Genomic DNA, 51,714 nt, shown 5'->3' with positions numbered 1-51,714 from the left:
ATCGGTGGAGCTGCATGACAAAGTCATCGGGCATTATCTGAACATAAAACACTATCAATAAGTTGGAGTCATTACCGTCACAAGCTTAGCGTTAAAGCTGGCAGAGATGAAACACCATGGTCAATTGTTGCGGATGACGCCACAAGAGAGTGACAAAATAGCAGTATATTTATACCAAAAATTCGAGAATGACGATGATCTAATAGGTGCGTTATTTTTAGCGTTGCCAGATAACTTACAGTTTAATTTTGTTAAAAGGATGGAGAAAAAATCCCCTGCCTACTTTTGCTGTCGGGATATGCAGATAATTCACTCTGACGCTGCTTTACAACGGTTATTGACACGTTTCAACGATCCTGAGGGGTGGAGTAATCTGGCGAAAAATCAGTATCTGAGCACGTCGATGAAACAAAAAATTTGGCAACGTGCTTTATCGCATCGGAAAAATAATCCCAAAGCAGATTCAGATGCATATGAAACCAGCGCTGATATGATTTTGTCTGAGCTTATCAGCTACGGTGAAGTTGATGACCAGATGCTATTAAATGCCACCTCTCTGATACGTTCGGACGACTGGGACTTTTTAGAGAGAGCATTAATTAGTTGGGATAATTTACCCGCTGTTGTTCTCAAGGAATTACAGCAAAACACGCCACGCAATGATATTTGGGCGAAGTTTTTTCTGAGGCAGGAAAACAGTTCCCGTGCGCAGGTTAACGAAGCGTTACGTGTTTATTATGCACTAGACCCCGATGCGTTAGCACAACTGGATGTACTGGCAAAACAACCGGATCGTATATGGTGGAGTACACTGGCGAAAAGCAATCTCACATTTTTCAAGTTCGGCGCACTTAACAACCGCCACACACCGCCTGCGGTACTGGCGGCAGAAATTGATCCCGAGTGGTGGATTGTGGCGATGAATAATCCCCGTTTTCCAGTTGATGTATTAAAGGCGAGGCTGAAACGTGATCCTTTGCTGGCGTTAGAGCTTGTTAACCCTGAACTGGATTTAGTTCGCCAGCTGGCGCTTAACGGTAAGACGCGCGCAATACGGGAACAAGCGATGAGAAAACTTGATGAGTTGTATTGAATAACAGCGTAATAATTTTTAACCACTTGATTTATTGGGATAATCATTCCTGACAGTGAGTCCCCAATACCTTGATATATTCTGAATTTTTAATGAAGCGTCGTGTTGCGATATCTCCGTCAGGGGAATTGATGCACCATAGCGCAAACCGAATTATCAAGGATTGATAATGACGCTCTACCAGATAAAACCGCTCTTTCAGTCGCTGTTAAGGCCGACGATGTTTTGGCTTTATAAGCACCATGTTACAGCGAATCACATCACTCTTGCTGCACTGGCGCTTTCTCTTATTACCGGATTGCTGTTGATGTTGGTCGCACAACCCATCCTCTTTTTGCTATTGCCCATCGTGCTTTTTATCCGTATGGCACTCAATGCGCTGGATGGCATGTTGGCGCGTGAGTGCAATCTGCAAACACGTCTGGGGGCGATTTTGAATGAAACTGGCGATGTTATTTCCGATATTGCGCTCTATTTACCGTTTTTATTTTTACCAGAAAGTAACGCATCACTCGTAATACTCATGTTATTTTTCACCATATTGACTGAGTTTTGCGGTTTACTCGCGCAGACGATTAACAGTATTCGCAGTTATGCCGGTCCATTCGGCAAAAGCGATCGTGCGTTAATATTTGGGTTGTGGGGGCTGGCCGTTGCCATTTATCCACAGTGGATGCAATGGAATAATCTTTTATGGGGCATTGCTTCAATTCTGCTTATCTGGACTGCGATTAATCGTTGTCGGAGTGTGCTCCTGATGAGTGCTGAAAGATAATGCTGGAAAAATCTCTGGCAACACTTTTCGCGTTGTTAATTTTAGCAACGCTGATAAACCGTTTTCGGGTATGGCGGTTACCGGAGAGAAAAGAGGATGAAGTTACATTACGTATTCGTACCTGGTGGGGTATCGTCATTTGTTTTTCACTGGTGATTTCAGGTCCACGCTGGATGACGTTGACGTTTTTTGCGCTGATAAGTTTTCTGGCATTGAAAGAATATTGTACGCTTATATCCGTACATTTTCCGCGTTGGTTATATTGGGTTATTCCTCTTAACTATTTGCTTATCGGTTTTAATTGCTTTGAGCTGTTTCTGTTATTTATACCTTTGGCTGGGGTTCTGATATTAACCACCTGGCGAGTTTTAGTAGGTGATACCTCCGGTTTTCTGCATACCGTGAGCGCCATTTTTTGGGGCTGGATAATGACCGTTTTCGCCTTGAGTCATGCCGCCTGGTTATTAATGTTGCCAACCACAAATACCCAGGGCGGGGCGTTACTGGTGTTATTTCTTTTGGCGTTAACAGAGTCAAACGATATTGCACAGTATTTATGGGGGAAATCCTGCGGCAGAAGAAAAGTGGTCCCCAAAGTCAGCCCGGGAAAAACGCTGGAAGGTCTGGTGGGGGGCGTAATCACCACCATGATTGCGTCACTGATTATTGGGCCGTTGCTGACACCGCTAAATACATTACAGGCATTATTAGCGGGTTTGTTAATTGGTATTAGTGGTTTTTGCGGCGATGTAGTGATGTCAGCCATCAAACGAGATATTGGTGTTAAAGATAGCGGAAAACTATTACCAGGACATGGCGGACTCCTTGACAGGATTGACTCATTAATTTTCACCGCTCCGGTATTTTTTTATTTTATTCGCTACTGCTGTTACTGAAGGAAAATAGAGAAAATGGAAAATTCACGCATCCCTGGGGAACATTTTTTTACCACCAGTGATAATACAGCGTTGTTTTATCGGCACTGGCCCGCTTTACAGCCCGGGGCGAAAAAGGTCATCGTCTTATTTCATCGCGGTCATGAACATTCTGGTCGTCTACAACATCTCGTTGATGAACTGGCGATGCCAGATACTGCTTTTTATGCATGGGATGCCCGAGGGCATGGAAAAACTTCGGGGCCGCGTGGTTATAGCCCATCTCTTGCGCGTTCAGTGCGGGATGTCGATGAATTTGTCCGTTTTGCTGCCAGCGACAGCCAGGTCGGGCTGGAAGAGGTGGTAGTGATCGCGCAGAGCGTCGGCGCAGTGCTGGTTGCCACATGGGTTCATGATTATGCGCCTGCAATTCGCGGGCTGCTGCTGGCTTCTCCGGCCTTTAAGGTTAAATTGTATGTGCCGCTGGCACGTCCTGCGCTGGCGTTATGGCATCGTCTGCGTGGTCTGTTTTTTATTAATTCCTATGTGAAAGGACGCTATTTGACCCACGATCGGCAACGGGTGGCGAGTTTCAATAATGATCCGCTGATCACACGGGCGATTGCCGTCAATATCTTGCTCGATCTCTATAAAACGTCTGAACGTATTGTTAGCGATGCGGCGGCGATTACGCTCCCCACGCAACTTCTGATATCAGGCGATGACTATGTGGTGCATCGCCAACCGCAGATCGATTTTTATCTGCGTTTACGTAGCCCTCTCAAAGAGCTGCATCTGCTGCCAGGCTTTTATCACGACACGTTGGGTGAAGAGAACAGGGCGCTGGCATTTGAAAAAATGCAAAGCTTTATTAGTCGTTTATATGCTAACAAGTCACAAAAATTTGATTATCAGCATGAAGACCGCACTGGACCATCAGCGGATCGCTGGCGGCTCCTTTCAGGTGGACCCGTGCCATTATCGCCGGTTGATTTGGCGTATCGCTTTATGCGTAAAGCGATGAAATTGTTCGGGACGCACTCTGCGGGCCTGCATCTCGGAATGAGCACCGGCTTTGATTCAGGCAGTTCGCTGGATTATGTCTATCAAAATCAACCGCAAGGTAGTAACGCATTCGGGCGCTTAATCGACAAAATCTACCTGAACAGTGTTGGCTGGCGCGGTATTCGCCAGCGCAAAACCCATTTACAAATACTGATTAAACAAGCCGTTGCCGATCTCCACGCCAAAGGTTTAGCCGTCCGCGTGGTTGACATTGCCGCAGGGCATGGGCGCTATGTACTGGATGCGCTGGCAAACGAGCCTGCCGTAAGCGATATTTTGTTACGTGATTACAGCGAGTTAAATGTTGCACAGGGGCAAGAGATGATTGCTCAACGGGGAATGTCTGGGCGGGTGCGTTTTGAACAGGGCGATGCGTTTAACCCGGAGGAACTCAGCGCGTTAACTCCGCGGCCTACGCTGGCGATTGTCTCTGGCCTGTATGAGCTTTTTCCCGAAAATGAGCAGGTAAAAAACTCACTCGCAGGTCTTGCCAATGCCATCGAACCGGGCGGCATTCTCCTCTACACCGGGCAGCCGTGGCACCCACAACTGGAGCTGATTGCCGGGGTGTTAACCAGTCATAAAGATGGTAAACCGTGGGTAATGCGCGTGCGTTCTCAAGGGGAGATGGATTCACTCGTGCGTGATGCCGGATTTGATAAATGCACACAACGGATTGATGAGTGGGGTATTTTTACGGTTTCGATGGCGGTGCGTCGTGATAACTGAACGTCGGAACGTATTGCTACAAGGCGCTGGCTGGTTATTGTTGCTGGCCCCGTTTTTCTTCTTCACCTATGGATCTCTTAATCAGTTCACCGCGGTTCAGGACCTTAACAGCCATGATATCCCCAGTCAGGTATTCGGTTGGGAAACGGCGATCCCTTTTCTTCCCTGGACTATTGTTCCTTACTGGAGTCTGGATCTTATATATGGATTTTCGCTGTTCGTTTGTAGCTCGACATTCGAACTGCGCCGACTTGTCCACCGGCTTATTCTGGCAACGGTAATGGCCTGCTGCGGTTTTTTTCTCTACCCGCTGAAGTTTAGTTTTATCCGTCCTGAAGTGAGTGGGGTGACAGGATGGCTATTTTCGCAACTTGAACTGTTTGATCTGCCCTATAACCAGTCTCCTTCGCTGCATATTATTCTCTGCTGGCTACTTTGGCGTCACTTTCGTCAGCATCTGGCTGTGAGGTGGCGTAAAGTCTGCGGCGGATGGTTTTTACTCATCGCCATTTCGACGCTGACAACCTGGCAGCATCATTTTATTGATGTCATCACAGGGCTGGCGGTAGGTATGTTGATTGACTGGATGGTACCCGTCGACCGTCGTTGGAATTATCAGAAACCTGATCAACGTCGAATCAAAATAGCACTGCCATATGTCGTAGGCGCGTGCGCGTGCATTGTGTTGATGGAGCTAATGATGATGGTTCAGTTATGGTGGTCAGTCTGGTTATGTTGGCCAGTATTATCGCTACTCATTATTGGCCGTGGGTACGGTGGGCTTGGCGCGATAACAACAGGGAAAGATAGTCAGGGGAAACTCCCGCCCGCCGTTTACTGGCTGACATTGCCCTGGCGTATCGGGATGTGGCTATCTATGCGTTGGTTTTGTCGTCGCCTGGAGCCGGTGAGCAAAATGACTGCTGGTGTTTATTTAGGGGCGTTTCCACGACATATTCCGGCACAGAATGCGGTTCTGGACGTCACCTTTGAATTCCCTCGCGGACGAGCGACAAAAGATCGACTCTATTTCTGTGTACCGATGTTGGATCTGGTGGTTCCGGAAGAGGGGGAGCTCCGACAGGCCGTGGCGATGCTGGAAACATTACGCGAAGAGCAAGGCAGCGTTCTGGTCCATTGCGCATTGGGATTATCGCGCAGTGCGCTGGTAGTGGCGGCATGGCTGTTATGTTACGGACACTGTAAAACAGTTGATGAAGCGATTAGCTTTATTCGAGTCAGACGCTCGCAGATTGTGCTTAAGGAAGAGCACAAAGCGATGCTGAAATTATCGGAAAACAGGTAAGTGGATTGAGATGTGGACTGAATATCTACAGTCCACATCAAGACTGTGTCCGGTTATGCAGCAACAATACTGTCGATGGCTGCTTTCGCGTCAGACTGCGCTTTCGCTGCCATTTCCGGACCGTATGCGATCCCTTCGGCGAAGACAAATTTCACATCAGTAATGCCGATAAAGCCCAGGAACGTGGACAGATACGGCGTCACCAGGTCCGTTGGTCCATCTTTGTGGATCCCACCGCGGCTGGTAATAACGATGGCTTTTTTACCCGTTACCAGACCTTCCGGACCATTCTCGGTATAGCGGAAAGTAACGCCTGCGCGTGCAACCAGGTCAAAATAGTTTTTCAACTGAGTCGATATGTTGAAGTTATACATCGGTGCCGCAATAACGATAACGTCGTGGGCTTTCAGCTCGGCAATCAGCTCATCGGAAAGTGCCAGAGCTTCCTGCTGACGCGGAGTCAGCGGCGCATCGCTCGGACGCAGAGCGCCAACCAGTTCGCCATCCAGTACCGGAATTGGATTTGCAGCCAGGTCGCGAACGGTGATTTCATCAGCGGAGTGCTTTTCGCGCCATTGTTCAACAAAATAATCGGACAACTGATTAGACTGAGAGTACCCTGCCAGGATGCTGGATTTAAGAACTAATACCTTGCTCATGGTGTTTCCTTATAGATGTTTGAATGGGCGATGCCCCGTTGCTTGCTGACACTTTATTCACAATCCTGCCACAGAGATAGCGCAATAAATCGAAGCCTATGTTCGAATTTATTGAACAACGCATAGAAAGCCGCGATATGGTACTCTATATCTATCATTTAAAAGAAAATTAATCAGGCAGCCTACTGCCCTCTAACGTTATGACAGAACAACAAAAATTGACCTTTACAGCCTTGCAGCAGCGGCTGGATTCGCTGATGCTGCGTGACAGACTGCGTTTTTCTCGCCGTCTGCACGGCGTGAAGAAGGTTAAAAATCCTGATGCACAACAGGCCATTTTCCAGGAGATGGCGAAAGAGATTGACCAGGCGGCAGGGAAAGTCCTGCTGCGTGAAGCGGCACGACCGGAAATTACTTATCCTGACAATTTGCCGGTTAGTCAGAAAAAACAGGACATTCTCGAAGCGATTCGTGATCACCAGGTGGTAATCGTCGCCGGGGAAACGGGTTCTGGTAAAACGACTCAGTTACCGAAAATCTGTATGGAGCTGGGGCGCGGGATTAAAGGGCTGATCGGCCATACCCAGCCGCGTCGCCTGGCGGCAAGAACGGTGGCGAACCGTATTGCGGAAGAGCTGAAAACGGAGCCGGGCGGTTGCATCGGTTACAAAGTGCGTTTCAGCGATCACGTAAGTGATAACACGATGGTCAAGCTGATGACCGACGGTATCCTGCTGGCGGAGATCCAGCAAGACCGCCTGCTGATGCAGTACGACACCATCATTATCGATGAAGCGCACGAACGTAGCCTGAATATCGATTTTCTGCTCGGTTATTTGAAAGAGTTGCTGCCGCGGCGTCCTGACCTAAAAATCATTATCACTTCCGCGACTATCGACCCGGAACGCTTTTCGCGCCACTTTAATAATGCGCCGATTATCGAAGTCTCCGGTCGGACCTATCCGGTGGAAGTGCGCTATCGCCCGATTGTTGAAGAAGCCGATGACACCGAGCGCGATCAGTTGCAGGCGATTTTTGACGCCGTAGACGAACTAAGCCAGGAAAGCCCCGGCGACATTCTGATCTTTATGAGCGGCGAGCGGGAAATTCGTGATACCGCCGATGCGCTGAACAAGCTGAACTTACGCCATACCGAAATCTTGCCGCTTTATGCGCGGCTTTCGAATAGCGAACAGAACCGCGTGTTCCAGTCGCACAGCGGGCGACGCATTGTGCTGGCGACCAACGTCGCGGAAACCTCGCTGACCGTACCGGGGATTAAATACGTTATCGACCCCGGTACGGCGCGTATCAGCCGCTACAGCTATCGCACCAAAGTGCAGCGTTTGCCGATTGAGCCGATTTCCCAGGCGTCTGCCAATCAGCGTAAAGGCCGCTGTGGTCGTGTGTCCGAAGGGATCTGTATTCGTCTCTATTCCGAAGACGATTTCCTCTCGCGCCCGGAGTTTACCGATCCGGAGATTCTGCGTACCAACCTGGCCTCGGTTATTTTGCAGATGACCGCGCTGGGGCTGGGCGATATCGCTGCGTTCCCGTTTGTCGAAGCACCGGATAAACGCAATATCCAGGATGGCGTGCGTCTGCTCGAAGAACTGGGCGCGATCACCACGGATGAACAGGCCAGCGCCTATAAACTGACGCCGCTCGGTCGCCAGCTCTCGCAGTTGCCTGTCGACCCACGTCTGGCGCGTATGGTGCTGGAAGCGCAAAAACATGGCTGCGTGCGTGAGGCGATGATTATCACGTCTGCGCTCTCCATTCAGGATCCGCGCGAACGTCCGATGGACAAACAGCAGGCATCGGACGAAAAACATCGTCGCTTCCACGACAAAGAGTCTGACTTCCTCGCGTTTGTGAATCTGTGGAATTATCTTGGCGAGCAGCAAAAGGCGCTTTCTTCCAACGCCTTCCGTCGCCTGTGTCGTACCGATTATCTCAACTATCTGCGCGTGCGCGAATGGCAGGATATCTACACCCAGTTGCGCCAGGTGGTGAAAGAACTCGGCATTCCGGTGAACAGCGAACCGGCGGAATATCGCGAAATTCACATTGCGTTGCTGACGGGTTTGCTTTCCCATATCGGCATGAAAGATGCCGATAAACAAGAATATACCGGCGCACGTAACGCGCGTTTCTCTATCTTCCCCGGTTCTGGTTTATTCAAAAAACCGCCGAAATGGGTAATGGTGGCGGAACTGGTAGAAACCAGCCGCCTGTGGGGGCGCATTGCTGCGCGTATCGACCCGGAATGGGTGGAGCCTGTCGCTCAGCATTTGATTAAACGTACCTACAGCGAACCGCACTGGGAACGGGCGCAGGGCGCGGTGATGGCAACGGAAAAAGTCACTGTTTATGGTTTGCCGATTGTTGCCGCGCGCAAGGTCAACTACAGCCAGATCGATCCGGCGTTATGCCGTGAACTCTTTATTCGCCATGCGCTGGTGGAAGGTGACTGGCAGACGCGTCACGCATTCTTCCGTGAAAACCTGAAACTACGGGCGGAAGTAGAAGAGCTGGAACACAAATCACGTCGCCGCGATATTCTGGTTGATGACGAAACGCTGTTTGAGTTCTACGACCAGCGCATCAGCCACGATGTAATCTCCGCTCGTCACTTCGACAGCTGGTGGAAAAAAGTCAGCCGCGAAACGCCTGATTTGCTCAACTTTGAAAAGAGCATGTTGATCAAAGAAGGGGCGGAAAAAATCAGCAAGCTGGATTACCCGAACTTCTGGCATCAGGGCAATCTCAAGCTGCGTTTGAGCTATCAGTTTGAGCCCGGCGCGGATGCTGACGGTGTGACCGTACATATTCCGCTGCCGTTACTTAACCAGGTTGAGGAAAGCGGGTTTGAATGGCAGATCCCCGGTCTGCGCCGCGAACTGGTGATTGCTCTGATTAAATCGTTGCCGAAACCGGTACGCCGTAATTTTGTACCCGCGCCAAACTACGCCGAAGCGTTTTTAGGCCGCGTCACACCGCTGGAGTTACCGTTGCTTGACAGCCTTGAGCGCGAGTTACGGCGGATGACCGGCGTTACCGTTGACCGCGAAGACTGGCACTGGGATCAGGTGCCCGATCACCTGAAAATCACCTTCCGCGTGGTGGATGACAAAAACAAGAAGCTAAAAGAAGGGCGCTCGCTACAAGATCTGAAAGATGCGCTGAAAGGCAAAGTGCAGGAAACGCTGTCTGCGGTGGCGGATGACGGTATCGAGCAGAGCGGCTTACATATCTGGAGTTTTGGTCAGTTGCCGGAAAGCTACGAACAGAAGCGTGGTAACTACAAAGTGAAGGCGTGGCCGGCGCTGGTGGATGAGCGCGACAGTGTGGCGATCAAACTGTTTGATAACCCGCTGGAGCAAAAACAGGCAATGTGGAACGGTCTTCGCCGTCTACTGCTGCTGAATATTCCCTCGCCGATCAAGTATTTACATGAGAAGTTACCAAACAAAGCCAAGCTTGGACTGTACTTTAACCCGTATGGCAAAGTGCTGGAGCTGATCGACGACTGTATCTCCTGCGGTGTGGATAAATTGATCGACGCCAATGGTGGCCCGGTCTGGACGGAAGAAGGCTTTGCTGCGCTGCATGAAAAAGTGCGTGCCGAACTGAACGACACGGTGGTGGATATTGCGAAGCAGGTCGAGCAAATCCTTACGGCAGTGTTCAATATCAACAAGCGTCTGAAAGGGCGGGTGGATATGACCATGGCGCTGGGGCTTTCTGACATTAAAGCGCAGATGGGCGGGTTGGTATATCGCGGTTTTGTCACTGGTAACGGCTTCAAACGGCTGGGCGACACGCTGCGTTATTTGCAGGCGATTGAAAAACGGCTGGAAAAACTGGCGGTTGATCCACATCGCGATCGTGCACAGATGCTGAAAGTCGAAAACGTCCAGCAGGCGTGGCAGCAATGGATCAACAAACTGTCGCCTGCACGTCGTGAGGATGAAGACGTGAAAGAGATCCGTTGGATGATAGAAGAGCTGCGCGTTAGTTACTTCGCTCAACAACTTGGTACGCCTTATCCGATTTCAGATAAGCGTATTTTGCAGGCGATGGAGCAGATTAGCGGTTAACCCTGCTATTTGCCTGATAAATCTAAAACCCGGTAAGCATTTAGCGCCGGGTTTTTTATTAATTCTAAAACGGTAAGGGCAAAAATTCAGGAATTCAGAAAAATACAATTCTCTGCTGCAAGATGAATAATGTTTATCTACAGCATTTCCTTAAAAGATATGTCAGGCTTGCGGAGTGGCGGTTAAGGAAATACGACTTCCTCCTTTCAGAGTGCTCCGCTTCTCACTATTATCTCACGCAGTATTCTTAAGGGAACGATAAGGAGGAACCATGAACATTACCCCGTTTCCGACGCTTTCGACGGCAACTATAGATGCCATAAATGTTATCGGACAGTGGCTGGCGCAGGATGATTTCTCCGGTGAGGTGCCGTATCAGGCTGATTGCGTCATACTTGCAGGAAATGCGGTTATGCCGACTATCGATGCGGCATGTAATATTGCTCGCGATCAGCAAATTCCTTTACTGATTAGTGGTGGTATCGGTCACTCGACAACTTTTTTGTATAGCGCCATCGCACAGCATCCGCACTACAACACTATCCGCACCACTGGCAGAGCAGAAGCGACCATCCTGGCGGATATCGCTCATCAGTTCTGGCATATTCCGCATGAAAAAATCTGGATTGAAGACCAGTCAACAAACTGCGGTGAAAACGCACGCTTTAGCATCGCGCTATTGAATCAGGCCGTAGAACGAGTTCATACGGCTATCGTTGTACAGGACCCCACCATGCAGCGGCGCACGATGGCAACGTTCCGCCGTATGACCGGGGACAATCCCGATGCACCCCGCTGGTTGAGTTATCCCGGATTCGTTCCTCAGTTAGGAAATAACGCAGACAGTGTAATCTTTATTAATCAGTTACAAGGATTATGGCCGGTTGAGCGTTATCTCTCACTACTCACTGGCGAGCTGCCGCGTTTACGCGATGATAGCGATGGCTACGGTCCCCGCGGGCGAGATTTTATCGTTCACGTTGATTTTCCGGCAGAAGTCATTCAGGCATGGCAAACGCTGAAACACGATGCGGTGCTCATCGAGGCGATGGAAAGTCGCTCGTTACGTTAAAAATTGCCCGTTTGTGAACCACTTGTTTGCAAACGGGCATGACTCCTGACTTTTATTTCTGCCTTTTATTCCTTTTACACTTGTTTTTATGAAGCCCTTCACAGAATTGTCTTTTCACGATGCCGTCTCTATGATGATTGATGTTAATTAACAATGTATTTACCAAAAACAAACATATAAATCACAGGAGTCGCCCATGTCAGTACCCGTTCAACATCCTATGTATATTGATGGACAGTTTGTTACCTGGCGTGGAGACGCATGGATTGATGTGGTAAACCCTGCTACAGAGGCTGTCATTTCCCGCATTCCCGATGGTCAGGCCGAGGATGCCCGTAAGGCAATCGATGCAGCAGAACGTGCACAACCTGAATGGGAAGCGTTGCCTGCCATTGAACGCGCCAGTTGGTTGCGCAAAATCTCCGCCGGGATCCGCGAATGCGCCAGTGAAATCAGTGCGCTGATTGTTGAAGAAGGGGGCAAGATCCAGCAGCTGGCTGAAGTCGAAGTGGCTTTTACTGCGGACTATATCGATTACATGGCTGAGTGGGCACGGCGTTATGAAGGCGAGATTATTCAAAGCGATCGTCCAGGAGAAAATATTCTACTATTTAAACGTGCACTTGGCGTGACTACCGGCATTCTGCCGTGGAACTTCCCGTTCTTCCTCATTGCCCGCAAAATGGCTCCCGCTCTTTTGACCGGTAATACCATCGTCATTAAACCCAGTGAATTTACGCCAAACAATGCGATTGCATTCGCCAAAATCGTCGATGAAATAGGCCTTCCGCGCGGCGTGTTTAACCTTGTTCTGGGGCGTGGTGAAACCGTTGGGCAAGAACTGGCGGGTAACCCAAAGGTCGCAATGGTCAGTATGACAGGCAGCGTCTCTGCAGGTGAGAAGATCATGGCGACTGCGGCGAAAAACATCACCAAAGTGTGCCTGGAACTGGGGGGTAAAGCACCAGCTATCGTAATGGACGATGCCGATCTTGAACTGGCAGTCAAAGCCATCGTTGATTCACGCGTCATTAATAGTGGGCAAGTGTGTAACTGTGCAGAACGTGTTTATGTACAGAAAGGCATTTATGATCAGTTCGTCAATCGGCTGGGTGAAGCGATGCAGGCGGTTCAATTTGGTAACCCCGCTGAACGCAACGACATTGCGATGGGGCCGTTGATTAACGCCGCGGCGCTGGAAAGGGTCGAGCAAAAAGTGGCGCGCGCAGTAGAAGAAGGGGCGAGAGTGGCGTTGGGTGGCAAAGCGGTAGAGGGGAAAGGATATTATTATCCGCCGACATTGCTGCTGGATGTTCGCCAGGAAATGTCGATTATGCATGAGGAAACCTTTGGCCCGATGCTGCCGGTGGTCGCATTTGACACGCTGGAAGATGCTATCTCAATGGCTAATGACAGTGATTACGGCCTGACCTCATCAATCTATACCCAAAATCTGAACGTCGCGATGAAAGCCATTAAAGGGCTGAAGTTTGGTGAAACTTACATCAACCGTGAAAACTTCGAAGCTATGCAAGGCTTCCACGCCGGATGGCGTAAATCCGGTATTGGCGGCGCAGATGGTAAACATGGCCTGCATGAATATCTGCAGACCCAGGTGGTTTATTTACAGTCTTAATGAGTGAAAGAGGCGGAGGTTTTTTCCCTCCGCCTGTGCGCGTCAGAGTTTAGCGAATTTTTCGAGGGTGCGAATAAGCTGCGTGACGAAGCCATATTCGTTATCGTACCAGGCGACCGTTTTCACCAGTTGTAAATCGCCCACGGCGGTAATTTCCGTTTGCGTGGCATCAAACACTGAACCGAAATGGCTGCCAATGATATCGGAAGAGACTATTTCTTCATCGGTATAACCAAATGACTCGTTATTGGTGGTTGCTTGTTTAAGTGCGTTATTCACCTCTTCGGCAGTCACTTTTTTTCCGAGAATGGACACCAGCTCAGTGACCGAACCTGTTTTCACCGGTACGCGTTGCGCATGACCTTTCAGTTTGCCGCTCAGTTCCGGTATCACCAGACCAATGGCTTTTGCCGCCCCCGTAGTGTGGGGAATGATATTTTCTGCCGCGGCGCGTGAAGCACGTAAATCTTTACCACGCGGGCCATCCACCAGTGACTGGGTGCCAGTATAGGCATGAATGGTCGTCATCGTGCCGACTTCTATCCCGAAACTGTCATGCAAGGCTTTGGCCATCGGCGCAAGACAGTTAGTAGTGCATGATGCCACGGAAACAATGGTGTCGTTGCCATCCAGAGTGTCGTCATTGACGTTATAAACGATAGTTTTCATTTCACCGGCAGGGGCGGAAATCAACACCTTCTTCGCGCCAGCATCAAGATGCGCCTGCGATTTCTCGGCGGAGGTATAAAAGCCAGTACATTCGACAATGATTTCTGCACCTTTCGCTTTCCACGGAATATTTTTAGCCTCTTTTTCGGCGTAAACCGCGATACTTTTCCCATTAACGATAAGTGAATCTTCCGTAAAATCAACGCTCCAGGGGAACGGTCCGTAGTTTGAATCATGTTTCAGCAGGTAGGCGAGAATTTTTGGAGAAGTGAGATCATTAATAGCGACAACGTCTATGTTGCTTTTGACTTCAAGTAATCGACGCAACACCAGTCGACCGATACGACCAAAACCGTTAATACCAACTTTACTCATGGTTTTCTCCTGTCAGGAACGTTCGGATGAAAATTGATCCTTTCCAGGCTTAGACCAGGATGGCGGGATGGGCAATCTCCATTCTTACAGTGAAACGTAACGTACTGAAAACGGGTGAACAATATTTAATGAAATTTTGAGAAAAGCCCGTTATGTTAACGGAAAATTATGTTAAAGCAGGAAATGTTATGAAAAATAAATACTCAAGGTTACAAATCAGCATTCACTGGCTGGTCTTTTTGCTGGTTATCGCAGCGTATTGCGCAATGGAGTTTCGGGGTTTCTTCCCACGTAGCGATCGGCCGCTCATCAACATGATTCATGTTTCCTGTGGCATCTCAATTCTCGTGCTGATGGTGGTTCGTCTTTTGTTAAGACTGAAATACCCAACCCCGCCGATTATACCTAAGCCGAAACCGATGATGACGGGACTGGCGCATTTGGGACATTTGGTGATTTATCTCCTGTTTTTTGCGCTGCCAGTGATTGGTTTGGTGATGATGTATAACCGGGGCAACCCGTGGTTTGCGTTTGGTTTGACGATGCCTTACGCTTCAGAGGCCAATTTCGAACGGGTAGATAGCTTAAAGTCGTGGCATGAAACGCTGGCGAATCTGGGATATTTTGTCATCGGTTTGCACGCTGCGGCTGCACTGGCACACCACTATTTCTGGAAGGACAACACACTTCTACGCATGATGCCGCGTAAACGTTCCTGAAGGATATTTAAAGAAAACGCCTGTACTAAAACCGACCCGTGGTACAGGCGAAGAATACGGGTCTACATCGGAAGCGCCTATTATATTTATTTGTATGACAAATAAAACCATAATCCTTGCCCATACGTCCATCTGGCTTATTTTTAATCAATTCACCCGATCTTTGATCTCATCAACGGTATCAAAATAAACCAGCGTATAACGTTCAAATCGAACATAAGATTCGATAAACCATGGAGGTTATATGAAAAAACTGGCACTTATTTTGTTTATGGGAACGCTTGTTTCCTTTTATGCCGATGCTGGGCGCAAACCCTGTTCTGGTTCGAAAGGGGGGATCTCACACTGTACGGCAGGCGGCAAATTTGTCTGTAATGATGGTTCTATTAGTGCCTCGAAAAAAACATGCACTAACTGAAGTGTAAAAGGGGTGCCATGAGAAAATGAATCTGCTAGTCAGATGCGCGGGGAAAATCCCCGCGCTTGCCCTTACCTGGACGTGCAGGCCATGAGCGCAGCAACCTCCTTATCACCGTCCCGGAACCGCAGTTCGTAGAGCGTTTGTCGGGTCAGGAGTGTGAATGTCAGAATCGTAATGCAGATAATGAGCAGACACACCACCAGAGGGTTGCGCTTCATAGCCTTTCTCCTTGCCGGATGGCGGGTAAGAGGCTAACATCTGAATTGCTTGGTTCATTCGTTGGCCTCGGTTTGTACTGACCCCAAAAAGTTGGACAGTTAAACACGAGGCATATAGGTCTGATTCCGATATTCAATTGGAGTCAGACCTTTTAATTTCAGGCTAATTCTTCTGCTGTTGTAGTATTCAATATATTCCGTAACAGCATCCTTCAGTTCGCTTATATTACTGAACTCATCAAGATAAAAACACTCCGACTTTAAGGTTCCAAAGAAACACTCCACCACAGCATTATCCAGACAATTGCCTTTTCTGGACATGCTTTGTTTAATACCATGTTCTTTAAGGATATTTTGATATCTTCTCATACGATACTGCCATCCCTGGTCAGAGTGCAGAACAGGATGCTCGTGAGGATTAAGCTTTTTGAATGCCTGATCGAGCATATTCTCAACCATGTTCATCACTGGTCTTTCCGAAAGGCTGTAAGAAATAACTTCGTTGTTGAAGAGATCTATTACTGGAGACAAATACAGCTTGCGCCCATTGACTGCAAATTCAGTAACATCGGTAACCCACTTCTCGTTTGGCCGCGTAGCCTTGAAATCTCTTTGGAGAACATTAGGGGCGGTTTGCCCTACCTCTCCTCTGTAAGAGCGGTATCGCTTGACCTTAATCGCTGCTTTAAGTGAGAGGGTTCCCATCAGGCGCTGAACAGCTTTATGGTTAATCTGTTTCCCTTCTCGATGAAGAGACAGCGTTACCCTACGGTATCCGTATCGGCCTCTATTCTCGTGATAAATCTCACTAATACGCTTTTTAACGTCCGCATACTTGTCAGGCTTGCTGAGAGCCTTTAGATGATAATAAAACGTACTGCGCGGTATCTCCGCAGCCCTGAGAAGCTCATCAAGAGGATAAAACTGCCTTAGCTCGTTGAGTACTTTCACTTTTTCGTGGGATGAGCTAAGGCTTTCAGCTTTTTTAGATACATAAGCCGCGTTTCAAGAAATCGAACTTGCCTTTCAAGATCCTCAATGCGTCGGTCTTTTGACAGCTCCAATGCTGATGCCGCTTTTTCTGGATCAACTGATATTGCAATGTTTCTTTTGGTGCCAATCTTGAGCGCGCGTAAACCAGCTTCTCCGCGCTCTTCATAGACCTTCAGCCACCTGGCTACAGAACCACTACCAGCAAGCATAAAGTGAGCAGCAGCCTGATTAAGGGACATGTGCTGCTCGATCACAGCTTTCACGACCTTAATACGCAACTCTGGATCAGCACTAACGCCTTTAGGTTTGGGAATTAAACCTTTTTCTCCATGTTTTTCATAGAGGGCAACCCATGTCCTGACCTGGGTTCGGGGGACACCAAAACGTGCCGAGATGATCCTGTAACCATCATCAGTTGTGAAGTAGTGATTCACGACTTCAAGGCGCTTTTCAAAAGGGTATTTTGGCTTTGACATATTAGGGGCTATTCCATTTCATCGTCCAACAAAATGGGTGCAGTACAGTTGATAGAAATATCGGTCGGGGCCTTCGTCTTTCTGATTCCCGGTTAGCCTGAAAACAGAAAGTCTCAGGCACCCGTGAGCATCCTATGTGGTTTCCTTAGGGACGAAAATAATCACCTGACGAAATTGCGTGCTGTTTTCCAGAATTTTTCGTCATTCGGGTTAGCCAGTTTAACCATTCGTTACTCTCTTCATTCCAATGGCATTAATCTTCTCTGCAATAATTGTTGTAAAAATGTGACGCAAAGAGGCTTTTAGTCGTAAGTAATTACCGTCAAATGCCGATGACTTTCTATCAGGAGTAAACCTGGACGAGAGACAACGGTAATGAATACAACTCCCTCACAGCGATTAGGTTTTTTGCATCACATCAGGTTGGTTCCGTTATTTGCCTGCATTCTAGGCGGTATCTTAGTTCTATTCGCATTAAGTTCAGCCCTGGCTGGCTATTTCCTCTGGCAGGCCGATCGCGATCAGCGTGATGTTACTGCGGAGATTGAGATTCGGACCGGGTTAGCGAACAGTTCAGATTTTTTGCGTTCAGCCCGGATCAATATGATTCAGGCCGGGGCTGCGAGTCGTATTGCGGAAATGGAAGCAATGAAGCGAAATATTGCGCAAGCCGAATCGGAGATTAAACAGTCGCAGCAAGGTTATCGTGCTTATCAGAATCGGCCGGTGAAAACACCTGCTGATGAAGCCCTCGACACTGAATTAAATCAACGCTTTCAGGCTTATATCACGGGTATGCAACCTATGTTGAAATATGCCAAAAATGGTATGTTTGAAGCAATTATCAATCATGAAAGTGAGCAGATCCGAACGCTGGATAATGCTTATACCGATATTTTGAACAAAGCCGTTAAGATACGTAGCATCAGAGCCAACCAACTGGCGGAACTGGCCCATCAGCGCACCCGCGTGGGTGGGATGTTCATGATTGGCGCGTTTGTGCTTGCCCTGGTCATGACGCTGATAACATTTATGGTGCTACGACAGATCGTCATTCGTCCACTGCAACATGCCGCACAACGGATTGAAAAAATCGCCAGTGGCGATCTGACGATGAATGATGAACCGGCGGGTCGTAATGAAATCGGTCGCTTAAGTCGTCATTTACAGCAAATGCAGCATTCACTGGGGATGACAGTAGGGACTGTTCGACAGGGCGCGGAAGAGATTTATCGTGGCACCAGCGAAATTTCCGCTGGCAATGCGGACCTTTCATCTCGCACCGAAGAACAAGCGGCGGCAATTGAACAAACTGCCGCCAGCATGGAGCAACTCACTGCGACGGTGAAACAGAATGCGGATGACGCGCATTATGCCAGTAAACTGGCGCAAGAGGCTTCTATTAAAGCCAGCGATGGTGGGCAGACGGTTTCCGGTGTAGTAAAAACGATGGGCGCTATCTCCACGAGTTCGAAGAAAATTTCTGAGATCACCGCCGTCATCAACAGTATTGCTTTCCAGACGAATATTCTGGCACTGAATGCTGCCGTTGAAGCTGCGCGAGCGGGTGAGCAAGGGCGTGGATTTGCCGTTGTCGCCAGCGAAGTACGGACACTCGCAAGCCGCAGCGCTCAGGCGGCGAAAGAGATTGAAGGCTTGATCAGTGAATCAGTCAGGTTAATTGACCTGGGGTCGGATGAGGTGGCAACGGCAGGGAAAACCATGAGCACTATTGTTGATGCCGTCGCGAGTGTCACACATATCATGCAGGAAATCGCCGCTGCCTCGGATGAACAAAGTAGAGGCATAACTCAGGTTAGCCAGGCGATTTCTGAAATGGATAAGGTGACGCAACAGAATGCTTCTCTGGTAGAAGAGGCCTCAGCAGCGGCGGTGTCCCTTGAAGAACAGGCGGCACGATTAACTGAGGCGGTGGACGTATTCCGTCTGAACAAACATTCTGTGTCGGCAGAACCTCGCGGAGCGGGTGAACAAGTTAGTTTCGCTACGGTGTGAAAATGTTCAAGGAGGGATCGACAGATCCCTTCACCTTTCAGAACGGCATTGATTTTCGAATAGCGTTAATCATCAACTGGCAACCAGAAGAGAACGTCGCATCTACGCGGGTCAGTATTCCAATCGGTTCGCCTGCACCATGTCCCGGAACAGGCAGGGCCACCAGCGTGGCATGACGCAGGTCGTCTTTTACAGCGCCAGAAGGGACAAACCACACGTAATCGTATTCAACCGTAAGTTGACGGGATAGCGAAGCAGACAGCGTTTCGATACAACCCGAAGGAATTTTACATCCCTGGCTCTGCACTAATGCATCTGAATGCTGGCGTGGCGCAGTGCCTTCTGGTGATACAACGACCGGCCATTCCAGCACCCGGCTTAGCGTTACGTTCTCCTGAAGTAGCGGATGATTAGGGCGGACAACCAGCTTCAGCGATTCAAGAAACAGCAGTTCGTAATTAAGCCCGGTCATCAGTTCAGGATCTGACATCCGACCAATGCCGATATCGATTTCCCCGGTTTTCAAACCCGCCAGAATCATAGGGTTACTCATTGTCGCAACTTGCAAGGTCGTCTCTTTTTGTTGCTGATGAAACTGACCTATAACCGAAGGTAATATCCCCAGTGCCGCAGTAGGTAGTGCACCAACCCTGACGACATCATTATTAGGACCTTCTTTACGATGAAGCGACTGTCCGGCAGTGTTGATGGCGTCAAGTACTCTGACTGCATGCGTTAAAAATTGTTCGCCGGGTAAGGTAAGTTGCGCCCCCTGACGACCACGCTCAAACAAGCGAGCGCCCGTCAGCTGCTCCAGTTCATTTAATGTCTTAGAGAGCGCAGGTTGACTCAAATTAAGGGTTTCAGCCGCGCGCCCCAAAGTTCCTTGTTGTGCGACAGCTACGAATGTATGAAGGTGGCGCAAACGGATGCGCTGACTAAACAGACTATTTTTTTCCATAAGCGATGTTAAAAACGAAGCGGTGTCGCTGACAAGTGAAGTTGTTTGCTTATGATAACTTGATTGCAAAATATTATTAACAATTAAAGCAATTATGTTACAGCAAAATGGATAATATTGATGTTTTCGCGGCGAGATCACAGTTTGTAAATTCTTCCCGCCAGAGTGAATGCGGTTACCTACACTCCAGATTACTGACCACTGGAGGCAGACACTATGGCGAACAGCATCACGGCGGATGAGATTCGGGAACAGTTTTCGCAGGCAATGTCAGCCATGTACCAGCAAGAAGTTCCGCAATATGGCACGCTGCTGGAACTGGTAGCTGATGTGAATCTGGCTGTGCTGGAAAACAATCCTCAACTGCACGAAAAAATGGTAAATGCAGACGAGCTGGCGCGACTGAATGTTGAACGTCATGGGGCGATTCGCGTTGGGACTGCACAAGAGCTTGCTACTCTTCGGCGGATGTTTGCCATTATGGGGATGTACCCGGTGAGCTATTACGATCTCTCGCAGGCAGGGGTGCCGGTACATTCGACAGCATTTCGGCCCATTGATGATTCTTCTCTGGCGCGTAATCCCTTCCGCGTTTTTACCTCCTTACTCCGCCTTGAGCTTATCGAGGACGAAATTTTGCGCCAGAAAGCGGCGGAGATTCTGCGTCAGCGCGATATCTTCACCCCACGTTGTCGACAACTGTTAGAGGAGTATGACCAGCGGGGCGGTTTTAACGAAACACAGGCACAGGAGTTTGTGCAGGAAGCCCTGGAAACGTTTCGCTGGCACCAGTCAGCAACGGTAGATGAAGAAACCTATCGCGCCTTGCACAACGAACATCGGTTGATTGCTGATGTGGTCTGTTTTCCTGGATGCCATATCAACCATCTGACGCCACGTACGCTGGATATTGACCGGGTGCAGTCGATGATGCCTGAATGCGGAATTGAACCAAAAATTCTGATCGAAGGGCCGCCGCGCCGCGAGGTACCGATTTTACTACGCCAGACCAGCTTTAAAGCACTGGAAGAGACGGTGTTGTTTGCGGGGCAGAAACAGGGCACGCATACTGCGCGCTTTGGTGAAATTGAGCAGCGTGGCGTGGCATTAACGCCGAAAGGGCGACAACTGTATGATGATCTTCTGCGTAACGCTGGAACCGGGCAGGATAATCTCACTCACCAAATGCATTTACAGGAAACCTTCCGCACTTTTCCTGACAGTGAGTTTTTAATGCGTCAGCAAGGGCTGGCATGGTTCCGGTACCGTCTGACGCCTTCAGGTGAGGCGCATCGTCAGGCGATTCATCCCGGAGACGATCCACAGCCCTTAATTGAACGTGGTTGGGTCGCGGCGCAACCCATTACCTATGAAGATTTCTTGCCCGTTAGCGCGGCGGGGATCTTCCAGTCAAATCTGGGTAATGAAACGCAGGCGCGCAGCCACGGTAATGCCAGTCGCGAAGCATTTGAGCAGGCGTTGGGTTGTCCGGTTTTGGATGAGTTCCAGCTTTATCAGGAAGCGGAAGAACGCAGTAAACGTCGCTGTGGTTTGCTTTAAATTCTGACCATCCGCCTTTGCAAAAATTTGCCTGATTTTACAAACGAATCAGGCTCATCCCATCGACATAAAAAAATTCCCGATTTATGCATATTCTCTCAGTTCAACAATTGGATTATTAATAAATATTGTCTAGAGTGAGCGGTCATAAATAAGCACTTTCTTGCCGCTGAAAACGACCAGCGCGGGACCATTCACAACACCAGAAGGACTCACTTTCAGGTATGGATCGTAGACGATTTATTAAAGGTTCAATGGCTATGGCCGCCGTGTGCGGTACCAGCGGCATTGCTTCTCTTTTTTCTCAGGCGGCATTCGCGGCAGATTCTGATATTGCCGACGGGCAAACCCAGCGTTTTGACTTCTCCATTCTTCAGTCAATGGCGCATGACTTAGCGCAAACAGCGTGGCGTGGTGCGCCTCGTCCGTTACCTGACACTCTGGCGACAATGACGCCGCAGGCTTATAACAGTATTCAATACGACGCCGAGAAATCGCTCTGGCATAACGTTGAGAACCGTCAACTGGACGCTCAGTTCTTCCATATGGGAATGGGATTCCGTCGCCGCGTTCGTATGTTTTCTGTAGATCCAGCAACACATCTGGCGCGTGAAATTCACTTTCGCCCGGAGTTGTTCAAATACAACGATGCAGGTGTTGATACCAAACAATTAGAAGGGCAAAGCGATCTCGGCTTTGCCGGTTTTCGCGTGTTTAAAGCCCCCGAACTGGCGCGCCGTGATGTAGTATCATTCCTCGGCGCGAGTTATTTCCGCGCCGTTGATGATACATATCAATACGGTTTGTCGGCCCGCGGCCTGGCGATCGACACTTACACCGACAGTAAAGAAGAGTTCCCCGACTTTACCGCCTTCTGGTTTGATACGGTAAAACCGGGGGCAACTACCTTTACCGTTTATGCGTTGCTCGATAGTGCCAGCATTACTGGTGCCTATAAGTTCACTATCCATTGTGAGAAAAGTCAGGTGATTATGGATGTGGAAAATCACCTGTATGCGCGCAAAGACATTAAACAGCTGGGCATTGCGCCGATGACCAGTATGTTCAGCTGCGGTACTAATGAACGTCGGATGTGCGACACCATTCATCCGCAAATTCATGACTCTGATCGTCTGTCCATGTGGCGGGGCAACGGCGAGTGGATTTGCCGTCCGCTGAATAATCCGCAAAAATTGCAGTTCAATGCTTACACCGACAACAACCCGAAAGGGTTTGGTTTATTGCAACTGGATCGTGACTTCTCCCATTATCAGGACATTATGGGCTGGTATAACAAACGCCCAAGTCTGTGGGTGGAACCGCGTAACAAGTGGGGTAAGGGCACCATCGGCCTGATGGAAATCCCAACAACGGGCGAAACGCTGGATAACATTGTCTGCTTCTGGCAGCCAGAAAAAGCTGTAAAGGCGGGTGATGAGTTTGCATTCCAGTATCGTCTGTACTGGAGTGCGCAACCGCCTGTTCATTGCCCATTAGCGCGCGTTATGGCGACGCGTACCGGCATGGGCGGTTTCCCGGAAGGTTGGGCGCCAGGTGAACACTATCCCGAAAAATGGGCGCGTCGTTTTGCCGTCGATTTCGTTGGTGGTGATCTGAAAGCTGCCGCACCAAAAGGCATTGAGCCGGTGATTACGCTTTCCAGTGGGGAAGCGAAGCAAATCGAAATTCTTTATATTGAACCCATTGATGGTTATCGTATTCAGTTTGACTGGTATCCGACGTCGGACTCCACTGATCCGGTCGATATGCGGATGTATCTGCGTTGTCAGGGCGACGCTATCAGTGAAACATGGCTGTATCAGTATTTCCCGCCAGCGCCGGATAAACGTCAGTATGTTGACGACCGCGTGATGAGTTAATCGTTTTTTCTTCGGCACCTTCTTCGGGAGGTGCCGTCTGGTTAAACACGATCCCGCTCGCATTTTTCCCTAAGTTAAATGAGTAATCTGATGGTGTGTATTTCAGATACACCTTGTCAGCCACTAACAGGGAGTGCGTATGTTTCCAGAATATCGAGATTTAATATCCCGTCTGAAAAACGAAAATCCTCGCTTTATGTCCTTGTTCGATAAACACAATAAACTTGATCATGAAATTGCCAGAAAGGAAGGTTCCGACGGTCGAGGGTACAATGCGGAAGTGGTCCGCATGAAAAAACAAAAGCTACAGTTAAAAGATGAGATGCTCAAAATCCTGCAGCAGGAGAGCGTCAAAGAGGTGTAAACTTTCCTAAGCCGCCAGCCAGGCGGCTTTTTTAACAACTGCATGGATTGACTGGAGATAAGATGACTGAAACGATAAAAGTAAGCGAATCACTTGAATTACATGCTGTTGCAGAAAATCACGTCACTCCTCTTTATCAGTTAATCTGTAAAAATAAAACCTGGTTACAGCAGTCGCTAAACTGGCCGCAGTTCGTTCAGAGTGAAGAGGACACGCGAAAAACGGTGCAGGGTAATGTGATGTTGCATCAACGCGGCTATGCCAAAATGTTCATGATTTTCAAAGAAGATGAACTTATCGGCGTTATCTCGTTTAATCGTATTGAACCACTGAATAAAACCGCTGAAATAGGCTACTGGCTGGACGAATCTCATCAGGGGCAGGGGATCATTTCTCAGGCGCTGCAGGCACTGATTCATCATTACGCCCAGTCTGGTGAACTTAGACGCTTCGTGATCAAATGTCGGGTGGACAATCCGCAAAGCAACCAGGTCGCTTTGCGCAATGGTTTTATCCTTGAAGGTTGCCTGAAACAGGCTGAGTTTCTGAATGATGCCTATGATGATGTGAACTTATACGCGCGTATTATCGATTCATAATAACCCTGCCAGCGGCGTTCGCGTAATGCGCTCCTCGCCGTTAATGACTTTTGGACCACGGACATGAACCGTGTCGCCATCAAAGGCTTCAACGACGGCGTGGTCGGTTAACTCCACATGGTTTTCAATTATCACCGCACCTGTAATACGGCTCTCACCTTGTATTACAACCTGCTCGTCGAGCAGAATCGGTCCACCACGTACCACGGCATTTCCGCCAATCAAGACATGATGTTTTAACACACAATTACCTTCCACAATGGCATATTCCGCCACCTGCGAACTGTAATGAATCGTTGGAATGGCATCTTCTTCTATGCCAGCTTTCACCTGCGCGTGACCGTAGACTTTAGCGCAATCGCATAGCCAGACGTTGTTCTCTTTATTACCTTCAATACTGGCAAAATCAAAAACTTCGGCGCGATGTTCAATAAAAGCATACCGGACGACGGCATCGCCATAAATTTGTGCCTGGTGGACAATACGCGAGGCGCTAATCCTTGCGCGATCATAAATTTGGAGCAGGAGTTGATGGTCGGGCGTTAAGCCTTGTGCTGCGACGATCATAGAATGTTGATTAATTAAGGCGTGACCAAATATTCTACATTGCCCGCAAACCAGTGAGTCATGAATGGTGACACTGTCACTTATATATGCACCCTGGCTGATTTCACTATTATCGATCCAGACATTATCCGTTGCGTAAACCTCTCCCCACAGCACGCTGGTGCCGGTGATGCGCGTATTACCGGAAATCACCGCTCCGCCGAACGCAATAGCATTCTGGTCGTAAATCCAGCAATTTCCTTCCTGTGCTAACACCGTTTCGCGATCGATCCAGCCGCCAGCGGTTCCTGCTATCACATCGTTAAAATCGCTCATGGCGATAATCTGCCGTAATAACACACTTTTTTTAGTGCCATCATCCTGATAACTAAAGGCTCGCTGGTCTTCACTTAGACGATATTTGCGCATAGCGTTTTCCCACAGGTGACTTACTATAACCGTAGCAAATTCTGCGGCTCTGGCTATGCTCGAGAAAATTCCATAAAATGCATTTCAAATATACTTTATAAATTAAACAAAATGAGTAAGAAGATGCAGAGCGATAAAGTGCTCAATTTGCCGGCAGGCTACTTTGGTATTGTGTTGGGGACGATAGGAATGGGATTTGCCTGGCGCTATGCCAGTCAGGTTTGGCAGGTCAGCCACTGGTTAGGGGATGGGCTGGTGATTCTGGCGATGATCATCTGGGGATTATTGACTAGCGCATTTATTACCCGACTCATACGCTTTCCGCATAGCGTGCTGGCGGAAGTTCGCCATCCAGTGCTGAGCAGTTTTGTGAGTTTGTTTCCGGCAACGACGATGCTGGTGGCGATTGGTTTTGTTCCGTGGTTTCGCCCACTGGCGGTGTGCCTGTTCAGTTTTGGTGTCGTGGTTCAGTTGGCTTATGCCGCCTGGCAAACTGCGGGATTATGGCGCGGATCTCACCCTGAAGAAGCTACCACGCCTGGACTGTATCTGCCGACAGTTGCCAACAACTTTATCAGCGCAATGGCCTGTGGTGCGTTGGGCTACACCGACGCCGGTCTGGTGTTTTTAGGCGCAGGCGTTTTCTCATGGCTAAGCCTTGAACCGGTGATCTTGCAGCGTCTGCGCAGTTCGGGAGAATTACCCACGGCACTGCGGACATCTCTCGGCATTCAACTCGCTCCTGCGCTGGTGGCCTGTAGTGCCTGGCTGAGCGTCAACGGCGGCGAGGGTGACACGCTGGCGAAAATGCTTTTCGGTTATGGACTGCTGCAACTGCTGTTTATGCTACGTCTGATGCCATGGTATCTCTCCCAGCCATTTAATGCTTCATTCTGGAGTTTCTCGTTCGGCGTATCTGCACTGGCAACCACCGGTTTGCATCTGGGGAGTGGCAGCGATAATGGATTTTTCCATACGCTGGCGGTGCCGCTGTTTATCTTTACCAATTTTATTATTGCAATACTGCTCATCCGTACTTTTGCGCTTCTGATGCAGGGAAAATTGTTAGTCAGAACCGAGCGCGCCGTTTTAATGAAAGCAGAGGACAAAGAATGATTATTCGTGACGAAAACTATTTTACTGATAAATATGAATTAACCCGCACACACTCTGAAGTACTGGAAGCGGTGAAAGTGGTTAAACCGGGTAAAACGCTGGATCTGGGCTGTGGCAATGGTCGTAACAGTCTTTACCTGGCAGCCAATGGTTATGATGTTGACGCATGGGATAAAAATGCCATGAGTATCGCCAACGTCGAGCGCATTAAATCTATTGAAAATCTGGATAATTTACACACTCGGGTCGTTGATCTGAATAACCTCACATTTGCTGGACAGTACGATTTTATTCTTTCGACTGTGGTGCTGATGTTCCTTGAGGCTAAAACCATCCCAGGGCTGATTGCTAATATGCAACGTTGCACTAAACCTGGCGGTTACAACCTGATTGTGGCGGCGATGGATACCGCTGATTATCCATGTACCGTCGGCTTCCCGTTTGCCTTCAAAGAGGGAGAATTACGTCGATATTACGAAGGCTGGGAGAGGGTGAAATACAATGAAGACGTCGGCGAGCTGCACCGCACCGACGCCAACGGTAATCGTATTAAACTGCGTTTCGCCACGATGCTGGCACGTAAAAAATGACCCGGTAAGAACAAAGCGCGTGAAAATTCCCCACGCTGAGATGGTTTACTGTCCTTCTTTTCGGTAAGCATATTTTTTATCGAAGGGATGTGAAATTAATCACAGTAGTCGAAGTTTTTTAGCAGCTTAACTTACTGAAATTTAACTACTGATGATTGACTTAGCCCCTTTTGCGGCATTGACTATGTCGTCTGAAAAGGGGCTAAAAAAATTTATTTTCACCAACACTTTTTTTGCCACAACACGAAGCGGCGCTTTTTGCTATAACTTAAAAAGTAATATAATCATCTCAGGAAACTATTCATGCGTACCACATCATTTGCGAAAGTTGCAGCTTTATGCGGCTTGTTGGCTCTGTCTGGTTGTGCCTCTAAAATCACCCAGCCAGATAAATATTCTGGTTTTTTAAACAATTACTCTGATTTAAAAGAAACAACCTCGGCTACAGGTAAACCGGTTTTACGTTGGGTAGACCCGAGTTTTGATCAAAGCAAATATGACAGCATCGTCTGGAACCCAATCACTTATTATCCGGTACCGAAACCTTCGACCCAGGTAGGGCAGAAAGTTCTGGGTAGAATTTTGAACTATACCAACACCGAAATGAAAGAAGCGATAGCGCAGCGTAAACCACTGGTTACCACCGCGGGGCCGCGTAGTCTGATTTTCCGTGGGGCCATTACCGGTGTAGATACCAGTAAAGAAGGGCTGCAATTCTATGAAGTGGTTCCTGTTGCATTAGTGGTTGCGGGGACGCAAATGGCTACAGGCCACCGTACCATGGATACACGCTTGTATTTTGAAGGTGAGCTGATTGATGCAGCGACTAATAAACCGGTTATCAAAGTCGTTCGTCAGGGCGAAGGTAAAGACCTGAATAACGAAAGTACGCCAATGGCTTTCGAAAATATTAAACAAGTTATTGATGACATGGCGACCGATGCCACCATGTTTGACGTTAACAAAAAGTAGTTCCAGACGCGCCATCGTTAGATGGCGCTTTTTATTATCGGTTTCTGTCAGCGATTAAATTCAACACCACGTAACAAACGCCTCCGGCAATTAATCCCCAAAACGCAGAACCAATCCCGACCAGCGTCAATCCACTTGCCGTTACCAGAAATGCCACCACCGCCGCGTCGCGCTCACGCTCACGCTCATTATGCAGCGCCTGATACAAACTGCCGCCAATGGTACTCAACAGCGCCAGACCTGCCAGCATCTGGATCCAACTTACGGGCAGGGCAGCCATCATCCCGGTAATGGCACTACCAAACAGACCTGCGAGCAAATAGAAAATGCCTGCAACGGCAGCTGCCAGCCAACGTTGGTCTTTATCCGGATGCGCTTCCGGGCTTTGGCAAATAGCCGCGGTGATTGCCGCAATACCGACGGAATAAACGCCGAAAGGGGAAAAAACCAGTGCCAGCAATCCAGTAAATACAATTAATGGCGAAACAGGAGCCGAATATCCGGCTGCTTTCATTGCTGCGATACCCGGTGCGTTTTGCGATGCCATCGTCACCAGAAAAAGGGGGAGTGCAACGCTCAGGCTGTGAGCAAACGAAAAATCAGGGGTAATATAAGTGGGGAGAACGGGTTTAAAGACAACATCAGTTGTGACAACGTCACCTTGCGCGATAACGATCACGATCCCAATAATCATCGCGGCAATTACCGCATAGCGCGGCGCAACGGCCTTGGTTGCCAGCCATACCAGCAACATACTTCCACACAACGTAAATTGACCGTCCAGACTGGCAAACGCCTGTAAACCAAAGCGTAATAAAATCCCGGCAAGCATTGCCGCCGCAAGCGAGTGCGGAATAATGCGCATCAGACGAGCAAAGAGTCCCGTTATGCCGCAGAGGACTATTAACGCGTTGGTGACAATAAAAACGCCGATGGCTTCGTTAAGTGTTAGTCCCTGCAATCCGGTGACCAACAAAGCCGCGCCAGGCGTTGACCATGCGGTGAGAACAGGTACGCGATACCATAATGTCAGAGTCAGCGTACTGACGCCCATTGCCAGCCCCAGCGCCGTCATCCAGCCAGAGATTTGTGCAGTGGTGGCTCCGGCGACAATCGCTGCTTGCCAGATTATTGCCGCTGAACTGGCGTAGCCAATTAATACCGCCAGAAACCCCGCCAGTAGCGTGGGTGGAGGAACAGAAAACAGACGCATAGTCACCTCGTGCGTTATAGCGTACAGGCACCGTAGCATTTGTCCGTTATAACGCACAAGTGATAAACTTCCGTTTTGCCGGAGGAGTCGCATGGAAAATCTCGCTCGCTTTTTATCCACCACACTTAAACAACTACGTCAGCAGCGCGGCTGGAGTCTTTCGCGACTGGCAGAAGCGACGGGCGTTTCTAAAGCAATGTTAGGACAGATTGAGCGTAATGAGTCCAGCCCGACGGTCGCGACATTATGGAAAATTGCCACTGGGTTGAACGTGCCCTTTTCGACATTTATTTCTCCGCCACAGTCCGCTACGCCTTCAGTTTATGATCCACAACAGCAGGCGATGGTGATCACTTCGCTGTTTCCTTATGATCCACAACTCTGCTTTGAACACTTCTCGATTCAGATGGCACCCGGTGCAATAAGCGAATCGACGCCCCATGAGAAGGGGGTAATCGAACATGTCGTCGTCATTGATGGACAACTTGATCTGTGCGTTGATGGTGAATGGCAGACCCTTAATTGTGGGGAAGGCGTTCGATTTGCTGCAGACGTCACGCATATCTATCGTAATGGTGGGGAGCAAACCGTACATTTTCATTCCCTCATCCATTACCCGCGCAGTTAAGCGGGAAAACTATTTCGCAACGTCGCGCTTGTGGCTAAAATAGCCGCCATTTTTCAGCTACTGGATAAGAATGTGACCGTATCTTCTCATCGACTTGAACTGTTAAGCCCGGCACGCGATGCCGCCATTGCCCGCGAAGCTATTTTGCACGGTGCCGATGCTGTTTATATCGGCGGCCCTGGTTTTGGTGCCCGTCATAATGCCAGTAATAGCCTGAAAGATATTGCCGAGTTGGTGCCGTTTGCCCATCGTTATGGTGCAAAAATTTTCGTCACGCTTAACACCATTTTGCATGATGATGAGCTGGAACCCGCGCAACGGCTGATTACTGACCTCTACCAGACCGGTGTCGATGCGCTGATTGTTCAGGATATGGGGATTCTGGAACTTGATATTCCGCCGATTGAACTGCACGCCAGTACGCAGTGCGACATTCGTACAGTAGAAAAAGCGAAGTTCCTCTCTGATGTTGGCTTCACGCAGATTGTGCTGGCGCGAGAGCTGAATCTTGATCAGATCCGCGCGATTCACCAGGCCACGGACGCGACCATTGAATTCTTTATTCATGGCGCACTGTGCGTGGCCTATTCGGGTCAGTGCTACATTTCTCATGCGCAAACAGGGCGTAGCGCCAACCGTGGCGATTGCTCACAGGCGTGCCGTTTGCCATACACATTGAAAGACGATCAGGGGCGGGTGGTTTCCTATGAAAAACATCTGCTGTCGATGAAAGATAACGATCAGACTGCCAACCTCGGCGCGCTGATTGATGCTGGCGTACGCTCCTTCAAGATTGAAGGGCGTTACAAAGATATGAGCTACGTGAAGAATATCACCGCCCATTATCGCCAGATGCTGGATGCCATTATTGAAGAACGTGGTGATCTGACGCGCGCTTCATCAGGTCGTACTGAACATTTCTTTGTTCCATCGACGGAAAAGACTTTCCATCGTGGTAGCACAGATTATTTTGTGAATGCCCGTAAAGGCGATATTGGCGCGTTCGATTCGCCGAAATTTATCGGCCTGCCGGTGGGTGAAGTATTGAAAGTGGCGAAAGATCATCTCGATGTTGCCGTTACCGATCCACTGGCAAATGGCGATGGCCTGAACGTGTTGATTAAACGTGAAGTCGTCGGTTTTCGTGCCAATACGGTCGAGAAAACCGGAGAAAATCAGTACCGCGTCTGGCCCAATGAAATGCCAGCAGATTTGCACAAAATTCGCCCGCATCACCCACTAAACCGTAATCTTGATCATAACTGGCAGCAGGCACTGACAAAAACCTCCAGCGAACGTCGGGTGGCGGTAGACATTGAACTGGGCGGTTGGCAGGAACAATTGATTCTGACCCTCACCAGTGAAGAGGGGGTCAGCATCACGCATACGCTGGATGGGCAGTTCGACGAAGCCAATAACGCCGAAAAAGCAATGAACAATCTGAAGGATGGTCTGGCAAAACTGGGGCAAACCATCTATTACGCCCGCGATGTGCAAATTAATTTGCCGGGGGCACTGTTTGTACCAAACAGTCTGTTAAACCAGTTCCGCCGTGAAGCTGCTGACATGCTGGATGCTGCGCGTCTTGCCAGTTACCAGCGCGGCAGCCGTAAACCGGTTGCTGATCCTGCGCCGGTTTATCCGCAAACGCATCTGAGTTTCCTCGCGAACGTTTACAACCAGAAAGCGCGTGAATTTTATCATCGCTATGGTGTGCAGCTGATTGACGCGGCGTATGAGGCACATGAAGAGAAGGGCGAAGTCCCGGTGATGATCACCAAGCATTGTCTGCGCTTTGCCTTTAATTTGTGCCCGAAACAGGCGAAAGGCCATATCAAAAGCTGGAAGGCTACGCCAATGCAACTGGTTAACGGCGATGAAGTATTAACGCTAAAGTTTGATTGCCGCCCATGCGAGATGCACGTTATTGGCAAAATCAAAAATCACATACTGAAAATGCCGTTACCGGGAAGCGTAGTGGCATCCGTAAGTCCGGATGAGCTGCTGAAAACATTGCCGAAGCGAAAAGGGTAAAACGCCAGTTTTCTGGTTACTCACAACTTATTGAATCTGCATGATATTGCCTGCCGGGTAAGGCGTTACGCCGCATCCGGCATCAAACGACTCAACGTTGTCCCGCTTCTGGTTTGCGCGATTTTTGCCAGTAAAAATGCTCGCGCAAACCTTCCGCCGACTCTTCCGCCACAGCACGCAATTCATCGCTGTCCGCTTCATGACGCAGCTGATGATCCACATTCTTTACCCACACAAATTCATGTCCTTTGTGCCCTGCCATGAGTTGTCCTGAGAACAGCGCACACGTTAATAAGACAACCGATAACGCCTTCGTAAACATCCTGCCACCTTTTTCTTACCTTTTGCCGCTATGATGCCGATCGTTTCTTGAGGTTATTATTCAGTTTTGCAAATTAGCGCAAAGAAATTCTGGAATCTTCCTTCCTGATTTTGCATTGCATTCTGCCGTTGCGGCGATTTAGTGCTATTTTCGAGCAAATTACACACGGAGGTAAACACTAATGTTTACTTTGTTGATATACTCAGCGGCAGGGAGGCGATGTGAAACAAAGCGAGTTCAGACGTTGGCTCGAATCTCAGGGCGTCGATGTAGCGAATGGCAGCAACCATTTGAAACTCAGGTTTCATGGGATGCGCAGTGTCATGCCGCGTCACCCCTGCGATGAGATTAAAGAACCATTGCGTAAAGCAATCCTGAAACAACTCGGTTTGAGTTAATCGCCAATTAAAAAGGTTAATGACATGCGAGAGACAGTCGAAATTATGCGTTATCCCGTCACTCTTACACCCGCGCCGGAAGGCGGTTATATGGTTTCTTTTGTGGATATCCCTGAAGCGTTGACGCAGGGCGAAACTGTCGCTGAAGCGATGGAAGCGGCAAAAGATGCTTTACTGACCGCATTTGATTTTTATTTTGAAGATAACGAGCTTATCCCGTTACCTTCGCCATTAAATAGTCATGATCACTTTATTGAAGTACCTTTGAGCGTCGCCTCTAAGGTATTGCTGTTAAATGCTTTTTTACAGTCAGAAATCACTCAGCAAGAGTTAGCCAGGCGAATTGGCAAACCTAAACAGGAGATTACTCGTCTATTTAACTTGCATCATGCGACAAAAATCGACGCCGTCCAGCTCGCGGCAAAGGCGCTTGGCAAAGAGTTATCGCTGGTGCTGGTTTAATTACAGTTAACGAAAAGTTGTCATTTTTAACAACTGATATAGACTGCCGAATCATCTGCACATAATTACGATTCGATAATGAAAAAATACCAGCAGCTTGCAGAACAATTACGCGAGCAGATTGCGTCGGGTATCTGGCAACCCGGCGATCGTTTGCCTTCGTTGCGTGACCAGGTGGCGCTTTCTGGCATGAGCTTTATGACTGTCAGCCATGCCTATCAGTTGCTCGAAAGTCAGGGATATATTATCGCACGACCGCAGTCGGGTTATTACGTTGCGCCACAGGCAATAAAAATGCCGAAAGTGCCAGTCATTCCAGTCACTCGAGATGAAGCAGTCGATATCAACACTTATATTTTTGATATGTTGCAGGCCAGTCGCGATCCGTCGGTCGTTCCGTTTGCCTCGGCCTTTCCCGACCCGCGACTTTTCCCCCTCCAACAACTAAACCGCTCGCTGGCGCAGGTAAGCAAAACCGCCACAGCGATGAGTGTGATTGAAAACTTACCGCCAGGAAATGCAGAACTGCGTCAGGCTATTGCTCGTCGCTATGCCTTACAGGGCATCACCATTTCTCCTGATGAAATTGTCATCACTGCCGGGGCGTTAGAAGCATTAAACCTCAGTTTGCAAGCGGTAACTGAACCGGGCGATTGGGTGATAGTAGAGAATCCTTGTTTCTATGGCGCGTTGCAGGCGCTGGAACGGCTACGGCTGAAAGCGTTATCGGTAGCGACGGATGTTAAAGAAGGGATCGATCTTCAGGCGCTGGAACTGGCGTTGCAGGAGTATCCGGTGAAAGCGTGCTGGCTGATGACTAATAGCCAGAATCCACTCGGATTTACCTTAACGCCGCAAAAAAAAGCACAACTGGTGGCGTTGCTCAATCAGTACAACGTAACGCTGATTGAAGATGACGTTTACAGCGAACTTTATTTTGGACGGGAAAAACCGCTGCCTGCGAAAGCGTGGGATCGCCACGATGGCGTTTTGCATTGCTCTTCGTTTTCGAAATGTCTGGTGCCTGGTTTTCGTATTGGTTGGGTCGCCGCCGGAAAACATGCACGTAAAATTCAACGCTTGCAGCTGATGAGTACGCTTTCCACCAGCTCACCGATGCAGCTTGCGCTGGTGGATTACCTTTCCACGCGCCGATATGACGCCCATCTTCGTCGCCTGCGTCGCCAGCTTGCGGAACGTAAACAACGTGCCTGGCAGGCACTGCTGCGTTATCTGCCTGCGGAAGTGAAAATTCATCATAATGACAGCGGTTATTTTCTCTGGCTGGAGCTCCCCGAGCCGTTAGATGCCGGCGAATTGAGCCTGGCGGGACTGACGCATCATATCAGTATTGCGCCGGGTAAAATGTTTTCTACCGGTGAAAACTGGTCACGTTTTTTTCGTTTTAATACCGCGTGGCAGTGGGGAGAACGTGAAGAACAGGCGGTAAAACAATTAGGCAAACTTATTCAAGAACGGCTGTAATAGCGTTTAATTTAATTCCTCTTAGATTGGGTAATATGAATTTCGAATAGCAGTCATATTTCCTAACTCCTTGTCTATACTCCAGAAGATAACCTTACAGAAGGCATAATGCGCGGTAGCTCACAACCTGATTAAATTTTCTCAGGGGCGAAGGTGTGCCTGCAAGCCGCCGTCTATGGTTAAACAAGGAGATATTTTTACGGCACGGCGGCTGAACAATTAATTACGACAGGAGTAAGACCTTATGAGCAAGACATTTGCCCGCAGCAGCCTGTGTGCGCTCAGCATGACAATAATGACCGCTCACGCCGCCGAACCGCCTACCAATTTAGATAAACCGGAAGGGCGACTGGATATTATCGCCTGGCCGGGATATATCGAACGCGGACAAACTGATAAACAATACGACTGGGTAACGCAATTCGAAAAAGAGACAGGCTGCGCGGTGAATGTTAAAACCGCCGCGACTTCCGATGAAATGGTCAGTCTGATGACCAAAGGGGGTTACGATCTGGTTACGGCATCCGGCGATGCCTCGCTGCGTTTGATTATGGGTAAACGCGTGCAGCCAATTAATACCGCATTGATTCCCAACTGGAAAACGCTCGATCCGCGCGTGGTTAAAGGCGACTGGTTTAACGTGGGCGGCAAAGTTTACGGCACACCTTACCAATGGGGGCCGAACCTGCTGATGTACAACACTAAAACCTTCCCGACGCCGCCGGATAGCTGGCAAGTGGTTTTTATTGAGCAAAATCTGCCGGACGGCAAGAGCAATAAAGGCCGCGTTCAGGCTTATGATGGCCCTATCTATATTGCGGACGCTGCGTTGTTCGTTAAAGCCACTCAGCCGCAGTTGGGCATCAGCGATCCGTATCAACTCACCGAAGAACAGTACCAGGCGGTGCTGAAAGTGCTGCGCGCTCAACACAGTTTGATCCATCGCTACTGGCATGACACTACCGTGCAAATGAGCGATTTCAAAAACGAGGGTGTGGTTGCTTCCAGTGCCTGGCCCTATCAGGCCAACGCCCTGAAAGCCGAAGGCCAGCCTGTCGCTACCGTATTTCCGAAAGAGGGCGTTACCGGTTGGGCTGACACTACCATGCTACATAGCGAAGCGAAACATCCGGTTTGCGCCTACAAATGGATGAACTGGTCATTAACGCCAAAAGTGCAGGGCGATGTGGCGGCCTGGTTTGGCTCGTTACCAGTCGTGCCGGAAGGGTGTAAAGCCAGTCCGTTATTAGGCGAAAAAGGTTGTGAAACCAACGGTTTTAACTATTTCGACAAAATCGCCTTCTGGAAAACGCCTATAGCAGAAGGGGGCAAGTTTGTTCCCTACAGTCGCTGGACGCAGGATTACATTGCCATTATGGGCGGTCGCTAACTTCGCTGGGGTGCTTTATGACGTACGCAGTGGAGTTTGACAACGTCTCGCGGTTGTACGGCGACGTGCGCGCAGCAGATGGCGTCAGTATTGCGATAAAAGATGGTGAGTTCTTCTCTATGCTGGGGCCGTCCGGCTCCGGCAAAACCACCTGCCTGCGCCTGATTGCTGGCTTCGAACAGCTTTCCGGCGGGGCTATCTCTATCTTTGGTAAACCCGCCAGCAATCTGCCACCGTGGGAGCGGGACGTGAATACTGTCTTTCAGGACTACGCGCTATTTCCGCATATGTCGATTCTTGACAATGTCGCCTATGGGCTGATGGTCAAAGGCGTGAATAAAAAGCAGCGGCACGCAATGGCGCAAGAGGCGCTGGAGAAAGTGGCGTTGGGGTTTGTACAGCAACGTAAACCGTCACAACTTTCTGGTGGTCAGCGCCAGCGGGTTGCTATCGCCAGAGCATTGGTGAATGAACCGCGCGTATTGCTGTTGGATGAACCGCTCGGCGCACTGGATCTCAAATTGCGTGAGCAGATGCAGCTGGAACTGAAAAAACTGCAACAGTCTCTCGGTATCACTTTTATCTTCGTTACCCACGATCAGGGCGAAGCGTTATCGATGTCCGATCGTGTGGCGGTTTTCAATAATGGACGCATTGAGCAGGTCGATTCCCCGCGCGATCTCTATATGCGCCCGCGCACGCCGTTTGTTGCCGGGTTCGTTGGTACATCGAATGTTTTTGATGGACTGATGGCAGAGAAACTTTGTGGCATGACGGGAAGCTTCGCCCTGCGACCGGAACATATCCGCCTCAACACTCCTGGTGAACTGCAGGCCAATGGCACGATCCAGGCGGTGCAATATCAGGGCGCGGCAACTCGTTTTGAACTGAAATTGAACGGCGGTGAAAAACTGCTTGTGAGTCAGGCTAATATGACAGGCGAAGAACTGCCTGCCACGCTCACGCCCGGACAACAGGTGATGGTTTCCTGGTCGCGTGATGTGATGGTGCCGCTGGTCGAGGAGAGGTGAATGGCGATGAATGTATTGCAATCACCTTCACGTCCAGGTCTGGGTAAGGTGTCCGGTTTCTTCTGGCGGAATCCGGGACTGGGGCTGTTTTTGCTGCTGCTTGGCCCGCTAATGTGGTTTGGCATTGTCTATTTCGGCTCGCTGCTAACACTGCTATGGCAGGGCTTTTATACCTTTGACGATTTCACCATGTCGGTAACGCCGGAACTGACGTTGGCGAATATCCGTGCGCTGTTTAATCCGGCGAATTACGACATCATTCTCCGTACGCTGACTATGGCTGTGGCAGTCACTATCGCCAGCGCCATTCTGGCTTTTCCAATGGCGTGGTATATGGCGCGCTATACCAGTGGAAAAATGAAAGCGTTTTTTTATATCGCGGTAATGTTGCCGATGTGGGCGAGCTACATTGTTAAAGCCTATGCCTGGACGTTATTGCTGGCAAAAGATGGCGTGGCTCAGTGGTTTTTACAACATCTGGGGCTGGAACCACTGCTGACTGCGTTCCTTACATTACCTGCGGTGGGCGGCAATACGCTGTCAACTTCCGGGCTGGGGCGCTTTCTGGTGTTTCTCTATATCTGGCTGCCGTTCATGATCCTGCCCGTGCAGGCGGCGCTTGAGCGTTTGCCGCCGTCATTATTGCAGGCGTCAGCTGATCTCGGCGCACGTCCACGACAAACCTTTCGCTATGTGGTGCTGCCGCTGGCGATCCCGGGTATTGCCGCTGGCTCTATCTTTACCTTCTCACTCACACTGGGTGATTTTATCGTCCCGCAACTGGTTGGCCCTCCAGGATATTTTATCGGCAATATGGTTTATTCCCAGCAGGGGGCGATTGGCAATATGCCGATGGCGGCGGCATTCACCCTGGTGCCGATTGTTCTCATCGCACTGTACCTGGCGTTCGTGAAACGTCTGGGAGCGTTCGATGCACTCTGAACGCGCACCGTTTTTCCTCAAACTGGCGGCCTGGGGCGGCGTAGTTTTCCTACATTTTCCTATCCTGATTATCGCCGCCTATGCGTTTAACACTGAAGATGCGGCGTTTAGTTTTCCACCGCAAGGCCTGACGCTGCGCTGGTTTAGCGTGGCAGCACAGCGTAGTGATATTCTTGATGCCGTGACACTGTCACTTAAAGTGGCGGCGCTGGCGACATTAATCGCGCTGGTGTTAGGGACGCTTGCAGCTGCCGCGCTGTGGCGACGAGACTTTTTCGGCAAAAACGCCATTTCGCTGTTACTGCTGCTGCCCATTGCGCTGCCGGGCATTGTCACTGGTCTGGCGCTATTAACCGCTTTTAAAACCATCAATCTGGAGCCGGGATTTTTCACCATCGTGGTCGGCCATGCGACTTTTTGCGTAGTGGTGGTGTTTAACAATGTCATCGCCCGTTTTCGCCGCACCTCGTGGAGTCTGGTTGAGGCGTCAATGGATCTTGGGGCCAATGGCTGGCAAACCTTCCGCTACGTAGTGTTGCCGAATCTCAGTTCGGCGTTACTGGCAGGAGGAATGCTGGCGTTTGCCTTGTCGTTCGATGAAATCATCGTTACGACCTTTACGGCAGGTCATGAACGAACGTTACCGTTGTGGTTGCTCAATCAGCTTGGGCGACCGCGTGATGTACCGGTAACTAACGTGGTGGCACTGCTGGTTATGTTGGTAACAACCTTGCCGATCCTGGGGGCCTGGTGGCTAACCCGCGAAGGCGACAATGGTCAATAACCACTGATACAGGAATATGCTATGCAACATAAGTTACTGATTAACGGAGAACTGGTTAGCGGCGAAGGGGAAAAACAGCCTGTCTATAATCCGGCAACGGGGGACGTTTTACTGGAGATTGCCGAGGCATCCGCAGAGCAGGTCGATGCTGCTGTGCGCGCGGCAGATGCAGCATTTGCCGAATGGGGGCAAACCACGCCGAAAGTGCGTGCGGAATGTCTGCTGAAACTGGCTGATGTTATCGAAGAAAATGGTCAGGTTTTTGCCGAACTGGAGTCCCGTAATTGTGGCAAACCGCTGCATAGTGCGTTCAATGATGAAATCCCGGCGATTGTCGATGTTTTTCGCTTTTTCGCGGGTGCGGCGCGCTGTCTGAATGGTCTGGCGGCAGGTGAATATCTTGAAGGTCATACTTCGATGATCCGTCGCGATCCGTTGGGGGTCGTGGCTTCTATCGCACCGTGGAATTATCCGCTGATGATGGCAGCGTGGAAACTGGCTCCGGCGCTGGCGGCAGGGAACTGCGTAGTGCTTAAACCATCAGAAATTACCCCGCTGACCGCGTTGAAGTTGGCAGAGCTGGCGAAAGATATCTTCCCGGCAGGCGTGATTAACGTACTGTTTGGCAGAGGCAAAACGGTGGGCGATCCGCTGACCGGACATCCTAAAGTGCGGATGGTGTCGCTGACGGGCTCTATCGCCACCGGCGAGCACATCATCAGCCATACCGCGCCGTCCATTAAGCGTACTCATATGGAACTTGGTGGCAAAGCGCCAGTGATTGTTTTTGATGATGCGGATATTGAAGCAGTGGTCGAAGGTGTACGTACATTTGGCTATTACAATGCTGGACAGGATTGTACTGCGGCTTGTCGGATCTACGCGCAAAAAGGCATTTACGATACGCTGGTGGAAAAACTGGGTGCTGCGGTGGCAACGTTAAAATCTGGTGCGCCGGATGACGAGTCTACGGAGCTTGGACCTTTAAGCTCGCTGGCGCATCTCGAACGCGTCAGCAAGGCAGTAGAAGAGGCGAAAGCGACAGGGCACATCAAAGTGATCACTGGCGGTGAAAAGCGCAAGGGTAATGGCTATTACTATGCGCCGACGCTGCTGGCTGGCGCATTACAGGACGATGCCATCGTGCAAAAAGAGGTATTTGGTCCAGTAGTGAGTGTTACGCTCTTCGACAACGAAGAACAGGTGGTGAACTGGGCGAATGACAGCCAGTACGGACTTGCATCTTCGGTATGGACGAAAGATGTGGGCAGGGCGCATCGCGTCAGTGCACGGCTGCAATATGGTTGTACCTGGGTCAATACCCATTTCATGCTGGTAAGTGAAATGCCGCACGGTGGGCAGAAACTTTCTGGTTACGGCAAGGATATGTCACTTTATGGGCTGGAGGATTACACCGTCGTCCGCCACGTCATGGTTAAACATTAAGTTAGATGTTAGTGGCTGTTATAGGACGGCCACTATCGTTTTAGGTTCTGAGTTTAATGGCGGTTAAGTATTAGAATGATTACATTAATAACTAGCGTAAAAATTAGGCTAAATGTTTGATGGCGATTTTTCATCCTGTCACAGTTGATTAGCATAAGGCTTTAGAGTATCGTTATTAAACTAATAATTTATAAGTAGAAGTATTAACAATGAAAGTTCAATTGTACAAATTCACGGAAGATAAAAATAAAACCCTTACCTTCAGATGGACGAAAAAACACTTTGAGTTTTGTATGGATAATAAAATCTTTTTAAATCATAAGGGGAAGAAGTCGTATAAAGAAAGGAATTTATTTCTTTTCTCAAAAGGTGACAAGATAACAATTGAAGATAATGTTATTGCTGAAGAATATTCAACAATGCCTGTAAAAAATTTCTCCAGTGTCGGCGCTTTTTCATTTCCGACCTGTCATTTTTCAGGGAATATACGTATAGGTCGATTTTGTAGTATTGCATCAAATGTAAAAATAATGGGTGGAAATCATCCTTTGAATCGTTTTACTACTCACATGATGACTTATAACGGTGAATTTGATAAGTTTGCTATGAGTGAGTTTGAACGTAGCTGGACATTGAAACCATTCATTACCAAACCTGAAAATCCGATTATAGGAAATGATGTCTGGATAGGAAATGATGTTGTATTGAAAGGTGGCATCGCAATAGGTGATGGTGCTGTTATTGCTGCCAATTCCGTTGTTACCAAAGATGTGCCCCCATATGCCATAGTTGCAGGAGTTCCTGCAAAAATAATCAGATTTAGGTTTGATTCAAATGTTATTGATGAACTGTTGAGAATAAAATGGTGGAATTATAACTACTCAGATCTTCCGGATAATAACAAGTGTGATGATATAAATTATTTTGTTGAAGAGATGAATCGATTGATATCAAATGGAAATATTCAAGAGAGGGACTATAAAAAATTCAATCTTTCTGAGGTATTCAGAGGCCTATAATTATCTGTTTTGCATGATAAATGGGCAAGATAACCAGGGCGGGGTTTGCAATTTCAATGGGGCAGCGTCATCAAGGAGGTTGCAAACATCCTGCCATGCATATACTTTACGCCATCTTTTTATATTTGCGTTATTCCTTGAAAGTATAAAGCATTTATAGACTCCCGCGCGTATAAAGTATTCATGATAGAAAAATGTGAAAACAAGATTCCCTTTGAGTCAGTAAGCTGTTTGTATAGACGACAGTAGGGGGATGTTTTCTACTCATTTCAATGTAGATGCCAGCAAAAAGAAGTAAATATTAAGGATAATGTTGTAAACCTGGAGAGTATGAGAAGATCTTGCGTACTGTCAGAGAGTTGATTTCTCTGACAGTACGTGCTGCGTGCAAAATCACTACATCAAATAAACCAGCCAAATCTCATAGAGATAAGAGTAAACAAACCAACAGCAGCAAAGACATTTATCAGTACTACAGTTCTACTGGAAACATTCATTTTTGCCACCTTTTATCATTGCCCCTATGTGTATAGTACGGGTTAAGAAAATCCGCAATAATACTCATTCTGAAGATGGATAAGGGCAAGTTGCTGTTTGATGTTTTTTTCTCAAACCGGTTAAAAAACTTGATGCACGTCAAAAAATGACGCATATTTGCGCGCGTTTTATTCATCTGGCTGGACGCCCGTACATGTCTCTCTATCAACATATGCTTGTTTTTTATGCGGTTATGGCAGCAATCTCATTTCTTATCACCTGGTTTCTTTCTCACGATAAGAAACGCATCCGTTTCTTAAGCGCCTTTCTGGTGGGGGCAACATGGCCGATGAGTTTCCCGGTGGCGCTGTTGTTTTCACTGTTTTAAATCTTACTCACTGGCTTGACGGCACCACGCAGACTTATATCATTTGGATGAATCGATAAATTTCACAAGTGGCTAAGGAGAAAGTATGTCGCATCTGGATGAAGTCATCGCGCGCGTGGATGCCGCGATTGAAGAGAGCGTCATTGCCCATATGAACGAATTATTAATCGCCCTGAGCGATGACGCGGAGTTAAGTCGGGAAGATCGCTACACCCAGCAGCAACGTCTGCGCACAGCGATCGCCCATCACGGTCGCAAGCATAAAGAAGATATGGAAGCTCGCCACGAACAGTTAACCAAAGGCGGCACCATCCTGTGATTAAAATGAGCGTCTGGCCACCAGCCAGGCGCCAACCACAAGTAAAATTGCGCCACAAATTGGGCCGATCAACGCCCGTAGTGGTACGCCATGGCTGCGGAAGATATCCAGCACCAGACCGCCAATCAGCTGGCTGGCGACCAATACCGCAATAGTTGTCGCCGCTCCCACATTCTGATATCCGCTGATACTGGCGAAGACAAAAAACGATCCCAGCAAGCCAGGTATAAGTGTCCACCAGCGCACGCTGGACACCAGTTCGCCAAACCCCGCCATACCTTGTTTAAACCATAAAATAGAAACAAAGAGCACAATCCCCACCAGTGAGTTCAGCAACATGGCGATGAGAATGGTAGAGGAGGTCTGGGTGATGCGCACCATCAGCGTGTTCTGGACTACCAGACCAATTCCGGCGGCAATCAAAAAGGCAAGGGTGAGCGACTGATTCATCCAATCACGTCCGGTTCAGTGCGTTCGTCGAGTTGCAACTGCATAAATGTCAGATCCAGCCAGCGCCCAAATTTAGTGCCCACCTGCGGCATTTGTGCGGTGACGACAAATCCCAGCGACTGGTGCAGATGCAGCGAGGCCTGATTTTGCGATTCGATCCCGGCGACCATGACATGCTTCCCGCAATCCCGCGCTTCATCAATCAATCGGCTTAACAATTTACGCCCCAGACCTTTGCCCTGATGATCGGGATGGACATAAACCGAATGTTCCACGGTATGGCGAAAACCATCGAAACTACGCCAGTCGCCAAATGAGGCATATCCCGTCACTACGCCATCTTCTTCACTTACCAGCACCGGATAACCTGCTATGGTCCGCGCTTCAAACCAGGCAATGCGGTTATCTGCATCCACCGTTTGGTCATTCCAGATAGCCGCCGTATACAACACGGCGTGGTTATAAATTTCCGCAATGGCAGCACAGTCGGCTTTGCGGGCAAAACGGATGGACATGTCTGGCCTCAATAAAATAATGATGATGATGTTATCAATACTATCGAAAACAGCCCGAAGCAACGGATTCCTCGATGAAATTATTGCGTGTTGCAGAGGGGATGTGACGGCTGCAAACAAAACCAATCCCGTGAGCCTGCTACTATTGATGGATTCATGCCAAAAGCACAGGAGAGCATTATGGGGCAACAAAAGCAGCGTAATCGACGTTGGGTTCTGGCCTCGCGTCCACATGGCGCACCAGTTCCGGAGAATTTCCGTCTTGAAGAAGATGATGTCGCCACACCGGGTGAAGGACAGGTGTTACTGCGCACAGTTTATTTGTCCCTGGACCCGTATATGCGTGGACGTATGAGCGATGAGCCATCTTATTCACCGCCGGTTGATATTGGCGGCGTGATGGCCGGCGGTACGGTGAGCCGTGTCGTGGAGTCGAATCATCCTGATTATCAGCCTGGCGATTGGGTGCTGGGCTACAGTGGATGGCAGGACTATGACATATCCAGTGGTGATGATCTGGTGAAACTTGGCGATCATCCGCAAAATCCATCGTGGTCGCTGGGTATGCTGGGGATGCCAGGCTTTACCGCTTATATGGGGCTGCTGGATATCGGTCAGCCTAAAGAGGGCGAAACGTTGGTGGTAGCTGCGGCGACAGGACCAGTGGGGGCGACGGTGGGGCAAATCGGCAAACTTAAAGGTTGCAGAGTGGTGGGGGTAGCCGGTGGCGCGGATAAATGCCGCCATGCTACCGAGGTGTTAGGCTTCGATGTTTGCCTTGATCACCACGCGGACGATTTTGCCGAACAACTGGCGAAAGCGTGCCCAAAAGGTATTGATATCTATTATGAAAACGTGGGCGGTAAGGTATTTGATGCAGTGCTACCATTACTTAATACATCTGCGCGCATTCCCGTTTGTGGCTTAGTGAGCAGCTATAACGCTACAGAGCTACCACCCGGTCCGGATCGTTTACCCCTGTTGATGGCAACGGTGCTGAAAAAACGTATTCGCTTGCAAGGGTTTATTATCGCCCAGGATTATGGTCATCGCATCCATGAGTTTCAGAAGGAGATGGGGCAATGGGTGAAAGAGGATAAAATCCACTACCGCGAAGAAATTACTGACGGTTTAGAGAATGCGCCACAGACGTTTATCGGCCTGCTGAAGGGTAAAAACTTCGGCAAAGTGGTGATCCGCGTGGCGGGTGATGATTAAAGTTTCAACGGCGGCGTAAGCCGCCATAAAAATCCAGGCAAAAAGCTTAATTTCAGCTTTAATTAACTAACCACGTTATTGTTATGCTGCTAATAACAACAAAGGTAAGTGGTTTATGATTATTCACTTTAATACACCAGGTGAACTCCTTCTGCCATGCAGGCAGGGTTGGACAGAAAACACGCGAAGGAATTAAAATGCCTGGAACGGGAAAAATGAAACATGTCAGTTTGACTCTGCAGGTTGAGAACGACCTGAAACATCAGCTTAGTATTGGCGCACTAAAACCTGGCGCACGCCTGATTACTAAAAATCTGGCGGAGCAATTAGGTATGAGTATTACACCTGTGCGTGAAGCATTATTACGTCTGGTTTCGGTGAATGCGCTTTCTGTCGCACCAGCGCAAGCATTTACAGTTCCGGAAGTGGGGAAACGTCAATTAGACGAAATCAATCGGATCCGCTACGAACTGGAATTAATGGCAGTTGCTCTGGCTGTTGAAAACCTCACCCCGCAAGACCTGGCGGAACTCCAGGAATTGCTCGAGAAATTACAGCAGGCGCAAGAAAAGGGCGACATGGAACAAATCATTAATGTAAACAGGCTATTTCGCTTAGCGATTTTTCATCGCTCAAATATGCCCATCCTGTGTGAGATGATTGAGCAAATGTGGGTCAGGATGGGGCCTGGTTTACATTATCTCTATGAAGCGATTAATCCAGCGGAATTACGGGAGCATATAGAAAACTATCATCTATTACTCGCCGCGTTAAAAGCAAAAGACAAAGAGGGATGCAGACATTGTCTTGCTGAAATTATGCAACAAAATATTGCTATTTTATACCAGCAATACAATCGTTAAAGTAAATGCCCGGCAAATACCGGGCATCAAGGTAATTACTCAAATCGCCATGCGATATTCACGCCGACACCATAATTTCGCCCGGGCGCAGGTTCGTAATATCGCCCGTTTGACTCATTGACAATGACAGAACCAACGTATTCTTTATCGAATAAATTATCGACACGACCAAATAAGTCCACAGTTAAATTGTGGTAATTGTATTTATACCCGGTGAATAAGCCGACGAGAGTATAAGACGGCGCTTTGGCCGTATTTTCATCATCTGCCATAATATCGCCCATATAACGCGCTTCCGTGCCTGCATACCAACCATCTTCCGGTACATAACCTATCGACGCAAAGCCCATATTACGGGCGATCCCTGGCATCCGATTACCGTTACAATCCTGTTCGTTGCAAACATTGCTGCGATAGGTCGCATCAAGCCAGGTCCAGGACGCGTTTACGCGAAAATCTCCCGCGAAACGTTGATCCCATGCCAGTTCAGCGCCTTGACGACGGGTCTTTCCGGCATTTTTGTAAGTCGTACGCCCACCGCTACTGCTATCGACAACAATTTCATCATCGGTGTCGGTCTGGAACAATGCGAGACTAAGCAGCCCATCACCAATACGCGTTTTACTGCCGATCTCAATTGTATCGTTGGTGGATGGTTTTAAACCAAAGTTCATACCGCTTTGCCCATCAGCGCGATAAGACAGCTCATTAATCGTCGGCGTTTCAAAACCTCGACCAGCTGCCAGATAGATATTCCAGGCATCAGTCATTGCATATTTTAACGATCCGGCAGGTAGCCATTTGTGATAACTGGCATCACCACTGTCATCGCCGTTACCCGGAGTAACGTAATGGTCGTTGGAATCAAACCACACGGAGCTGTAGCGCACGCCAGCATCCAGCGACAGTTTTTCGCTCAGCTGCCACTGCGTTTGTAAATAGGGATCGACGTTCCACATCAGATTGCGTTCGTCGCGACGCAACTCACCTTTTTGCCCGTATTCCGGCACGCCGCTATTCAGGCGGAAATTATTGTAGCCCTTGCGGTTTTCACTCATGTTTTCGTAGTTCAGACCGGTGGTGAACGTGACTGGAACGCCCAGTTCACCTCGGTGTGTCCAGCGACTGTCTATCCCCTGGTAATGGCGTTGTAGAGTAATCACGCCACCCGCGTGTGACGGGTTAAGTTGTGGTGCCATCGGGATGGACTGGTATTGGGTCGTTTCACGTTCACCTGCGTACATCATTACACTCATATCATCGCTTGCGCTAAGACTACGCTCATAACGCAACCCAGCCTGAGTTTGCTTGATGGTTTTTCGCGTGTCGTACTGTTCAGCGCGTGGCGCTTGTTGTGGATTCGCCTTCCATTCTGCTTCGGTTAATCCACCAGGATCATCTGCTTTTATATCCACACTATTGAAAATCAGGCTTAATTTGCTGACTTCATCAATGCGTATGCCCAGTTTGGCATTGGCTAAATTTTTCTGTGCGCCACTATGGTCACGGTAGCCGTGGGTCGTAAAGCGCGTGGTTGAGACGGTGTAATCGACATCGCCAGGCTGTGTACCGTCGCCCATTGCGCCCGTTGCTTTCAGCCCATAGCGCCAGCTGCCAAAACTGCCGTAGTAACTGCTGGCTTCAATGGTTGGTGGCTGTTGCCCGGTCTGGGTGGTGACATTCATTACCCCGCCAGACGCGTTGCCATACAGGGCAGAGAAGGGGCCACGCAGCACTTCTACATTTTGCACACTGCTTAAATCGATGTTGGATGTTTGCCCTTGTCCGTCGGGCATGGTGGCGGGAATACCGTCTACATACAGGCGAATACCGCGAATTCCGTAAGTGGAGCGGGAGCCAAATCCGCGAATCGACAGCTGTAAATCTTGCGCATAGTTCTGCCGGTTTTGTACCTGCAAACCAGGCACGCTGGTCAGAGATTCAGACAAGTTGATGCGCGGTGTTGCCAGGCGCATCTCCTCGCCATCCACCACGCTTACTGCTGCTGGCGTATCCAGCTCGGAAACCACCTGCGGCGCGGCACTGACAATCATGGTTTGTTCATCAGCGGCAAAAACGGCGGGGGAAAGGACAAGCAGCGCGGACAAAACGGTCTGTCGGGCGGAAAAAATCTTCATGAAAAAAGCCAGGTTAAGAATGGGAAAACGCTGTCATGGTAATAAAATTGTAAATTTATGGAAAACGAAACGGCACAATACGTTAAGTGTTTGAGAAAATTGTAGTCGTAACGGCAAGAAATGCTCCACATTTGAGAAAATAATGATTACCATTCCCATTTATAACAAGAGCGTAACGAAGATTACGCTCAGCGAAGCACTGTGAAGCAGCAAAAATATCGGTTCATTAAAGGGAGTCGTCATGCATTTACGTCATCTGTTTTTATCGCGCCTACATGGTTCATTACTGTTAGGTTCATTGCTCGTTGCTTCATCATTTAGTACGCAGGCCGCAGAAGAAATGCTGCGTAAAGCGGTAGGTAAAGGTGCCTACGAAATGGCTTATAGCCAGCAGGAGAACGCGCTGTGGCTTGCTACTTCGCAAAGCCGCAAACTGGATAAAGGTGGCGTAGTTTATCGTCTCGATCCAGTCACTCTGGAAGTGACTCAGGCGATCCATAACGATCTCAAGCCGTTTGGCGCTACCATTAACAACGCTACTCAAACATTGTGGTTTGGTAACACGGTAAATAGCGCGGTTACGGCGATTGATGCCAAAACGGGAGCGGTGAAAGGGCGCCTGGTGCTGGATGATCGTAAGCGTACGGAAGAGGTGCGCCCGCTGCAACCGCGTGAGCTGGTCGCAGACGATGCCACAAACACCGTTTACATCAGTGGTATTGGTAAAGAGAGCGTGATTTGGGTCGTTGATGGCGAAAATATCAAACTGAAAACCGCCATCCAGAACACCGGTAAAATGAGTACCGGTCTGGCGCTGGATAGCAAAGGCAAACGTCTTTACACCACTAACGCTGACGGCGAATTGATTACCATCGACACCGCCGACAATAAAATCCTCAGCCGTAAAAAGCTGCTGGATGACGGCAAAGAGCACTTCTTTATCAACATCAGCCTTGATACCGCCAGGCAGCGTGCATTTATCACCGATTCTAAAGCGGCAGAAGTGTTAGTGGTCGATACCCGTAATGGCAATATTCTGGCGAAGGTTGCGGCACCGGAATCACTGGCTGTGCTGTTTAACCCCGCGCGTAATGAAGCCTACGTGACGCATCGTCAGGCAGGTAAAGTCAGTGTGATTGACGCGAAAAGCTATAAAGTGGTGAAAACGTTCGATACGCCGACTCATCCGAACAGTCTGGCTCTTTCTGCCGATGGTAAAACGCTGTATGTCAGTGTGAAACAAAAATCCACTAAACAGCAGGAAGCTACCCAGCCAGACGATGTGATTCGTATAGCGCTGTAATAGACATGGGGGAGTTTGTCTTTCGTAGGCCAGATAAGGCGCTTGCGCCGCATCCGGCACGAACAAAGAGCACCTCGTCAGCAATATGAATTTGCCCGGCTCGTAGCCGGGCAATTTTGCAATTAACTCGCCGTTTCAGGCTTAAATGCAATATCCTGTTTTTCTTTATCTACTTCGACTACGGGCGCAGTGCTGTGAATTTCAGCAACGCGTTTGCGCACACCAAACCAGCCTATAACCAGCAGAATACCGATAATCGGCAGCGCCGCGATAGTATAAGTCCCGTTCGGGTAATCGAACGCCATCAGCACAAGGACACTCAGTAAAAACAGTAATGTCAGCCAGGAAGTGAAGGGCGCGCCAGGCAGTTTAAAACTGACATCCGCTGCTTTGCCTTCTTTAATCGCTTTACGCAGGCGCATCTGGCACACGATGATAAACGCCCATGAAGCGATGATTCCCAGCGACGCGAAGTTCAACACAATCTCAAATACGCGCGACGGCACCAGATAGTTGAGGAATACGCCGACGACATACACAACCAGTGTCGCCAGAATCCCGGCATACGGCACATGCTGACGACTCATTTTCGCCATAAAACTCGGTGCGGAACCGCCCATCGCCATTGAGCGCAGAATACGTCCGGTGCAGTACAGACCTGAATTCAGGCTGGAGAGGGCAGCGGTCAGCACCACAATGTTCATAATGCTGCCGATATATGGCACACCCAGTTTAGAGAAAAACGTCACGAACGGACTTTGCCCCGCCTGATACGCGCTCCACGGCAATAACATAACCAGCAACACCACGGAGCCGACGTAAAACAGGCCAATACGCCAAATCACACTGTTAATCGCTTTAGGCACCATGGTCTGCGGATCTTTACATTCTCCGGCAGCTGTACCCACCATTTCAATGGAGGCAAAAGCAAACACTACGCCCTGAATCAACACCAGCGCAGGCAGCAAACCGTGGGGGAAGAAGCCGCCATTATCGGTGATTAAATGAAAGCCAGTGGTGTTGCCATCCAGCGGCTGACCACTACCGAGGAACACCGTACCCACGACCAAAAAGGTCACAATGGCGAGCACTTTAATAAGCGCAAACCAGAACTCCATCTCGGCGAACCATTTCACGCCGATCATATTCATGGTGCCAACGATGGTAAGTGCAGCGAGCGCAAAGACCCACTGCGGCACGCCGCCAAACGCACCCCAGTAATGCATATACAGAGCGACGGCGGTAATATCAACAATCCCGGTCATCGCCCAGTTGATGAAGTACATCCAACCGGCAACATAAGCGGCTTTCTCACCCAGAAACTCACGGGCATAGGAGACAAAGCTGCCACTGGAAGGGCGATGCAATACCAGCTCACCCAACGCGCGCAGAATAAAAAACGAAAACAGGCCGCAGATTAAATAGACCAGTGCCAGCGCCGGCCCCGCCATTTGCAGTCGGGCTCCCGCGCCTAAAAACAAACCAGTACCAATCGCACCGCCAATGGCGATCATCTGCACCTGACGATTGCCCATTGCTTTGTGATATCCCTCTTCGTGGGCATTAAGCCAGCGGCGTTTCGCAGCGTGTTGCTCTGAAGTGTCGGTGTTGTGTTTACTCATTGCGCTCCCTGATTGCTTTAATGAAAAAAGTCTTTTATGTCGCCATGAACAATGTTTATTCATCCTGGCGATGACAAGATTCACCATTATTCTTTATGGGTATAACTGTCGGCGCAGAATCCTACCTTTTATCGTGTAACGATGCAAAATAATCCCACTATAAATGTGAGGGGATAAAGGCAGCTGGCGACAAAATAGCAACCTGATGAAATTATGACGGAAACAACCACTATTGGTTCGATGATACTCGACTGTCGCCGACTCTTTAGCCAATCGTTTGTCGCTCTGAGCGCAAGTGGTTGCAGTGGACACTGGTGTGGTTGGTTTTCGCTGATTATCATTGAATAGTGAGGGACCAGCGCATGAGTGGTTTCAGGGGTAATACGCCAAATACCAATACAATTGCTGATTAGAAATGCCAGTTGTCGAGGTCACAGAAAGTGCAAAAAATGTAAGAGTGATATCGGGTGACAATTGTGCTATTGCCCAGCAGAAATTTTTTAAATTAGTACTGTTCCAGGGGCATTACAAACCTTAAAACATTACTTCAATATAATTAATGTGTATATCATTCTTGATATTAATTTATGAAGTGAATTTGATATATTCCGAATTCTTAATTTACATTACTAATGTATGGGACATAACGTTAAGATGGCTATGTGCAGATTAAGATATCAGGGTGGGGCGGTAGCGTTTACAGATATTAATTAATTGATGAGAGCTATGTTATCCGCACAATCATTTACATCAGCTATTGATATTGAAGATAGATAAATAAATATGCTGAGAATTAATGTTAAGGAATCGTAATGGGAAACTTTGATAACTTGCTTTGATTTCATTCTCTATGAAGATGATGTCATCAACACTGCATAAAGTGGAAATATTGAACATCAAAGAGAACCATATTTAATAAATAATAACAGAGCGTTTGTGTTTATCTGAAAAATATCATTTCCAGGAGGTAGGATATGTCATTAAGGAGAATGACATCTGGTGAATTAGCATTGGCCAGATCGATTTTTGAAAATACAATTGTTTATAGTA

The 51,714-nt window shown here is 48.9% G+C and carries 48 protein-coding genes and 1 pseudogene; 36 read left to right on the top strand and 13 right to left on the bottom strand.

Annotated elements, in window-relative coordinates; translation table 11 throughout:
• The 6 genes and pseudogenes from OQV04_RS25060 to OQV04_RS13015 all read left to right on the top strand — a co-directional run.
• Positions 1–61: IS1 family transposase (locus tag OQV04_RS25060; RefSeq protein WP_071528444.1), on the top strand; the 61-nt coding region annotated here is incomplete at its 5' end.
• 15 nt (positions 62–76) lie between these two features.
• Positions 77–1,093, top strand: a pseudogene (locus tag OQV04_RS13035) (DUF2773 domain-containing protein); the annotation flags it as partial.
• A 169-nt stretch (positions 1,094–1,262) separates the two neighbouring features.
• Complete coding sequence (locus OQV04_RS13030) at positions 1,263–1,868, top strand: CDP-alcohol phosphatidyltransferase family protein (RefSeq protein WP_032280824.1); 606 nt, start codon at positions 1,263–1,265, stop codon at positions 1,866–1,868.
• Positions 1,868–2,764 carry a phosphatidate cytidylyltransferase gene (locus OQV04_RS13025; protein ID WP_000890953.1) on the top strand — a complete coding sequence of 299 codons (897 nt, stop codon included), beginning with the start codon at positions 1,868–1,870 and terminating at the stop codon, positions 2,762–2,764. Before OQV04_RS13030 ends, OQV04_RS13025 begins: the two co-directional genes overlap by 1 nt.
• A gap of 15 nt (positions 2,765–2,779) precedes the next feature.
• The gene (locus tag OQV04_RS13020) at positions 2,780–4,537 is read left to right on the top strand and encodes a bifunctional alpha/beta hydrolase/class I SAM-dependent methyltransferase (protein ID WP_099145523.1); all 1,758 of its coding nucleotides are present in this window, start codon (positions 2,780–2,782) and stop codon (positions 4,535–4,537) included.
• Positions 4,538–4,550: 13 nt separating this feature from the next.
• A complete protein-coding gene (locus tag OQV04_RS13015) occupies positions 4,551–5,843 on the top strand; it encodes a phosphatase PAP2/dual specificity phosphatase family protein (protein ID WP_032280842.1) in 1,293 nt (430 codons plus the stop codon).
• Positions 5,844–5,896: 53 nt separating this feature from the next.
• Here OQV04_RS13015 and azoR read toward each other — a convergent pair whose 3' ends face one another.
• Positions 5,897–6,502: an FMN-dependent NADH-azoreductase gene (gene azoR, locus OQV04_RS13010; protein WP_000048948.1), complete on the bottom strand. Its 606-nt coding sequence runs from the start codon at positions 6,500–6,502 to the stop codon at positions 5,897–5,899.
• 200 nt (positions 6,503–6,702) lie between these two features.
• Here azoR and hrpA point away from each other — a divergent pair, with 200 nt between their 5' ends.
• The 3 genes from hrpA (at position 6,703) to aldA (ending at position 13,313) form a co-directional block, all read left to right on the top strand.
• A complete protein-coding gene (gene hrpA, locus OQV04_RS13005; protein ID WP_247806637.1) occupies positions 6,703–10,605 on the top strand; it encodes an ATP-dependent RNA helicase HrpA in 3,903 nt (1,300 codons plus the stop codon).
• Positions 10,606–10,876: 271 nt separating this feature from the next.
• Complete coding sequence (gene ydcF, locus OQV04_RS13000; RefSeq protein WP_032280826.1) at positions 10,877–11,677, top strand: DUF218 domain-containing protein YdcF; 801 nt, start codon at positions 10,877–10,879, stop codon at positions 11,675–11,677.
• 196 nt (positions 11,678–11,873) lie between these two features.
• The gene (aldA, locus tag OQV04_RS12995) at positions 11,874–13,313 is read left to right on the top strand and encodes an aldehyde dehydrogenase (protein WP_032280827.1); all 1,440 of its coding nucleotides are present in this window, start codon (positions 11,874–11,876) and stop codon (positions 13,311–13,313) included.
• A 42-nt stretch (positions 13,314–13,355) separates the two neighbouring features.
• Here the strand turns inward: aldA and gap are convergent, their stop codons facing one another.
• Positions 13,356–14,357, bottom strand: coding sequence for a type I glyceraldehyde-3-phosphate dehydrogenase (gene gap / locus OQV04_RS12990; RefSeq protein WP_000048684.1), 1,002 nt, complete (start codon positions 14,355–14,357; stop codon positions 13,356–13,358).
• 188 nt (positions 14,358–14,545) lie between these two features.
• On the opposite strand from gap, the gene cybB reads away from it, so the two are divergent.
• From cybB to yncP, 3 genes are all read left to right on the top strand, one after another.
• Complete coding sequence (cybB, locus tag OQV04_RS12985; protein WP_032280828.1) at positions 14,546–15,076, top strand: cytochrome b561; 531 nt, start codon at positions 14,546–14,548, stop codon at positions 15,074–15,076.
• A gap of 244 nt (positions 15,077–15,320) precedes the next feature.
• Complete coding sequence (locus tag OQV04_RS12980) at positions 15,321–15,494, top strand: periplasmic protein (protein WP_000731833.1); 174 nt, start codon at positions 15,321–15,323, stop codon at positions 15,492–15,494.
• Positions 15,495–15,519: 25 nt separating this feature from the next.
• A complete protein-coding gene (yncP, locus tag OQV04_RS12975; RefSeq protein ID WP_212591405.1) occupies positions 15,520–15,588 on the top strand; it encodes a hypothetical protein in 69 nt (22 codons plus the stop codon).
• Here yncP and hokB read toward each other — a convergent pair.
• Together hokB and OQV04_RS12965 are read right to left on the bottom strand one after the other, a co-directional pair.
• Positions 15,566–15,715 (bottom strand): type I toxin-antitoxin system toxin HokB, encoded by a 150-nt coding sequence (gene hokB, locus OQV04_RS12970; protein WP_001309484.1) that lies wholly within the window; start codon positions 15,713–15,715, stop codon positions 15,566–15,568. The two genes, yncP and hokB, sit on opposite strands and share 23 nt — an antisense overlap.
• Before the next feature lie 99 nt (positions 15,716–15,814).
• A protein-coding gene (locus OQV04_RS12965; protein ID WP_085947770.1) for an IS3-like element IS150 family transposase occupies positions 15,815–17,184 on the bottom strand; the annotation gives its coding sequence in 2 pieces (ribosomal slippage) (positions 15,815–16,704 and positions 16,704–17,184; 1,371 coding nt in all).
• 375 nt (positions 17,185–17,559) lie between these two features.
• Between OQV04_RS12965 and trg the strand changes: the two genes are divergently transcribed.
• Positions 17,560–19,200: a methyl-accepting chemotaxis protein Trg gene (trg, locus tag OQV04_RS12960; RefSeq protein WP_274446651.1), complete on the top strand. Its 1,641-nt coding sequence runs from the start codon at positions 17,560–17,562 to the stop codon at positions 19,198–19,200.
• 37 nt (positions 19,201–19,237) lie between these two features.
• Here the strand turns inward: trg and OQV04_RS12955 are convergent, their stop codons facing one another.
• Positions 19,238–20,161 (bottom strand): LysR substrate-binding domain-containing protein, encoded by a 924-nt coding sequence (locus OQV04_RS12955; protein WP_000414566.1) that lies wholly within the window; start codon positions 20,159–20,161, stop codon positions 19,238–19,240.
• A 216-nt stretch (positions 20,162–20,377) separates the two neighbouring features.
• On the opposite strand from OQV04_RS12955, the gene hglS reads away from it, so the two are divergent.
• The 4 genes from hglS (at position 20,378) to rimL (ending at position 24,564) form a co-directional block, all read left to right on the top strand.
• The gene (hglS, locus tag OQV04_RS12950) at positions 20,378–21,721 is read left to right on the top strand and encodes a 2-oxoadipate dioxygenase/decarboxylase HglS (RefSeq protein ID WP_032280830.1); all 1,344 of its coding nucleotides are present in this window, start codon (positions 20,378–20,380) and stop codon (positions 21,719–21,721) included.
• Positions 21,722–21,945: 224 nt separating this feature from the next.
• Positions 21,946–23,601 (top strand): glucan biosynthesis protein OpgD, encoded by a 1,656-nt coding sequence (opgD, locus tag OQV04_RS12945; RefSeq protein ID WP_000375956.1) that lies wholly within the window; start codon positions 21,946–21,948, stop codon positions 23,599–23,601.
• Positions 23,602–23,740: 139 nt separating this feature from the next.
• Entirely contained in the window at positions 23,741–23,965 is a 225-nt protein-coding gene (locus OQV04_RS12940) for a YdcH family protein (RefSeq protein WP_001296778.1), read from the top strand.
• A gap of 62 nt (positions 23,966–24,027) precedes the next feature.
• Complete coding sequence (gene rimL, locus OQV04_RS12935; protein WP_000140877.1) at positions 24,028–24,564, top strand: 50S ribosomal protein L7/L12-serine acetyltransferase; 537 nt, start codon at positions 24,028–24,030, stop codon at positions 24,562–24,564.
• Here rimL and ydcK read toward each other — a convergent pair.
• Positions 24,559–25,539 carry a YdcK family protein gene (ydcK, locus tag OQV04_RS12930; RefSeq protein ID WP_045177941.1) on the bottom strand — a complete coding sequence of 327 codons (981 nt, stop codon included), beginning with the start codon at positions 25,537–25,539 and terminating at the stop codon, positions 24,559–24,561. The genes rimL and ydcK overlap by 6 nt on opposite strands.
• A gap of 123 nt (positions 25,540–25,662) precedes the next feature.
• On the opposite strand from ydcK, the gene tehA reads away from it, so the two are divergent.
• From tehA to OQV04_RS12915, 3 genes are all read left to right on the top strand, one after another.
• Entirely contained in the window at positions 25,663–26,655 is a 993-nt protein-coding gene (gene tehA, locus OQV04_RS12925; RefSeq protein ID WP_001296725.1) for a dicarboxylate transporter/tellurite-resistance protein TehA, read from the top strand.
• Positions 26,652–27,245, top strand: a complete 594-nt coding sequence (gene tehB / locus OQV04_RS12920; RefSeq protein ID WP_001723473.1) for a tellurite resistance methyltransferase TehB — start codon at positions 26,652–26,654, stop codon at positions 27,243–27,245. Before tehA ends, tehB begins: the two co-directional genes overlap by 4 nt.
• A 303-nt stretch (positions 27,246–27,548) precedes the next feature.
• Positions 27,549–28,217 (top strand): DUF3313 domain-containing protein, encoded by a 669-nt coding sequence (locus OQV04_RS12915; protein WP_274446652.1) that lies wholly within the window; start codon positions 27,549–27,551, stop codon positions 28,215–28,217.
• Positions 28,218–28,251: 34 nt separating this feature from the next.
• Here OQV04_RS12915 and ydcO read toward each other — a convergent pair whose 3' ends face one another.
• A complete protein-coding gene (gene ydcO, locus OQV04_RS12910) occupies positions 28,252–29,469 on the bottom strand; it encodes a BenE family transporter YdcO (RefSeq protein ID WP_099145411.1) in 1,218 nt (405 codons plus the stop codon).
• A 52-nt stretch (positions 29,470–29,521) separates the two neighbouring features.
• Here ydcO and sutR point away from each other — a divergent pair, with 52 nt between their 5' ends.
• Both sutR and rlhA read left to right on the top strand, forming a co-directional pair.
• Positions 29,522–30,058 carry a DNA-binding transcriptional regulator SutR gene (sutR, locus tag OQV04_RS12905; RefSeq protein ID WP_000429152.1) on the top strand — a complete coding sequence of 179 codons (537 nt, stop codon included), beginning with the start codon at positions 29,522–29,524 and terminating at the stop codon, positions 30,056–30,058.
• 72 nt (positions 30,059–30,130) lie between these two features.
• Positions 30,131–32,092 (top strand): 23S rRNA 5-hydroxycytidine C2501 synthase, encoded by a 1,962-nt coding sequence (rlhA, locus tag OQV04_RS12900; RefSeq protein ID WP_032280834.1) that lies wholly within the window; start codon positions 30,131–30,133, stop codon positions 32,090–32,092.
• Positions 32,093–32,183: 91 nt separating this feature from the next.
• Here rlhA and OQV04_RS12895 read toward each other — a convergent pair whose 3' ends face one another.
• Complete coding sequence (locus OQV04_RS12895; RefSeq protein ID WP_000494244.1) at positions 32,184–32,414, bottom strand: YncJ family protein; 231 nt, start codon at positions 32,412–32,414, stop codon at positions 32,184–32,186.
• A 221-nt stretch (positions 32,415–32,635) separates the two neighbouring features.
• Between OQV04_RS12895 and hicA the strand changes: the two genes are divergently transcribed.
• The 9 genes from hicA to OQV04_RS12850 all read left to right on the top strand — a co-directional run bounded on the left by hicA (position 32,636) and on the right by OQV04_RS12850 (position 41,371).
• Positions 32,636–32,812, top strand: a complete 177-nt coding sequence (hicA, locus tag OQV04_RS12890; RefSeq protein WP_000813793.1) for a type II toxin-antitoxin system mRNA interferase toxin HicA — start codon at positions 32,636–32,638, stop codon at positions 32,810–32,812.
• A 45-nt stretch (positions 32,813–32,857) separates the two neighbouring features.
• Complete coding sequence (gene hicB, locus OQV04_RS12885; protein WP_077757373.1) at positions 32,858–33,274, top strand: type II toxin-antitoxin system antitoxin HicB; 417 nt, start codon at positions 32,858–32,860, stop codon at positions 33,272–33,274.
• Between the two features lie 78 nt (positions 33,275–33,352).
• Positions 33,353–34,759: an aminotransferase-like domain-containing protein gene (locus tag OQV04_RS12880; protein WP_032280836.1), complete on the top strand. Its 1,407-nt coding sequence runs from the start codon at positions 33,353–33,355 to the stop codon at positions 34,757–34,759.
• Between the two features lie 244 nt (positions 34,760–35,003).
• Complete coding sequence (gene ydcS, locus OQV04_RS12875) at positions 35,004–36,149, top strand: putative ABC transporter substrate-binding protein YdcS (protein ID WP_032280837.1); 1,146 nt, start codon at positions 35,004–35,006, stop codon at positions 36,147–36,149.
• A gap of 17 nt (positions 36,150–36,166) precedes the next feature.
• Positions 36,167–37,180, top strand: a complete 1,014-nt coding sequence (locus OQV04_RS12870; protein ID WP_032288192.1) for an ABC transporter ATP-binding protein — start codon at positions 36,167–36,169, stop codon at positions 37,178–37,180.
• Complete coding sequence (locus OQV04_RS12865; protein ID WP_001251315.1) at positions 37,181–38,122, top strand: ABC transporter permease; 942 nt, start codon at positions 37,181–37,183, stop codon at positions 38,120–38,122.
• Positions 38,112–38,906 (top strand): ABC transporter permease, encoded by a 795-nt coding sequence (locus tag OQV04_RS12860; RefSeq protein ID WP_000555458.1) that lies wholly within the window; start codon positions 38,112–38,114, stop codon positions 38,904–38,906. The genes OQV04_RS12865 and OQV04_RS12860 overlap by 11 nt, the downstream gene beginning before the upstream one ends.
• Positions 38,907–38,927: 21 nt before the next feature.
• Entirely contained in the window at positions 38,928–40,352 is a 1,425-nt protein-coding gene (gene patD, locus OQV04_RS12855) for an aminobutyraldehyde dehydrogenase (RefSeq protein ID WP_001163882.1), read from the top strand.
• A gap of 209 nt (positions 40,353–40,561) precedes the next feature.
• A complete protein-coding gene (locus tag OQV04_RS12850; protein ID WP_000867989.1) occupies positions 40,562–41,371 on the top strand; it encodes a CatB-related O-acetyltransferase in 810 nt (269 codons plus the stop codon).
• A gap of 401 nt (positions 41,372–41,772) precedes the next feature.
• Here OQV04_RS12850 and yncL read toward each other — a convergent pair whose 3' ends face one another.
• Positions 41,773–41,868 carry a stress response membrane protein YncL gene (yncL, locus tag OQV04_RS12845; protein ID WP_001303494.1) on the bottom strand — a complete coding sequence of 32 codons (96 nt, stop codon included), beginning with the start codon at positions 41,866–41,868 and terminating at the stop codon, positions 41,773–41,775.
• Positions 41,869–42,062: 194 nt separating this feature from the next.
• Between yncL and ortT the strand changes: the two genes are divergently transcribed.
• Positions 42,063–42,236, top strand: a complete 174-nt coding sequence (ortT, locus tag OQV04_RS12840) for an orphan toxin OrtT (protein WP_001595729.1) — start codon at positions 42,063–42,065, stop codon at positions 42,234–42,236.
• An 85-nt stretch (positions 42,237–42,321) separates the two neighbouring features.
• Positions 42,322–42,555 (top strand): DUF2526 family protein YdcY, encoded by a 234-nt coding sequence (gene ydcY, locus OQV04_RS12835; protein WP_000018633.1) that lies wholly within the window; start codon positions 42,322–42,324, stop codon positions 42,553–42,555.
• Here the strand turns inward: ydcY and OQV04_RS12830 are convergent, their stop codons facing one another.
• Both OQV04_RS12830 and OQV04_RS12825 read right to left on the bottom strand, forming a co-directional pair.
• A complete protein-coding gene (locus tag OQV04_RS12830) occupies positions 42,556–43,005 on the bottom strand; it encodes a DMT family transporter (RefSeq protein WP_001076540.1) in 450 nt (149 codons plus the stop codon).
• Positions 43,002–43,520 carry a GNAT family N-acetyltransferase gene (locus OQV04_RS12825; RefSeq protein WP_032280838.1) on the bottom strand — a complete coding sequence of 173 codons (519 nt, stop codon included), beginning with the start codon at positions 43,518–43,520 and terminating at the stop codon, positions 43,002–43,004. Before OQV04_RS12825 ends, OQV04_RS12830 begins: the two co-directional genes overlap by 4 nt.
• A 180-nt stretch (positions 43,521–43,700) precedes the next feature.
• Here OQV04_RS12825 and curA point away from each other — a divergent pair, with 180 nt between their 5' ends.
• Both curA and mcbR read left to right on the top strand, forming a co-directional pair.
• Positions 43,701–44,738: an NADPH-dependent curcumin/dihydrocurcumin reductase gene (gene curA, locus OQV04_RS12820; RefSeq protein WP_101969388.1), complete on the top strand. Its 1,038-nt coding sequence runs from the start codon at positions 43,701–43,703 to the stop codon at positions 44,736–44,738.
• A gap of 197 nt (positions 44,739–44,935) precedes the next feature.
• Complete coding sequence (mcbR, locus tag OQV04_RS12815; protein ID WP_047644533.1) at positions 44,936–45,601, top strand: colanic acid/biofilm transcriptional regulator McbR; 666 nt, start codon at positions 44,936–44,938, stop codon at positions 45,599–45,601.
• Between the two features lie 35 nt (positions 45,602–45,636).
• Here the strand turns inward: mcbR and pqqU are convergent, their stop codons facing one another.
• A complete protein-coding gene (pqqU, locus tag OQV04_RS12810; protein ID WP_247806641.1) occupies positions 45,637–47,739 on the bottom strand; it encodes a TonB-dependent receptor PqqU in 2,103 nt (700 codons plus the stop codon).
• Positions 47,740–47,980: 241 nt separating this feature from the next.
• On the opposite strand from pqqU, the gene yncE reads away from it, so the two are divergent.
• On the top strand, positions 47,981–49,042 hold the full coding sequence (gene yncE, locus OQV04_RS12805) for a 7-bladed beta-propeller protein YncE (protein ID WP_274446653.1): 1,062 nt from the start codon (positions 47,981–47,983) through the stop codon (positions 49,040–49,042).
• Between the two features lie 122 nt (positions 49,043–49,164).
• Here yncE and ansP read toward each other — a convergent pair whose 3' ends face one another.
• Complete coding sequence (gene ansP / locus OQV04_RS12800) at positions 49,165–50,664, bottom strand: L-asparagine permease (protein ID WP_045177151.1); 1,500 nt, start codon at positions 50,662–50,664, stop codon at positions 49,165–49,167.
• Between the last annotated feature and the right edge of the window lie 1,050 nt (positions 50,665–51,714).

The organism is Escherichia sp. Lx600-2 (genome assembly GCF_036662595.1).
GTDB lineage: Bacteria > Pseudomonadota > Gammaproteobacteria > Enterobacterales > Enterobacteriaceae > Escherichia > Escherichia coli.
The sequence above is the reverse complement of the archived record's forward strand: the minus strand, read 5'-3'. Positions and strand labels throughout refer to the sequence as shown.

What these genes read in the sequence shown, in the direction of transcription:
- OQV04_RS13030 (WP_032280824.1), top strand. Translation starts at nt 1,263, where the DNA reads ATGACGCTCTACCAGATAAAACCGCTCTTTCAGTCGCTGTTAAGGCCG.
- OQV04_RS13025 (WP_000890953.1), top strand. Translation starts at nt 1,868, where the DNA reads ATGCTGGAAAAATCTCTGGCAACACTTTTCGCGTTGTTAATTTTAGCA.
- OQV04_RS13020 (WP_099145523.1), top strand. Translation starts at nt 2,780, where the DNA reads ATGGAAAATTCACGCATCCCTGGGGAACATTTTTTTACCACCAGTGAT.
- azoR (WP_000048948.1), bottom strand. Translation starts at nt 6,502, where the DNA reads ATGAGCAAGGTATTAGTTCTTAAATCCAGCATCCTGGCAGGGTACTCT.
- hrpA (WP_247806637.1), top strand. Translation starts at nt 6,703, where the DNA reads ATGACAGAACAACAAAAATTGACCTTTACAGCCTTGCAGCAGCGGCTG.
- ydcF (WP_032280826.1), top strand. Translation starts at nt 10,877, where the DNA reads ATGAACATTACCCCGTTTCCGACGCTTTCGACGGCAACTATAGATGCC.
- aldA (WP_032280827.1), top strand. Translation starts at nt 11,874, where the DNA reads ATGTCAGTACCCGTTCAACATCCTATGTATATTGATGGACAGTTTGTT.
- gap (WP_000048684.1), bottom strand. Translation starts at nt 14,357, where the DNA reads ATGAGTAAAGTTGGTATTAACGGTTTTGGTCGTATCGGTCGACTGGTG.
- cybB (WP_032280828.1), top strand. Translation starts at nt 14,546, where the DNA reads ATGAAAAATAAATACTCAAGGTTACAAATCAGCATTCACTGGCTGGTC.
- OQV04_RS12980 (WP_000731833.1), top strand. Translation starts at nt 15,321, where the DNA reads ATGAAAAAACTGGCACTTATTTTGTTTATGGGAACGCTTGTTTCCTTT.
- hokB (WP_001309484.1), bottom strand. Translation starts at nt 15,715, where the DNA reads ATGAAGCGCAACCCTCTGGTGGTGTGTCTGCTCATTATCTGCATTACG.
- trg (WP_274446651.1), top strand. Translation starts at nt 17,560, where the DNA reads ATGAATACAACTCCCTCACAGCGATTAGGTTTTTTGCATCACATCAGG.
- OQV04_RS12955 (WP_000414566.1), bottom strand. Translation starts at nt 20,161, where the DNA reads ATGGAAAAAAATAGTCTGTTTAGTCAGCGCATCCGTTTGCGCCACCTT.
- hglS (WP_032280830.1), top strand. Translation starts at nt 20,378, where the DNA reads ATGGCGAACAGCATCACGGCGGATGAGATTCGGGAACAGTTTTCGCAG.
- opgD (WP_000375956.1), top strand. Translation starts at nt 21,946, where the DNA reads ATGGATCGTAGACGATTTATTAAAGGTTCAATGGCTATGGCCGCCGTG.
- OQV04_RS12940 (WP_001296778.1), top strand. Translation starts at nt 23,741, where the DNA reads ATGTTTCCAGAATATCGAGATTTAATATCCCGTCTGAAAAACGAAAAT.
- rimL (WP_000140877.1), top strand. Translation starts at nt 24,028, where the DNA reads ATGACTGAAACGATAAAAGTAAGCGAATCACTTGAATTACATGCTGTT.
- ydcK (WP_045177941.1), bottom strand. Translation starts at nt 25,539, where the DNA reads ATGCGCAAATATCGTCTAAGTGAAGACCAGCGAGCCTTTAGTTATCAG.
- tehA (WP_001296725.1), top strand. Translation starts at nt 25,663, where the DNA reads ATGCAGAGCGATAAAGTGCTCAATTTGCCGGCAGGCTACTTTGGTATT.
- tehB (WP_001723473.1), top strand. Translation starts at nt 26,652, where the DNA reads ATGATTATTCGTGACGAAAACTATTTTACTGATAAATATGAATTAACC.
- OQV04_RS12915 (WP_274446652.1), top strand. Translation starts at nt 27,549, where the DNA reads ATGCGTACCACATCATTTGCGAAAGTTGCAGCTTTATGCGGCTTGTTG.
- ydcO (WP_099145411.1), bottom strand. Translation starts at nt 29,469, where the DNA reads ATGCTACGGTGCCTGTACGCTATAACGCACGAGGTGACTATGCGTCTG.
- sutR (WP_000429152.1), top strand. Translation starts at nt 29,522, where the DNA reads ATGGAAAATCTCGCTCGCTTTTTATCCACCACACTTAAACAACTACGT.
- OQV04_RS12895 (WP_000494244.1), bottom strand. Translation starts at nt 32,414, where the DNA reads ATGTTTACGAAGGCGTTATCGGTTGTCTTATTAACGTGTGCGCTGTTC.
- hicB (WP_077757373.1), top strand. Translation starts at nt 32,858, where the DNA reads ATGCGTTATCCCGTCACTCTTACACCCGCGCCGGAAGGCGGTTATATG.
- OQV04_RS12880 (WP_032280836.1), top strand. Translation starts at nt 33,353, where the DNA reads ATGAAAAAATACCAGCAGCTTGCAGAACAATTACGCGAGCAGATTGCG.
- ydcS (WP_032280837.1), top strand. Translation starts at nt 35,004, where the DNA reads ATGAGCAAGACATTTGCCCGCAGCAGCCTGTGTGCGCTCAGCATGACA.
- OQV04_RS12870 (WP_032288192.1), top strand. Translation starts at nt 36,167, where the DNA reads ATGACGTACGCAGTGGAGTTTGACAACGTCTCGCGGTTGTACGGCGAC.
- OQV04_RS12865 (WP_001251315.1), top strand. Translation starts at nt 37,181, where the DNA reads ATGGCGATGAATGTATTGCAATCACCTTCACGTCCAGGTCTGGGTAAG.
- OQV04_RS12860 (WP_000555458.1), top strand. Translation starts at nt 38,112, where the DNA reads ATGCACTCTGAACGCGCACCGTTTTTCCTCAAACTGGCGGCCTGGGGC.
- patD (WP_001163882.1), top strand. Translation starts at nt 38,928, where the DNA reads ATGCAACATAAGTTACTGATTAACGGAGAACTGGTTAGCGGCGAAGGG.
- OQV04_RS12850 (WP_000867989.1), top strand. Translation starts at nt 40,562, where the DNA reads ATGAAAGTTCAATTGTACAAATTCACGGAAGATAAAAATAAAACCCTT.
- yncL (WP_001303494.1), bottom strand. Translation starts at nt 41,868, where the DNA reads ATGAATGTTTCCAGTAGAACTGTAGTACTGATAAATGTCTTTGCTGCT.
- ortT (WP_001595729.1), top strand. Translation starts at nt 42,063, where the DNA reads ATGTCTCTCTATCAACATATGCTTGTTTTTTATGCGGTTATGGCAGCA.
- ydcY (WP_000018633.1), top strand. Translation starts at nt 42,322, where the DNA reads ATGTCGCATCTGGATGAAGTCATCGCGCGCGTGGATGCCGCGATTGAA.
- OQV04_RS12830 (WP_001076540.1), bottom strand. Translation starts at nt 43,005, where the DNA reads ATGAATCAGTCGCTCACCCTTGCCTTTTTGATTGCCGCCGGAATTGGT.
- OQV04_RS12825 (WP_032280838.1), bottom strand. Translation starts at nt 43,520, where the DNA reads ATGTCCATCCGTTTTGCCCGCAAAGCCGACTGTGCTGCCATTGCGGAA.
- curA (WP_101969388.1), top strand. Translation starts at nt 43,701, where the DNA reads ATGGGGCAACAAAAGCAGCGTAATCGACGTTGGGTTCTGGCCTCGCGT.
- mcbR (WP_047644533.1), top strand. Translation starts at nt 44,936, where the DNA reads ATGCCTGGAACGGGAAAAATGAAACATGTCAGTTTGACTCTGCAGGTT.
- pqqU (WP_247806641.1), bottom strand. Translation starts at nt 47,739, where the DNA reads ATGAAGATTTTTTCCGCCCGACAGACCGTTTTGTCCGCGCTGCTTGTC.
- yncE (WP_274446653.1), top strand. Translation starts at nt 47,981, where the DNA reads ATGCATTTACGTCATCTGTTTTTATCGCGCCTACATGGTTCATTACTG.
- ansP (WP_045177151.1), bottom strand. Translation starts at nt 50,664, where the DNA reads ATGAGTAAACACAACACCGACACTTCAGAGCAACACGCTGCGAAACGC.